General features: G+C 55.4%; 54 protein-coding genes and 1 riboswitch (2 of these 55 running past the window's edge). Of the genes, 24 read left to right on the top strand and 30 right to left on the bottom strand.

The genetic code is table 11. The features are described 5' to 3' along the window. The 9 genes from wcaE to ACVV26_RS08045 form a co-directional block, all read right to left on the bottom strand. Positions 1–227, bottom strand: the 5' end (the start) of a protein-coding gene (gene wcaE, locus ACVV26_RS08085) for a colanic acid biosynthesis glycosyltransferase WcaE (RefSeq protein WP_474800886.1). Its footprint begins 526 nt before the window's first position; 227 of the gene's 753 nt are visible here — the first part of the coding sequence; the start codon lies at positions 225–227; the stop codon falls past the left edge of the window. 14 nt (positions 228–241) lie between these two features. Further along, entirely contained in the window at positions 242–1459 is a 1218-nt protein-coding gene (gene wcaD / locus ACVV26_RS08080; RefSeq protein WP_474800885.1) for a colanic acid polymerase WcaD, read from the bottom strand. Further along, positions 1434–2651, bottom strand: a complete 1218-nt coding sequence (wcaC, locus tag ACVV26_RS08075) for a colanic acid biosynthesis glycosyltransferase WcaC (protein ID WP_474800883.1) — start codon at positions 2649–2651, stop codon at positions 1434–1436. Before wcaC ends, wcaD begins: the two co-directional genes overlap by 26 nt. After that, positions 2648–3136 (bottom strand): colanic acid biosynthesis acetyltransferase WcaB, encoded by a 489-nt coding sequence (wcaB, locus tag ACVV26_RS08070; RefSeq protein ID WP_474801785.1) that lies wholly within the window; start codon positions 3134–3136, stop codon positions 2648–2650. Before wcaB ends, wcaC begins: the two co-directional genes overlap by 4 nt. A 2-nt stretch (positions 3137–3138) precedes the next feature. Further along, a complete protein-coding gene (gene wcaA / locus ACVV26_RS08065; RefSeq protein WP_474800882.1) occupies positions 3139–3984 on the bottom strand; it encodes a colanic acid biosynthesis glycosyltransferase WcaA in 846 nt (281 codons plus the stop codon). 66 nt (positions 3985–4050) lie between these two features. Further along, a complete protein-coding gene (gene wzc / locus ACVV26_RS08060) occupies positions 4051–6210 on the bottom strand; it encodes a tyrosine-protein kinase Wzc (protein ID WP_474800881.1) in 2160 nt (719 codons plus the stop codon). A 2-nt stretch (positions 6211–6212) separates the two neighbouring features. Next, entirely contained in the window at positions 6213–6656 is a 444-nt protein-coding gene (gene wzb / locus ACVV26_RS08055) for a low molecular weight protein-tyrosine-phosphatase Wzb (RefSeq protein ID WP_474800880.1), read from the bottom strand. Positions 6657–6661: 5 nt separating this feature from the next. Then, positions 6662–7801, bottom strand: coding sequence for a polysaccharide export protein (locus tag ACVV26_RS08050; protein ID WP_474800878.1), 1140 nt, complete (start codon positions 7799–7801; stop codon positions 6662–6664). Further along, positions 7798–7980 (bottom strand): hypothetical protein, encoded by a 183-nt coding sequence (locus ACVV26_RS08045; protein ID WP_474800877.1) that lies wholly within the window; start codon positions 7978–7980, stop codon positions 7798–7800. Before ACVV26_RS08045 ends, ACVV26_RS08050 begins: the two co-directional genes overlap by 4 nt. Positions 7981–8623: 643 nt before the next feature. Here ACVV26_RS08045 and ACVV26_RS08040 point away from each other — a divergent pair. Continuing rightward, positions 8624–10186, top strand: coding sequence for a TerC family protein (locus ACVV26_RS08040; RefSeq protein ID WP_474800876.1), 1563 nt, complete (start codon positions 8624–8626; stop codon positions 10184–10186). A gap of 40 nt (positions 10187–10226) precedes the next feature. On the opposite strand, the gene ACVV26_RS08035 is transcribed toward ACVV26_RS08040, so the two are convergent. After that, positions 10227–11822, bottom strand: coding sequence for an ABC-F family ATPase (locus tag ACVV26_RS08035; protein WP_474800875.1), 1596 nt, complete (start codon positions 11820–11822; stop codon positions 10227–10229). Between the two features lie 211 nt (positions 11823–12033). On the opposite strand from ACVV26_RS08035, the gene ldtB reads away from it, so the two are divergent. Further along, on the top strand, positions 12034–12954 hold the full coding sequence (gene ldtB / locus ACVV26_RS08030) for a L,D-transpeptidase (RefSeq protein WP_312981107.1): 921 nt from the start codon (positions 12034–12036) through the stop codon (positions 12952–12954). Positions 12955–13008: 54 nt separating this feature from the next. Here ldtB and ACVV26_RS08025 read toward each other — a convergent pair whose 3' ends face one another. Together ACVV26_RS08025 and mntR are read right to left on the bottom strand one after the other, a co-directional pair. Beyond that, positions 13009–14121 carry an SLC13 family permease gene (locus tag ACVV26_RS08025; RefSeq protein ID WP_474800874.1) on the bottom strand — a complete coding sequence of 371 codons (1113 nt, stop codon included), beginning with the start codon at positions 14119–14121 and terminating at the stop codon, positions 13009–13011. Further along, positions 14122–14592, bottom strand: coding sequence for a manganese-binding transcriptional regulator MntR (gene mntR / locus ACVV26_RS08020; RefSeq protein ID WP_474800873.1), 471 nt, complete (start codon positions 14590–14592; stop codon positions 14122–14124). It lies immediately after the preceding gene. A 183-nt stretch (positions 14593–14775) separates the two neighbouring features. Between mntR and mntS the strand changes: the two genes are divergently transcribed. Beyond that, positions 14776–14898, top strand: coding sequence for a manganase accumulation protein MntS (mntS, locus tag ACVV26_RS08015; protein WP_474800872.1), 123 nt, complete (start codon positions 14776–14778; stop codon positions 14896–14898). A 314-nt stretch (positions 14899–15212) separates the two neighbouring features. Further along, the gene (locus tag ACVV26_RS08010; RefSeq protein WP_474800871.1) at positions 15213–16799 is read left to right on the top strand and encodes a phosphoethanolamine transferase; all 1587 of its coding nucleotides are present in this window, start codon (positions 15213–15215) and stop codon (positions 16797–16799) included. A gap of 62 nt (positions 16800–16861) precedes the next feature. Here the strand turns inward: ACVV26_RS08010 and ompX are convergent, their stop codons facing one another. Continuing rightward, positions 16862–17371 (bottom strand): outer membrane protein OmpX, encoded by a 510-nt coding sequence (gene ompX / locus ACVV26_RS08005; protein ID WP_125292432.1) that lies wholly within the window; start codon positions 17369–17371, stop codon positions 16862–16864. 352 nt (positions 17372–17723) lie between these two features. Here ompX and rhtA point away from each other — a divergent pair, with 352 nt between their 5' ends. From rhtA to ybiO, 6 genes are all read left to right on the top strand, one after another. Further along, a complete protein-coding gene (gene rhtA / locus ACVV26_RS08000) occupies positions 17724–18611 on the top strand; it encodes a threonine/homoserine exporter RhtA (RefSeq protein ID WP_474800870.1) in 888 nt (295 codons plus the stop codon). A gap of 301 nt (positions 18612–18912) precedes the next feature. Beyond that, a complete protein-coding gene (gene dps / locus ACVV26_RS07995) occupies positions 18913–19416 on the top strand; it encodes a DNA starvation/stationary phase protection protein Dps (RefSeq protein ID WP_125292434.1) in 504 nt (167 codons plus the stop codon). A 364-nt stretch (positions 19417–19780) separates the two neighbouring features. Then, positions 19781–20527: a glutamine ABC transporter substrate-binding protein GlnH gene (gene glnH, locus ACVV26_RS07990; RefSeq protein ID WP_183170841.1), complete on the top strand. Its 747-nt coding sequence runs from the start codon at positions 19781–19783 to the stop codon at positions 20525–20527. Between the two features lie 99 nt (positions 20528–20626). Then, entirely contained in the window at positions 20627–21286 is a 660-nt protein-coding gene (gene glnP / locus ACVV26_RS07985; protein WP_312981091.1) for a glutamine ABC transporter permease GlnP, read from the top strand. Then, on the top strand, positions 21283–22005 hold the full coding sequence (glnQ, locus tag ACVV26_RS07980) for a glutamine ABC transporter ATP-binding protein GlnQ (RefSeq protein WP_183170842.1): 723 nt from the start codon (positions 21283–21285) through the stop codon (positions 22003–22005). Before glnP ends, glnQ begins: the two co-directional genes overlap by 4 nt. A gap of 142 nt (positions 22006–22147) precedes the next feature. After that, positions 22148–24388: a mechanosensitive channel protein gene (gene ybiO / locus ACVV26_RS07975; RefSeq protein WP_474801783.1), complete on the top strand. Its 2241-nt coding sequence runs from the start codon at positions 22148–22150 to the stop codon at positions 24386–24388. Here ybiO and rlmF read toward each other — a convergent pair whose 3' ends face one another. Further along, positions 24389–25321, bottom strand: coding sequence for a 23S rRNA (adenine(1618)-N(6))-methyltransferase RlmF (rlmF, locus tag ACVV26_RS07970; protein ID WP_474800869.1), 933 nt, complete (start codon positions 25319–25321; stop codon positions 24389–24391). 376 nt (positions 25322–25697) lie between these two features. Here rlmF and mcbA point away from each other — a divergent pair, with 376 nt between their 5' ends. Next, positions 25698–25958 carry a DUF1471 family periplasmic protein McbA gene (gene mcbA, locus ACVV26_RS07965; RefSeq protein WP_125292439.1) on the top strand — a complete coding sequence of 87 codons (261 nt, stop codon included), beginning with the start codon at positions 25698–25700 and terminating at the stop codon, positions 25956–25958. Positions 25959–26361: 403 nt separating this feature from the next. Further along, the gene (gene ybiJ, locus ACVV26_RS07960; protein WP_474800867.1) at positions 26362–26622 is read left to right on the top strand and encodes a DUF1471 family protein YbiJ; all 261 of its coding nucleotides are present in this window, start codon (positions 26362–26364) and stop codon (positions 26620–26622) included. Between the two features lie 81 nt (positions 26623–26703). Here the strand turns inward: ybiJ and ACVV26_RS07955 are convergent, their stop codons facing one another. Beyond that, a complete protein-coding gene (locus tag ACVV26_RS07955; protein WP_474800865.1) occupies positions 26704–28038 on the bottom strand; it encodes an NCS2 family permease in 1335 nt (444 codons plus the stop codon). A 197-nt stretch (positions 28039–28235) separates the two neighbouring features. Here ACVV26_RS07955 and adeD point away from each other — a divergent pair, with 197 nt between their 5' ends. Continuing rightward, complete coding sequence (gene adeD / locus ACVV26_RS07950) at positions 28236–30002, top strand: adenine deaminase (RefSeq protein WP_474800864.1); 1767 nt, start codon at positions 28236–28238, stop codon at positions 30000–30002. 32 nt (positions 30003–30034) lie between these two features. Here adeD and ybiB read toward each other — a convergent pair whose 3' ends face one another. From ybiB to rhlE, 3 genes are all read right to left on the bottom strand, one after another. Continuing rightward, positions 30035–31003, bottom strand: a complete 969-nt coding sequence (ybiB, locus tag ACVV26_RS07945) for a DNA-binding protein YbiB (protein ID WP_474800863.1) — start codon at positions 31001–31003, stop codon at positions 30035–30037. A 77-nt stretch (positions 31004–31080) separates the two neighbouring features. Next, entirely contained in the window at positions 31081–33261 is a 2181-nt protein-coding gene (dinG, locus tag ACVV26_RS07940) for an ATP-dependent DNA helicase DinG (protein WP_474800862.1), read from the bottom strand. 133 nt (positions 33262–33394) lie between these two features. Further along, complete coding sequence (gene rhlE / locus ACVV26_RS07935) at positions 33395–34804, bottom strand: ATP-dependent RNA helicase RhlE (protein WP_474800860.1); 1410 nt, start codon at positions 34802–34804, stop codon at positions 33395–33397. Between the two features lie 228 nt (positions 34805–35032). Here rhlE and cecR point away from each other — a divergent pair, with 228 nt between their 5' ends. From cecR to ACVV26_RS07910, 5 genes are read left to right on the top strand one after another with little or no spacing between them, the layout of a single operon-like run. After that, the gene (cecR, locus tag ACVV26_RS07930; RefSeq protein WP_474800859.1) at positions 35033–35713 is read left to right on the top strand and encodes a transcriptional regulator CecR; all 681 of its coding nucleotides are present in this window, start codon (positions 35033–35035) and stop codon (positions 35711–35713) included. After that, on the top strand, positions 35713–36717 hold the full coding sequence (gene hlyD, locus ACVV26_RS07925) for a secretion protein HlyD (RefSeq protein ID WP_474800858.1): 1005 nt from the start codon (positions 35713–35715) through the stop codon (positions 36715–36717). Before cecR ends, hlyD begins: the two co-directional genes overlap by 1 nt. Then, entirely contained in the window at positions 36707–38446 is a 1740-nt protein-coding gene (locus ACVV26_RS07920; RefSeq protein WP_474800857.1) for an ATP-binding cassette domain-containing protein, read from the top strand. The genes hlyD and ACVV26_RS07920 overlap by 11 nt, the downstream gene beginning before the upstream one ends. Further along, positions 38443–39573 carry an ABC transporter permease gene (locus ACVV26_RS07915; protein WP_474800856.1) on the top strand — a complete coding sequence of 377 codons (1131 nt, stop codon included), beginning with the start codon at positions 38443–38445 and terminating at the stop codon, positions 39571–39573. The genes ACVV26_RS07920 and ACVV26_RS07915 overlap by 4 nt, the downstream gene beginning before the upstream one ends. A gap of 10 nt (positions 39574–39583) precedes the next feature. After that, positions 39584–40690, top strand: a complete 1107-nt coding sequence (locus ACVV26_RS07910; RefSeq protein ID WP_312981065.1) for an ABC transporter permease — start codon at positions 39584–39586, stop codon at positions 40688–40690. Here ACVV26_RS07910 and ACVV26_RS07905 read toward each other — a convergent pair. Continuing rightward, positions 40652–41068 carry a YbhQ family protein gene (locus ACVV26_RS07905; protein WP_474800855.1) on the bottom strand — a complete coding sequence of 139 codons (417 nt, stop codon included), beginning with the start codon at positions 41066–41068 and terminating at the stop codon, positions 40652–40654. The genes ACVV26_RS07910 and ACVV26_RS07905 overlap by 39 nt on opposite strands. Before the next feature lie 130 nt (positions 41069–41198). Between ACVV26_RS07905 and ACVV26_RS07900 the strand changes: the two genes are divergently transcribed. The 3 genes from ACVV26_RS07900 to ACVV26_RS07890 are packed head-to-tail and all read left to right on the top strand — an operon-like array spanning position 41199 to position 44164. Then, positions 41199–41960, top strand: a complete 762-nt coding sequence (locus ACVV26_RS07900; protein WP_474800853.1) for an endonuclease/exonuclease/phosphatase family protein — start codon at positions 41199–41201, stop codon at positions 41958–41960. Beyond that, positions 41957–43189, top strand: a complete 1233-nt coding sequence (clsB, locus tag ACVV26_RS07895; protein ID WP_474800851.1) for a cardiolipin synthase ClsB — start codon at positions 41957–41959, stop codon at positions 43187–43189. The genes ACVV26_RS07900 and clsB overlap by 4 nt, the downstream gene beginning before the upstream one ends. A 9-nt stretch (positions 43190–43198) precedes the next feature. Continuing rightward, a complete protein-coding gene (locus ACVV26_RS07890) occupies positions 43199–44164 on the top strand; it encodes a lysylphosphatidylglycerol synthase transmembrane domain-containing protein (RefSeq protein ID WP_474800850.1) in 966 nt (321 codons plus the stop codon). A 59-nt stretch (positions 44165–44223) separates the two neighbouring features. Here ACVV26_RS07890 and ACVV26_RS07885 read toward each other — a convergent pair whose 3' ends face one another. The 6 genes from ACVV26_RS07885 to moaA all read right to left on the bottom strand — a co-directional run bounded on the left by ACVV26_RS07885 (position 44224) and on the right by moaA (position 47697). Next, on the bottom strand, positions 44224–44934 hold the full coding sequence (locus ACVV26_RS07885; RefSeq protein ID WP_474800849.1) for a Bax inhibitor-1/YccA family protein: 711 nt from the start codon (positions 44932–44934) through the stop codon (positions 44224–44226). 58 nt (positions 44935–44992) lie between these two features. Beyond that, a complete protein-coding gene (moaE, locus tag ACVV26_RS07880) occupies positions 44993–45445 on the bottom strand; it encodes a molybdopterin synthase catalytic subunit MoaE (protein ID WP_312981049.1) in 453 nt (150 codons plus the stop codon). A gap of 1 nt (position 45446) precedes the next feature. Continuing rightward, positions 45447–45692 carry a molybdopterin synthase sulfur carrier subunit gene (gene moaD / locus ACVV26_RS07875; protein ID WP_161659485.1) on the bottom strand — a complete coding sequence of 82 codons (246 nt, stop codon included), beginning with the start codon at positions 45690–45692 and terminating at the stop codon, positions 45447–45449. Further along, positions 45692–46171: a cyclic pyranopterin monophosphate synthase MoaC gene (gene moaC, locus ACVV26_RS07870; protein WP_312981043.1), complete on the bottom strand. Its 480-nt coding sequence runs from the start codon at positions 46169–46171 to the stop codon at positions 45692–45694. The genes moaD and moaC overlap by 1 nt, the downstream gene beginning before the upstream one ends. Before the next feature lie 2 nt (positions 46172–46173). Then, a complete protein-coding gene (gene moaB / locus ACVV26_RS07865) occupies positions 46174–46686 on the bottom strand; it encodes a molybdenum cofactor biosynthesis protein B (protein ID WP_474800848.1) in 513 nt (170 codons plus the stop codon). Between the two features lie 21 nt (positions 46687–46707). After that, complete coding sequence (gene moaA / locus ACVV26_RS07860; protein ID WP_474800846.1) at positions 46708–47697, bottom strand: GTP 3',8-cyclase MoaA; 990 nt, start codon at positions 47695–47697, stop codon at positions 46708–46710. Next, a riboswitch (molybdenum cofactor riboswitch) is annotated at positions 47685–47816 on the bottom strand. It overlaps the preceding gene by 13 nt. Positions 47817–48035: 219 nt before the next feature. Here moaA and yvcK point away from each other — a divergent pair. Next, the gene (gene yvcK / locus ACVV26_RS07855) at positions 48036–48944 is read left to right on the top strand and encodes a uridine diphosphate-N-acetylglucosamine-binding protein YvcK (protein WP_474800845.1); all 909 of its coding nucleotides are present in this window, start codon (positions 48036–48038) and stop codon (positions 48942–48944) included. A 9-nt stretch (positions 48945–48953) separates the two neighbouring features. On the opposite strand, the gene uvrB is transcribed toward yvcK, so the two are convergent. Next, a complete protein-coding gene (uvrB, locus tag ACVV26_RS07850; RefSeq protein ID WP_474800843.1) occupies positions 48954–50975 on the bottom strand; it encodes an excinuclease ABC subunit UvrB in 2022 nt (673 codons plus the stop codon). 752 nt (positions 50976–51727) lie between these two features. Between uvrB and ACVV26_RS07845 the strand changes: the two genes are divergently transcribed. Next, complete coding sequence (locus tag ACVV26_RS07845) at positions 51728–52438, top strand: ABC transporter ATP-binding protein (protein ID WP_474800842.1); 711 nt, start codon at positions 51728–51730, stop codon at positions 52436–52438. On the opposite strand, the gene bioD is transcribed toward ACVV26_RS07845, so the two are convergent. The 4 genes from bioD to bioB are packed head-to-tail and all read right to left on the bottom strand — an operon-like array spanning position 52435 to position 56026. Further along, complete coding sequence (gene bioD, locus ACVV26_RS07840; protein ID WP_474800841.1) at positions 52435–53112, bottom strand: dethiobiotin synthase; 678 nt, start codon at positions 53110–53112, stop codon at positions 52435–52437. The genes ACVV26_RS07845 and bioD overlap by 4 nt on opposite strands. Then, on the bottom strand, positions 53105–53863 hold the full coding sequence (gene bioC / locus ACVV26_RS07835) for a malonyl-ACP O-methyltransferase BioC (RefSeq protein ID WP_474800839.1): 759 nt from the start codon (positions 53861–53863) through the stop codon (positions 53105–53107). The genes bioD and bioC overlap by 8 nt, the downstream gene beginning before the upstream one ends. Next, entirely contained in the window at positions 53844–54989 is a 1146-nt protein-coding gene (gene bioF, locus ACVV26_RS07830; RefSeq protein WP_474800838.1) for an 8-amino-7-oxononanoate synthase, read from the bottom strand. Before bioF ends, bioC begins: the two co-directional genes overlap by 20 nt. Beyond that, complete coding sequence (gene bioB / locus ACVV26_RS07825; protein ID WP_474800837.1) at positions 54986–56026, bottom strand: biotin synthase BioB; 1041 nt, start codon at positions 56024–56026, stop codon at positions 54986–54988. Before bioB ends, bioF begins: the two co-directional genes overlap by 4 nt. A gap of 83 nt (positions 56027–56109) precedes the next feature. Here bioB and bioA point away from each other — a divergent pair, with 83 nt between their 5' ends. Then, positions 56110–57338: the 5' portion of an adenosylmethionine--8-amino-7-oxononanoate transaminase gene (gene bioA, locus ACVV26_RS07820; RefSeq protein WP_474800836.1), read on the top strand. Its footprint extends 61 nt past the window's final position; 1229 of the gene's 1290 nt are visible here — the first part of the coding sequence; the start codon lies at positions 56110–56112; its stop codon lies off the right edge, out of view.

The raw sequence follows: 57338 nt of genomic DNA, 5'->3' as shown, positions 1-57338 counted from the left end.
TTATTCATGGCGTCATAAATGCCATTATCTTTTTCGCTGACATAACGTAATTGATATTGTCCATCGAGGCTTTTCAGAAATTCCTCAGTACCGTCTCTGGAACCGCCATCCACCACAATCCATTCAAAATCGATATTCTGATCGGCCGCCAGATACGCCAGCGATCGCCATGTTTTCTCCACCCCGGTAAGATTTTTCCAGGCCACCGTAATGACGCTTAATCGCATTGTTATTTCTCCTGCTATTGGGACTGCCCGATGGCCTTGCGTAAAATAAAAGGGCAGACAATCAAAAAGGCATATTCAGGGCTAAATATCGAGCCGGTGAAAAACAGGGATATTGGGGTAAATAACCATAGTTGCACCCGGAAATTAGGATTATCGCCAAAGGCATGCGCTATCATTTTTCCCACTTTCCACAAATACCAACCCGTTAAAATAATCGCCAGCCACGAAAAATAAATAATTAACAGATACAGGCCATTGTCTATGGTTTTGCCGACGTCCGCACCGTTAAAGATTCCGAATGACGCAACATATTCGTAAAGCGAACCGAAACGGACTACCCCGTCAATATGGGTTAATGAGTAACCGACCATCACCAGCGGGCCAATAATTCGATAATACGAAGATGAGCCTTCTGTACCTAAATCGCCGATACGGATCGCAATATAGGGAAAGGCAAAAATCAAACCGACCATAAACACCGCTAACGAAATAATTGCCAGCGGCAACTTTTTACGCAGTGCGTTTTTGTTAAGGTATTTGAATGCCCACTCCAGCAAATAAAACAGGATAAACGTCATTACGCCGGAAAACGAACCTGAAAGAATAATACCCAGCAAAATCATTGCATCGGCTTTCGGCGTTTTGATGCCAAACTGTTTAATACACAGCCAAATTGAGATTAAGGCCAGAGCGAAGAACGCCGGTTCGAAATAGAGCGCGGTGGTTCGCCGGCCGCCAAATTTAATAAAGTTCATCACATAGCTGTTACTGTAGATGAGGTATTTTGAAATAGCTTCCATCAACGAGCTGCCGCCGCTCAACATTATCTGCGCCATTTCCACACAGGCGATGGCGACGATAATGCCTGTCACCAGATAAAACAGCCGCAGCACTTTGCGGTAGTTACGCGGCGACAGGGTCTTAAAGCGAATGCTCCAGGTCATGCCAATAATAATGACGATGTAAACAAACAGCATGGTCGACGTGACGTATTTCGAGGCGTCCAGCGACTGGCCAAACAGATAGTTGAATACTGTCAGCCCTGCCCCCAGCCCCAGCGCAATCATCAGCTTCTTAAGGTTGATGCGCTCGACGTAGAGCAACAGCAGCACCGGTAAAAACGTCACCACCGTAATGGGAAAGCTTTCGCCCAGTTGCAGCAGCTTGACGTTGACCAGCAGATAAATCAGCGGCAGCAACAGATAGCTACAGACTCTGATAGAACGAGACATACTCCTCCAGCATCTGTTTGCCGCTGTAAGCCTCGCGACTGACGGCTTGAAACGCCTCGAGAGACACCCCGAAAATCGCCTGGGCGATCTGCGCGCGGTTTTGCTGCGCCAGCGCGATGGCTTCCTGCTCATCCACCGTGCGACCGCCGGTTTTTTCCAACACTTCCCGCGCCGCATCGCTGTGAGTGGCGATGACCGGCACGCCGATGGACAAGGCTTCGCACAGGATCAGCGGGTAGTTATCTACCCGGGAGCTAAACAACAATGCATCCATCTGGTTCAGCTCGCCCATTAACTGCTGTTTATCCGTGAGAAAACCGTGGTTCACCACATTTGGGCTATCAAACGGGGAGAATTTACCGAAGGTGTGGACTTCTACCTGATCCCCCAGCGCCACGATATCGCGCACCAGCTGCTGGCGGGTTTTCCCGTCATAGCGCAGGTCATGGGCCACCACGGCAATTTTCGGCGTGCCGCTGGACGGCAGCGGTGGCGGCAACTCCGCGAGGATAGATTCGGTGGCGACATCGATACCGTTATTAATAATCTGGCAGCGGCCTGCGCCATACACCTGGTTGAACGCCTGGGCGACATGCTGGCTAGGTGAGATAAACAGGCAGCCGAGCGCCAGCATCTTGCGGAACAGAAAGCGCTTAGCGCCGATTTGCTGATGCGCACGGTCGACTTTTACCGGCGGATAATTAGTGAGCGTCGGGCATTTGCCGCAGCCGCTGGTCCAGCCATCGCACCCGTCAAGAAACGCGCAACGCCCGGTAACGCTCCAGTGATCGTGCAGCGTCCAGACCAGCCGGACATCCGGCTTATGGGCGGTGACCCGCTCGGCGAATTCCACCACCTGTTCCAGGTTAAGCCAGTAGCTGTGCAACACGTGAAAATGCAGCACCACCGGTCCGCTGGTACGGGTCACCTTGCGGTATAACCCATCCAGGTTGCCGAACAGATCGCGGTTAAAAAACCGGAACAGCGCGATATTGGCGACCGACGTCAGGCGCGGGGTGTGCTTTTCGACCTGGGCGTACTGCTGATGGCTGACGCTTTTCTTGCCGCCCTTGCCGTAGCCGTAGACAAACCGGGACGCCAGCCCCTGCTGCAAGGCTCGCTGATGCAGATCCAGCGCCACACCCGCCGCGCCGCCTTCAGCGAGGCGCACATTAAATTGCACAATATTCATTTGATTACCTTCACGCGGGCTTTTTCACCCGTCACCAGCGCGTTATCCGGCACACTGTCCATCACCACGCTGCCCGCGCCGATAGTGACGTGATGACCAATGGTGATATCGCCGATCAAAATAGCGTTCGCGCCCAGCTCCACGCCGTTGCCGATCACCGGGCAGGCCAGGCTGTCGCTGCCGCGATTGCCGATGGTCACGCCGTGGCGGATCACAAAATCATCGCCTGCCACCACGTTTTTATTGATCACCACCGCGTAACCGTGATGAATGGTGAAGCGCCGTCCAATGGTGGCCGCCGCCTGGATTTCATAGCCGAACAGGCATTCGGTCATAATCCGGTACAGCACCAGCACAGGCGCGGCCCAGAGATTGTTGATGACGTTTTTCTTACGCCATACCGAGCAGAAATGCGCGATGCGGTAGGCTAAGACCATGCAGCACGGGCGCAGGCTCCAACTGTTGGCGCGGCAATCTTCCAGCAGCATTATTTCCCCCGCAGGCTGTAAGCCAGCCGTTTGGTATTGCGCAGCGACAGCAGCGTCAGGCAGGTGCGCCAGTTCATGGGCTTATTGCGGATCTGGTACAAGGTAAACAGCTGATACTTCTTGCTGGCCCGGTCAAAAATCCCTTTGTGTTTGCGGTAAAACTGGAAGTAACCAGAAAACTGCTTCGCCGATTTGGTGATCTGCATTTCACCGTGGTTGATATGGAGAATTTGCGTGGCAGCCTCGACTTTCCACGGCTCACCGTAACGCAACACCATACGTAAAAAGATGTCGTAATCCTGGGCCGCTGCCAGCGAGGTATCGAACAGCGAGGCTTTAAAACGCCACGCCCAACTGAATACCTGGTTGCCAATGATGTTGCGTTTGTAAAACAGCTTTCTCGACCACGGCGATTTGGGGTACAGCGGCAGGCTGGCCGGCTGGGTATAAATTTCCCCTTCGCAGACATAGTCGTTGGCGTAGAGAAATGCGTGGTCGTTCAGACGATGGGCGTCGCGCAAAAACACCGACAGGCGCTCCGGCGTCCATTCATCGTCATCATCGATCCCGGTAATAAATTCGCCTCTGGCCTGCTGGATCGCCTGATTGCGCACCGCGCAGGCACCGCTGTTGATTTCATTGCGCACATAGCTGACGCGCGGGTCGTTAAGCTGCTCGACAAACTCGCTCAACTGCTGCCAGGAAGCGGAACAGTCGTCCACGACAATCATTTCCCAATGGTCGTAATCCTGGCGCAGTACCGATTTGATGGCGCGGATCGCCAGCTGCTGGCGGTTCCATGTCGGCATATAGATTGAAATTAAAGGCCGTTGCGCGTGTGCCATGCTTCATTCCCCTGGCGTCAAAAGACGTTGATCACGAAATGCCCCCGGCGCGAACCGGGGCGCGGGTTATTTACTGTCCGACTGGTATTCGTACTCGTAATAGCCGTAGTCCTGATAGCCAGTCGCGCGGCGGAAGATGGAGTTAAGGATCACCCCTTTCACCGCGATGCCGTTTTGCTCAAAGCGGCTCAGGCTGGTTTCCACCTCTTTCAGGGTGTTGACGGCGTAACGCGCCACCATCAGGGTGGTTCCGGCATGGCGTCCGGCAATCGCGGCATCGGTCACCGCCAGGATCGGCGGCGTATCGATTAACACCAGATCGTAGTTTTTACTGGCCCAGGCGATCAGTGCGCCAAAACGCTCGCTCATCAACAGTTCGGACGGATTGGGCGGCACCTGGCCGCGCGGTACCAGATCGAACCCGGCAATTGAGGTGGAACGCGCGCAGGAGGCAATATCGCCCTGCCCGGCCAGCACGTCCGACAGGCCGTTAACGTTGTTAGTGCCCAGCAGTTCGTGGGTGTAGCCCTTACGCATATCGCAGTCGATCAGCAGTACCCGCTTGTTGGTCTGGCTGATCACCGCCGCCAGGTTGGCGCAGACAAAGGTTTTACCGATTGACGGGCTGACCCCGGTTAGCATCAGCACATTGTTATTGGCCTGCATCATGGCGAAATGCAGGCTGGTACGCAGACTGCGGATCGCTTCGATAGCCAGATCCGTCGGATTGCCCACCGCCAGCAGTTGGCTCTGCTTAAAGCGCTTCACGCCCTTGATGGTTTTGACGCTATCGCGGGCTTTCTGCCATTCCGACAACGGAATGCTGGCGTACACGCTAATGCCCGACTCCTCCAGCACCTGCGGACTTTCAATACCACGATTAAACAGTGAGCGCAGCAGCACCCCGACAATCGACAGCATCAGGCCCAGCAGAATGCTGCCGAGAATTATTAAGCCTTTTTTCGGTTTCAGTACACCCGGCTGAGCGATGGCCGCATCGACGATGCGTACGTCGCCAACGGTGCTGGCCTCGGTGATTTTCAGCTCCTGCTGTTTATTCAGCAGTTGCATATACACCTGCTGGCCGGATTCGACATCGCGGGTCAAACGCACGATTTCCTGCTGGGTTTCCGGCATCGCAGTGACGCGGTTATTCAGCCGCCCTTTTTCGTCTTCCAGCGCGCGGCGTTTTTCCAGCAGCGTGCGGTAAGCCGGGTGCGCTTTGGTATACAGCTTGGAGATTTCGGCTTCTTTAAAAGTCAACTCATTCAACTGCGCATCGATATTAACCATCGAATCCAGCACCGCTTTGGCTTCCAGCGGCAGATCGACGGAGTCTTTCTTCTGGCGATAGGCGTTGAGTTTATTTTCCGCCTCGTCCAGCCGGGCGCGCACTTCCGGCAACTGCTTCGCCAGGAATGCCAGGCTTTTTGACGCCTCTTCGGATTTGCGTTCGACGTTTTGTTCCAGATAGTTGCGGGTAATGCTGTTGAGAATGGCGCGGATTTGATCCCGGTCTTCGCCGATAAAGGTCAGGCTTAATACCCCGGTGTCTTTGCCATTTTCGGTGACCGTCAGGTTGTTCTTCAACTGGTTGATCATGCCGAGCGTGGAGTATTTGGTGACCGTAAACTCACTCCCGGTTTGCGCCTTAATCGCTTTAACCAGAAGGGTTACGCCCTGCTTATTTAGCAACTCGCCAACGTTCCCCTGAGCGCTAAATCCGTCATCGCTGGTCAACTGGTACTGCTGCGGCCCCAGTACTTCAAGCGTAAATGCCGCTTTCGCCATCCCGGCGGGCAGCGTAAAAGTCTCGACCGCTACCGTATCGTTCTGGCGGCCCATCAGGCGATCCCAGCCCGCGCCAAACAGCGGGAAGCTGTTTTTCTCGACAGCGATGTCCAGGTTGAGATCGTCAACGGTTTTGCCCAGCACCAGCCGCGACTGAATCAGCTGGATCTCGGCATCCGAGGCTGGCGGTTTATCCGATAACGCGCTGTTGATGTCCTGCACGATGGAATTGCCGGTGTTTTGTTCAATTTGCACCAGCGCGTCGGCGCTGTAGATGGGTGTGGCGAACATTGCGTACACCGCTGCGAGCAGTGCGAACACGGCGGTGATGCCCAATACCCACCAGCGGGCTTCGATCACGGTGCCGATCAAACGCCCGATATCAATTTCATCATTGCCCTCGGTCGCAGCGGAGGCATTCATTTTTGCTGTCATGGTTATCCCTGCTGAGTTTTCAGTACCTGCGCCCAACGCTGGGCGGAATCATCCAGCATCGTGTAAACCGCCTCGAATGCCTCGGCGCTTTTACGATACGGATCGGGGATATCGCGTTCTTCATCCCAGTGACCAAACAGCATCACTTTGCCGCGCATCTCCGGTGCCATATCGCACAGCCGCGTGATATGGCGCTTTTCCATGGCGAGGATCAGATCGTAATCGCGGCACATCGCCCCGGTTACCTGCCGGGCGCGGTGGCCATCAAGTGAAAGCGCATGGGCAGAGGCGACGCTCGCGGCGCGTTCGTCCGCCTCTCGGCCCACCAGCGCGCCAAGCCCGGCGGACCCGACCGTTAACGCCGGCAGATAGTGTTTCAGTAGCCGCTCTGCCGTGGGGGAACGGCAAATATTCCCCACGCACACCACAAGAATTTTGTTGAACATAACGGTTACCAGTTGTGGATATCGCTGGCCGTGTCCGTCATATAACGGACACCACTGATGGTCGGCAGCAATTGGTTGATCAGGCGGTTCCAGCGAGCGACCGGCGCGGTAGTGACATACACCACGTCATACGGCTGGAGGCGGAATTCCGTCGCCATCACCAGCGAGGTGGCATCGGACATATCAAGCTGGTAGATATTGGCGATCTTGCCGCTGGCGCTGCCCTTGCCTTTCAGCGGACGGATCACAAAGATACCGCTGGCGTTGGAGGTGGTCATATCAATGCCTTCCGCCTGGCCGAGCGCTTCGGTCAGTGTCATGCCGCTGAAGTCCATTTTGAGCGTGGACTGTTTCTTCACTTCACCCATCACGAACACTTTCAGATCGTCATTACGCGGCACGAACAAAATATCGCCCGGATACAGCAAATGGTTCTGGCTGAGATCGCCGTTCTGCATCAGCGCCTGTAAAGAGAGTCGCTGCTCTTTGCCGTTATGGGTCAACACGACGTTGCGCCAGTCGGCATTTTCCGTCAGGCCGCCTGCGGCGTTGATGGCGTCCAGCACCGTCAGCGGTACGTTGGTGATCGGTTGCTGGCCCGATTTATTTACCTGGCCGGAGATGTACGCTTTCTGCGAACGGAACGCGGCGATATTAACGTCCACCTGCGGGTCAGCGATGTACTGCGCTAAACGGCCGGTAATATCACTACGGATTTCAGACAGAGATTTACCGGCAACATGCACTTTACCGATATAGGGATAGAACATGGTGCCATCAGGCTGAACCCAGTTACCGGCGTCGCTGGAGCTGCGGTACTGGCCGGCAGGCGTGGTGAGCTCGGGGTGGTCCCAAACGGTGACATTCAGCACATCCCCCGGCCCGACGCGGTACTGGTACTGGGCGATTTCCTGGTCAAGGGACATATTCGGCTGCGCGACATTTGGGCGCGCACGCAATTGCTCAACCAGCCTCGGCGTCAGCGGGTAGACGTTAACCATTTTATCCAGGTCAAAGTCGGCATCCTGCTGGCGGATAACATCTTTACCCATTGTCGACATATTACTGCCGGGTAACACCGTGCACCCACTCATTAAGGCGACCGACACCAATAATGGCATCAATTTCAATTTCGATTTGGTCATTGATTATTTTCACTTTGGCAGAGTAATAATTCCGAGCGCATAAATAAAACGTCGTCAAACAAGCCCATTAAACCTTGCGCGTTTTTCATTATGAAAATATAGGGAATCATTCCTAAAAGATTTTGGTGATTAGGGTATTCAACAATACGGCCAACGCCTGAAAACGAACCAGGAACCATGCTACCGCCCCTGGCTTTCAGCTACCAAACCACTGTAAAACATGGGGTTAATACGATGACACCGCCATTACAGATTTATCTCAAATCAGCGGAGTTTTTATTTTATTGTTAAGATGCCGGGGATAATAAAAATATTACCCTGGTTAACAACTATGGCAGGCAAGGATTTTGGCAGTATTCATTTTGGCAGGCAAGAAAATAGCCGTTTGCGCGATTATTTTAAGATTAGTTGGAGCAGCAATAAAAGTAATCAACGGTTAATTTAGGATTTTCTTCATGCCAAATTAATTTACAAGCTCTATTTTTGCAAAGCTCTCATTAAGAATTTCCTTAGAGTTACTTTACCATGTAAATTATTTTCAAGGAAAATTCTGATTAAGATATTTAACCATATTAATTTGCCAGGTAATTTAAATACTTATAGTTTTCAGACTCAGCGATCAATAATTGATCGCTCTGATTAAAGTGCGTTCAGCTAAATGCCACCCTTCGCATTGCAATTTTCGGCGTCATTACCCATGATCTGTTTATCTTTCATTTTCCCGTCTCCCTCAGCATGCAGTGGGTGACGCTGACTTCTCCGGCCAGACGTCCCTTTCATACGCGGGTTCGACAGGGTTTCACTACAGGTAATAGTTTTTCTATGGAATGGATTGCCGATCCATCAATATGGGCGGGGTTAACCACCCTTGTGGTGCTTGAACTGGTACTGGGCATCGATAACCTGGTGTTTATCGCTATCCTCGCGGAGAAGCTGCCGCCGGGGCTTCGCGACAGAGCGCGTATCACCGGCCTTATCCTCGCGATGGTAATGCGCCTGGGCCTGCTGGCATCAATCTCATGGCTGGTAACGTTAACCCGCCCGCTGGTGGTGCTGTACGGTCATGGCTTCAGCGCCCGCGACTTGATTATGCTGTTTGGCGGTCTGTTCTTGCTGTTTAAGGCCACCGTGGAGCTTAACGAGCGGCTGGAAGGCAAAGACCATGAAAACCCCACCCAGCGGCGCGGGGCGAAGTTCTGGGCAGTGGTGGCGCAGATCGTCATTCTGGACGCCATTTTCTCGCTCGATTCAGTCATTACTGCCGTCGGCATGGTCGACCATTTAGGCGTGATGATGGCTGCCGTGGTGATCGCCATTTCGCTGATGCTGTTAGCCAGCAAAGCGCTGACGCGCTTCGTCAATAACCATCCGACGATTGTGATCCTGTGTCTGAGCTTCCTGTTGATGATTGGCTTCAGCCTGATTGCCGACGGTTTCGGCTTTGCCATTCCGAAGGGTTACCTGTACGCGGCGATTGGTTTCTCCATCATGATCGAATGCCTCAATCAGTTGGCGATGTTTAACCGCCGCCGGTTCCTGTCGGCCAACATGTCGCTGCGCCAGCGCACCGCCGAAGCCGTTATGCATTTGATCAGCGGTAAACACGAGAAAGCCGAGCTGGACGCGCAAACCGCCTCGCTGGTGGCCGACGCCGCGAATGTGCCGGTATTTAACCGTCAGGAGCGGCTGATGATTGGCCGGGTGCTGAACCTTAACCAACGCAGCGTCAGTAGTATCATGACTTCACGCCATGATATTGAGCATATCGACATCAACGCACCCGAAGAGCAAATCCGCCTGTTACTGGACCGCAATCAGCACACCCGCGTGGTGGTGACGGAAGACGATGAGATTTTGGGCGTGGTGCATATCCTCGACCTGCTTCAACAGTCCCTGGGGGGGAAACCGCTCGATTTGGGCGCGCTGGTGAAACAGCCGCTGGTGTTCCCGGAAACTCTGCAACTGTTGCACGCGCTGGAGCAGTTCCGCAACGCCCGCACCCATTTCGCCTTTGTGGTGGATGAGTTTGGTTCTATTGAAGGGCTGGTGACGCTCAGCGATGTGATGGAAACCATCGCCGGGAACCTGCCTAACGAGGTGGAAGAGATCGACGCCCGCCACGATATCCAGCGTAACCAGGACGGCACATGGACCGCCAACGGACATATGCCACTGGAAGATCTGGTGCAGTTTGTGCCGCTGCCGCTGGATGATAAGCGGGAATACCACACCATCGCCGGGCTACTGATGGAGTACCTGCAACGGGTACCCGCCGAAGGTGAAGAAGTTGAAGTGGGAGATTACGTGATTAAGACGCTGGAAGTGGATAACCATCGCGTTCAGAAGGTGATGATTTACGCCCGGCAGCCTGTCGAGGCGTCATAACGGGGATGTGCTGGCCTGCGCGGGCAGGCCAGCAATCAGATTAACTCTCAATACCTTTGCTACGCAGATACTCTTCATAGCCACCAGAGAAGTCGATCACTTTCTGCGGTGTAATCTCAATCACGCGGGTTGCCAGCGAGCTAACAAACTCACGGTCGTGAGAAACGAAAATCAACGTGCCCTGGTACATTTCCAGCGCGGCGTTCAGGGATTCGATGGATTCCATATCCAGGTGGTTGGTCGGTTCGTCCATCACCAGAATATTCGGTTTTTCCATCATCAGCTTGCCAAACAGCATACGGCCCTTCTCACCACCAGACAGCACCTTAGCCGGTTTTTTAATATCGTCCTGGCTGAACAGCAGACGGCCAAGGATGCTGCGCACCGCCTGCTCGTCATCGCCTTCCTGCTTCCACTGGCTCATCCAGTCGAATACCGTCAGGTCGTTGTCGAATTCTGCGGCGTGGTCCTGCGCGTAATAACCGATACGCGCGTTTTCCGACCATTTGACGGTGCCGTGATCCGGCTCCAGTTCGCCCACCAGGGTTTTCAGCAGAGTTGATTTACCCACGCCATTGGTCCCCAGTACCGCCAGTTTTTCCCCGACTTCCATCAGCAGGTTAACTTGCTTAAACAGCGGGCCCTGGTCGAAGCCTTTGGTCAACGCTTCTACTTCCAGCGCGTTACGGAACAGCTTCTTGTCTTGTTCGAAGCGAATGAACGGGTTCTGGCGGCTGGAAGCTTTGACTTCTTCCAGCTTGATTTTGTCAATCTGACGGGCGCGCGAGGTCGCCTGGCGAGATTTAGAGGCGTTGGCGCTAAAGCGGCTCACGAACGATTGCAGATCGGCAATCTGAGCTTTCTTCTTGGCGTTGTCCGCCAGCAGGCGCTCGCGGGCCTGAGTCGCCGCCGTCATGTACTCATCGTAATTGCCCGGATACACGCGCAGTTCGCCGTAATCCAGATCCGCCATATGGGTGCACACCATATTCAGGAAGTGACGGTCGTGCGAAATAATAATCATGGTGCTGTTACGCTCGTTCAGCACCTGCTCCAGCCAGCGAATGGTATCGATGTCCAGGTTGTTGGTCGGTTCGTCGAGCAGCAGAATGTCCGGGTCGGCAAACAGCGCCTGGGCCAGCAGCACACGCAGTTTCCAGCCAGGGGCGACTTCGCTCATCGGGCCATAATGCTGTTCAACCGGGATACCAACACCCAGCAGCAGTTCACCGGCGCGGGCTTCGGCGGAGTAACCGTCCATCTCGCCATACAGCACTTCCAGATCGGCCACTTTATAGCCGTCTTCTTCGCTCATTTCCGGCAGTGAATAGATGCGGTCACGTTCCTGCTTCACTTCCCACAGCTCGCCGTGCCCCATGATCACCGTATCCAGAACCGTGAACTCTTCAAAGGCGAACTGATCCTGGCGCAGCTTACCGATACGCTCGTTAGGATCGAGAGAAACGTTGCCCAGTGACGGTTCCAGATCCCCGCCAAGGATTTTCATAAACGTGGATTTTCCGCTACCGTTGGCGCCAATCAGGCCGTAACGGTTGCCGCCGCCAAATTTGACGGAAATATTTTCAAACAGCGGCTTACTGCCAAACTGCATAGTGACGTTGCTGGTAACTAACACGACGATATCCTGCAAGAAATTGTGATAAACGCCGCATTATGCCATAAGTCCGAATTTAAATCGCCCCGCAACCGCCAGGCTATGCTTAGCAGGGTAAGTAAAAAAACGTGATATCATCCACATCCGATTTCCCAGCGCGCAATTATCCACCTATAATGCGCCCCGAAATCGTTAATCTACCGCCGAGACAGGCTCGACTACACTGCACAAGATGAACATGAAATTACGCACGCTTTTAGTAGCAGCTTTCGCTGTGATCGGTTTTTGCAAAACCGCCAATGCTGTGACCTACCCTTTGCCGACTGACGGCAGCCGTGTTGTCGGGCAAAACCAGGTCATCACGATCCCAGAAGGCAACACCGAGCCGCTGGAATATTTCGCCGCGCAGTACCAGATGGGTTTTTCCAATATGACGGAAGCCAACCCTGGCGTGGACCCTTACCTGCCTAAAGGCGGTACGATTTTAAATATCCCGCAGCAACTGATCCTGCCGGATACCCCGCATGAAGGGATTGTCATCAACAGCGCGGAAATGCGTCTGTATTACTACCCGAAAGGCTCCAATACCGTGATCGTTCTGCCGATCGGTATCGGCCAGTTGGGTAAAGACACCCCGATCAACTGGATCACCAAAGTAGAACGTAAGAAAGCGGGCCCGACCTGGACGCCAACCGCCAAGATGCATGCTGAATACGCTGCTGCGGGCGAGCCGCTTCCAGCAGTGGTTCCGGCTGGCCCGGATAACCCGATGGGCCTGTATGCGCTGTATATTGGCCGCCTGTACGCCATCCACGGCACCAATGCCGATTTCGGTATCGGCCTGCGCGTGAGCCACGGCTGTGTGCGTCTGCGTAACGACGACATCAAATTCCTGTTTGAGAACGTGCCGGTTGGGACTCGCGTCCAGTTTATCAACGAGCCGGTGAAAGCCACCGTTGAGCCGGACGGCAGCCGTTATATCGAGGTCCACAACCCGCTCTCCACCAGCGAAGCGCAGATTGAGAACAACGAAGTGGTGCCAATCACGTTGACCCAGGCGGTTCAGACGGTGACCACCCAGCCGGATTCCGACCAGAGCATCGTTGAACAAGCGCTGCAAAACCGTTCAGGTATGCCGGTACGTTTGAACTAATCGGTCTGGAACCAAAAAGAGCGGCTTATCAGCCGCTCTTTTTTTTGCCCCGCGTTAGCGCATCAGATTTAGTAATCCCCATCCCACCAGCATCCCCCACGCCAGCAGCGGCAATGACCAAATATGGAAGCGCCACCAGATACGGCGGTCACCCGACATCCGCAGTGCGATCAGGTTCGCCAGCGAGCCCGGCAGCAGGCCAAACCCGCCGATATTGACCGCCCAGGCCAGCAGCATCGACGGCGGCACATAGTTCAGCAGCAGAATGGTGGCGGGCACATTACTGATAAACTGTGACAGCCCGACACCGAGCAAAAATAGCCCACCGGAAGAGAATTGCGTTACCGCAGGCAGGTTTTCGCGCAGCGCCGGTAGCTGGATCAGCAGATGCACATCGATAAACATTACGACAAACACCAGTAGCAGGCTCCAGTCGATGTTTACCAGCACGTTGCGCGCCATGATCAAAAAGCCCACCGCCACCAGCAATAGCCCCCAGCGCTCGACGTGAAACTCCAGCGAAGCCAGAAACACCAGGTACAGTACCAGGCAACTCCACACCAGGCGCGGCTTCCATGCGTGCTGCTGCTCACGCGCCTGGTAATGCAGCGCCTTTGCCGGGAAAAAGAACCTGCACAGTACCAGCAGGCTAAACACCAGTACCGCGCCGAGCGGCAGCATCTGCCAGATAAACTCCGCAAAGGACATGCCTGAACGCCCCCACAGCAAAATATTTTGCGGGTTGCCAATCGGGGTTAACAGTGAACCGGCGTTGACGGCCAGCGCCTCGAAAATGATCAGCCGGGTGACCGGTATGCCACACAGCTTTTTCAGGGTGATGGTTAGCGGCACCACGATAAATAGCGCCACGTCATTGGTTAAAAAGGTAGAAAGCAACGCCGCGCCGAAGACCATAAACATGGCTAACTGGCGCTCGCTGGCAAAGCCTTTCACCATGCGTCGTCCCAGCACATCAAAATAACCGCTGAGCTCGACGCCCTTGGTCAGCATCATTAATCCGCTCAGGGTAATAATGGTGTGCCAGTCAATCGCCTCAGGCCAACGCGATGGGGCAAAGGGAACAAAAAAACTAACAATCAGGCCAATCAGTAATAAAAGGTGTAAGAACCGGTCGCGTAAAAAAGGACGGAAAAATTGCCGCAGCATTTAGTGTCCCTGACCGTGTTGTTCATTGAAGCGCTGGAATACCCCGAGGGTCTCTTCACTGACGTGATGTTCCATGCCTTCGGCATCACGCCGGGCGGTATCCGGGCTAACGCCGATATTCAGCAAAAATTGCTCGACAATGTGGTGCCGTTCGCGGCTCGCCTGGGCGAGTTTTTCCCCTTCCGGCGTTAAAAACACCCCACGCCACGGGATCTGCTCAATCAATCCGACCGTTGCCAGCCGCTTGAGCATTTTCGCCACCGTTGGCTGTGATACGCCTAACCGCGCCGCCATATCCACCTGGCGGGCCTCCCCCACTTCCCGGATAAGATCCGAGATTAATTCGACATAATCATCAATAAGTTCACGGCGGTGGGCTTCGCGAACCTGGCGAAACCCTTCAACATGCTCTTCGACATTGACCAATTGCGTCACTTTTTTACTGCTTTGCTTACCTGCGCGACGACTCATTGTGCTTCCTCGTTACTGTGGCGCGATACGGTTTTCTCGATCGTAACGCTCATTGTAAACCACAGCCTCGCCAGCACAAAAAATTAACGAATTAGCCATAGCTATAGAATATAGCCTATGCTATATCTGTATGTATTCGCATCAGTGATGGATTTACCGATGTCGGAATCGAGGAGGTAGCCCATGAACGAATTTAAGAGGTGCATATCCGTGTTTAGCCACTCCCCTTTCCAGGTTCGCTTGCTGCTGATTGATTTACTCTGTGATTATTTCAAGCGCCCTGAACCAAAATCTTCTGCCAAATAACGGCGTCAGGCTGTTATCTGGCAGCATCCCTTATGAGGGAACTGTCATCATTTTGTAAAAATTTTTGTCTAATTTATTGCCCCCTTTGTTGCCGTATCGGCTTTACTCCCTGTCGTTTAGTTATTTTGTAATCTGTCTCGCAAAACAAACCGTTACCGCCAGTTGATCTTCTTATGACAAGGCTCTATCTTCTTGCAGCCCTGCAATCAAAGCGGCTCGCAGATGCGGTCACGCCCTCTTCTATCCAGCTCTCAGGCAGGCTCTCATACCCTTAACGCCAGGGTTCACGCATGGCGTTTTGTTGAAGTTGCGATATGAATGTAACGCTGAAAAAATCCTTAACTGCCCGTGGATTCATGCCCGATCCGTGGATGGCTTTCTATTTCCTGCAATCCCTGCTGATTAATTACGCGCTGGGGTATCCGTTCAGCCTGCTGTATGCGGTGGCGTTTACCTGCATCTTATTACTGCTGTGGCGGGCAATGCCGGTTGGGCAAAAAGTCCTGATTGGCACCTGTTCGCTGGTGGCTGCAATGTATTATCCCTTCGGCCAGGCCTATGGCGCGCCGAATTTCAACACCCTGCTGGCGATGCACTCGACCAATATGGAAGAGTCCACCGAGATCCTAACCATCTTCCCGTGGTACAGCTACCTGGTGTCAGTATTTATTTTCGCGCTTGGGGTCATTGCGCTGCGCCGCAAACCGCTTGCCAAACCCACATCCTGGCGGCATTTCGACAGTTTGTGCCTGGCTATTAGCGTAGCGGCGGTGTTTGTTACCCCCTTGCAGAACCTCGCCTGGGGCGGCGTGTTCAAACTGAAAGACACCGGTTATCCGGTGTTTCGCTTCGTTAAAGACGTGGTCGTTAATAATCAGGAAGTGATCGATGAACAGCAGCGTATGGCGCAGCTGTCGCAAATTAAAGACTCCTGGAATGTGCTGGCGGTTAAGCCGAAGTACCACACCTACGTGGTGGTGATTGGCGAAAGCGTACGGCGCGACGCGGTAGGCGCTTTCGGCGGTCACTGGAATAACAGCCCGTTCGCCAGTTCAGTCAACGGCGCCCTGTTCACTGATTACATTGCTGCCAGCGGCTCTACCCAAAAATCGCTGGGGTTGACGTTAAACCGCGTGGTAGACGGCAAACCACAGTTCCAGGATAACTTTGTTACCCTGGCCAACCGCGCCGGCTTTCAGACCTGGTGGTTTTCCAACCAGGGACAAATCGGAGAATACGATACCGCCATCGCCAGCATCGCTAAACGCGCCGATGAAGTGCATTTCCTGAAAAACGGTGACTTCGAAGCGGATAAAAATACCCGTGATGAAGCGCTACTGAAGATGACAGCCCAGGTGCTGGAAACCGAGCGCACCCAGCCGCAACTGATTGTTCTGCATCTGATGGGCTCGCACCCGCAGGCCTGCGATCGGACCCAGGGGAAATACGCGGATTTCGTACAGTCGAAAGAAACGTCCTGCTATCTCTACACCGTGACGCAAACCGATGAGTTATTGAAGCAACTCTACGGCCAACTTCAGAACAGCGGCAAAAGTTTCTCGATGGTCTATTTCTCCGACCACGGTCTGGCGTTTAAAGAGCGCGGCAAAGAGGTGCAGTATCTGGCCCACGACGACCAGTTCCAACAGAATTTCCAGGTCCCGTTTATGGTGCTGTCCAGCGATGACAAAGCGCATCGGCGGATTAAAGCGCGCCGCAGCGCCAATGATTTCCTGGCGTTTTTCTCGCAGTGGACGGGAATAAAAACCAAAGAAATTTCCAGCCGTTACACGTTTATATCAGAACAGAAGGCCGGGCCGGTATTCATCACTAATTTCAAACTCAATAAAGTCGACTACGATCACTTAGGTACAGATGTGTTTGAGACGCGCACCCGCTGAGCATCTTTAGCAGGCAAAAAAAATCCGCCCATAGGGCGGATTTTTTATTATCACCGAAGTGATTAGAAGCGGTAACCCACGCCTGCGATCCAGGTGCCAACATCAACGTTACGGATGCGGCTCTGCTCGTAGGACACGTCCAGTGCAACGTTTTCCATCGGGTTGAACTGCATACCTGCACCGTAGGAGAAACCGTAGTCGCTGGTGTTGTTATCAGCGGTGGTGTAGTTACGATCCTGGTATTTACCGTAGCCAACACCTACAACGCCGTAGATGCTCGCCCAGTCGTTCAGACGGTAAGCCGGGCCTGCGGTGATGCCGTAGTACTGACCTTTACGGTAAGCATCGCTGTCTGAACGGTCTTTCTCGGTATAGGTGAAAGAACCGATGTAACCCAGCGGGGTGTCATTTTCGTAACGATATTTCAGGTTGAAACCGTTAGCTTTGTTCATTACGCCCTGATAATCGCTCTGAGCATAACCACCAGTCACGGTGCTGGTTGCGGCGCTAGCTGTACCAACGGAAACGGCCAGAACACAAGCCAGTGCTGAAAGACATGCAATTTTTTTCATAACCACCTCAAATGTGCTTCAAGTAAAACTAAAGTATTAAATATACCAAAATTTTATGGGAAACTCTTTGCGATTCGGGTTGTCTAAGCGCTCCGTCATGTAACAGAACATTTCCACCACCCGGTATCTCACTAATAAAACAATTAGTTAACGTAACCGCCTCATTATGGGCCCCAAAGAATCTGCCAGACATCCAGATAATTCTTAAAAGATTCTGTAGCTTTTCCCATCGATATCCCTACATTCTAGGGCTGAGTCCCTGGTTTTTTTTCAACAAACCCTCAACCATTACGCATCATTTACATTACACTGCCAGCTTTACTGAGAGCTGACACAAACTGACAGGTGCAGGATGCCAACGTTGTCCCGTAAGACCCCTATCTGGGTTCCGGTTGTAACCCTACTCATCGCCATGATTTCGATTCAGAGCGGCGCCTCTCTGGCTAAAACGCTTTTCCCGCTGGTGGGTGCACCGGGCGTTACGGCGCTGCGCCTGGCGCTGGGAACCCTCATTCTTATCATCATCTTTAAGCCATGGCGGCTGCGCTTTACGCCTGAACAACGCCTCCCGTTATTAATGTATGGCCTGGCGTTAGGCGGGATGAATTACCTGTTCTATTTGTCTATTCGCACCGTTCCGCTGGGGATTGCCGTCGCGCTGGAGTTCACGGGTCCGCTGGCGCTGGCGCTGTTTTCCTCGCGCCGCGCGGTGGATTTTATCTGGGTGATCCTGGCGGTGCTGGGAATGTGGTTTCTGCTGCCACTCGGCCAGGACGTTGCGCACGTCGATCCGCTGGGTGCAGCCTGTGCTTTAGGTGCCGGTGCCTGCTGGGCGTTATATATCGTTACCGGCCAGCGCGCCGGAGCAGACCACGGCCCGGCCACCGTCGCGCTGGGATCGCTAATCGCCGCCATTGTCTTTGTGCCGATTGGTGCCTGGCAGGCAGGCGAAGCGTTGTGGCACTGGTCATTGCTACCGCTGGGGATCGGGGTCGCAATTCTTTCGACCGCCCTTCCTTACTCGCTTGAAATGGTAGCGCTGACGCGTCTCCCTACGCGGACCTTCGGCACCTTAATGAGCATGGAACCCGCGCTGGCCGCATTTTCCGGGATGATTTTCCTCGGCGAAACCCTGAACGGTACCCAGCTACTGGCGCTGTGTTCAATCGTTATTGCCTCTATTGGTTCCACGCTTACCATCAAGCGTGAACCGCAGATAAAAAGTGTCGATATAAATTAATTGCTCCTCTTCCGCACCGTTAAATTAGGGTGCGGAATAATCTTAGTTTTTTTCAGGCAATATTGTCTTTACGGCTCTGATTGCGACTGAGAATAATTACCCGGCAGCAACATATTTATTTACGTCTTATATCCAAACTTTATAAAACCAACTAACCACATGATTTTAAAGAAATTTCCATCTTCAATGCGTCTCTCGCTATTTGTCTGATAGGTATATTCAAAACAGCAGACTCAAAACCCGGTGCTATACTTATTTCCGGTAATTCAATTGGGACATAACATCAAGAGGATATGAGATTATGAGTACCGCTAAATTGGTTAAAACGAAAACTTCTAATCTGCTATATACCCGCAACGATGTGGCAGATAGCGATAAGAAAGCAACTATTGAGTTGCTGAACCGCCAGTTAGTCCAGTTTATTGACCTGTCGCTAATCACCAAACAGGCTCACTGGAACATGCGCGGCGCAAACTTTATCGGCGTTCATGAAATGCTTGATGGCTTCCGCACAGCGCTGACCGATCACCTCGACACCATCGCAGAACGTGCCGTACAGCTGGGTGGCGTTGCCCTGGGGACTACCCAGGTTATCAACAGCAAAACGGCACTGAAAAGCTACCCGCTGGACATTCACAGCGTGCAGGACCACCTGAAAGAACTGGCCGATCGCTACGCGGTAGTGGCTAACGATGTGCGTAAAGCCATTGAAGAAGCCAAAGACGAAGACACCGCTGACATTTTTACCGCAGCATCGCGTGACCTGGATAAATTCCTGTGGTTTATTGAATCCAATATCGAATAAGCCAGACGTTTTTCTTATTCCGCCCCCTCTCTTACGAGGGGGCTTTTGCACCGTTTTAGCGCACCCTTCTCCCGGCATCCCCTGCCAAACGTTATTTTTTTGTAATAATCACCTCACACAATCGTTAATGAAAGATTGTTTTCTGGGCAAATTGACCGCTTAATAGAAGTTCTCAACGTTACTGCCTGCGACTGCACCTTTATGGAGCACCAAAATGGTGCAATGCGGGCGCATTGCCTTGTTTATTGTGCAAGGTGACTTTTTGAACTCCTTTCAAAACAGCAGGTTGTAATGTTGGCACGAATTTTTCATACTAAGGCTGTCTCGCTGGGGATCGTCCCGTGGATTTAAAAAAGGAAAAGCTATGAAGTCGATTTTGAAAGTGTCACTTGCTGCACTTACCCTGGCTTTCGCCGTCTCTTCTCAGGCTGCTGATAAAAAATTGGTCGTGGCGACCGATACCGCATTCGTTCCCTTTGAATTCAAGCAAGGCGATAAGTATGTGGGCTTTGACGTGGACCTGTGGGCTGCCGTTGCGAAAGAACTGAAGCTGGACTATGAACTGAAACCGATGGATTTCAGCGGCATTATCCCGGCTCTGCAAACCAAAAACGTCGACCTGGCGCTGGCGGGCATCACGATCACTGACGAGCGTAAAAAAGCGATCGATTTCTCTGACGGCTACTACAAAAGCGGCCTGCTGGTGATGGTGAAAGCCAACAACAACGACGTGAAAAGCGTGAAAGATCTGGACGGTAAAGTGGTGGCGGTGAAGAGCGGCACCGGTTCTGTTGATTACGCGAAAGCGAACATCAAAACCAAAGACCTGCGCCAGTTCCCGAACATCGACAACGCGTACATGGAACTCGGCACCAACCGCGCTGACGCGGTACTGCACGATACCCCGAACATTCTTTACTTCATCAAAACCGCAGGCAACGGCCAGTTCAAAGCGGTAGGTGACTCACTGGAAGCACAGCAGTACGGCATCGCGTTCCCGAAAGGCAGCGACGAACTGCGTGAGAAAGTGAACGGCGCGCTGAAAACCCTACGCGACAACGGCACCTATAACGAAATTTATAAAAAATGGTTCGGCACTGAACCAAAATAATAAAACGTAGACTTAATAACAGCGCCGATTCGTTGGTGCGACTCTGAGGGGCGACCATTCGCCCCTCTCATTTTGAACCACGGTACACAGGATATCATCATGCAGTTTGACTGGAGCGCCATCTGGCCCGCCATTCCCCTCCTGATTGAAGGCGCCAAAATGACCTTGTGGATTTCGATCCTCGGTCTGATTGGCGGCCTGATTATCGGCCTGGTTGCAGGCTTCGCCCGCACTTACGGTGGCTGGATCGCCAACCACATCGCCCTGGTGTTTATTGAAGTGATTCGCGGCACGCCCATTGTGGTGCAGGTGATGTTTATCTACTTCGCCCTGCCCATGGCATTTAGCGATCTGCGCATCGACCCGTTCAGCGCGGCGGTAGTGACCATCATGATTAACTCCGGCGCGTATATTGCGGAAATCACCCGTGGCGCGGTGCTGTCTATCCATAAAGGATTTAAGGAAGCAGGCCTGGCGCTCGGGCTGTCGCGTCGTGAAACCATTCGCCACGTGATTTTACCGCTGGCGCTGCGCCGTATGCTGCCGCCGCTGGGCAACCAGTGGATTATCAGCATCAAAGATACCTCGCTGTTTATTGTTATCGGCGTTGCCGAATTAACCCGCCAGGGCCAGGAAATCATCGCCGGTAACTTCCGCGCGCTGGAAATCTGGAGCGCCGTTGCGGTGTTCTATCTGATCATCACCCTGGTGTTGAGTTTCGTACTGCGTCGTCTTGAAAGAAGGATGAAAATCCTGTGATTGAATTTAAAAATGTTTCCAAGCACTTTGGCGCAACCCAGGTGCTGCACAATATCGATTTACACATTACCCAGGGTGAAGTGGTGGTGATTATCGGGCCGTCCGGCTCCGGTAAATCTACCCTGCTGCGCTGCATCAACAAACTGGAAGAGATCACCAGCGGCGATTTGATTGTCGACGGGCTGAAAGTTAACGACCCGAAAGTCGATGAACGCCTGATCCGCCAGGAGGCGGGCATGGTGTTCCAGCAGTTTTATCTGTTCCCGCATCTGACCGCCCTTGAGAACGTGATGTTCGGCCCGCTGCGAGTGCGCGGTGCGTCGAAAGCGGAAGCAGAGAAACTGGCCCAGTCGCTGCTGGCGAAAGTGGGTCTTGCGGAGCGTGCGCACCACTACCCTTCCGAGCTGTCTGGCGGCCAGCAGCAGCGCGTGGCGATTGCCCGTGCGCTGGCGGTAAAACCGAAAATGATGCTGTTTGATGAGCCGACCTCGGCACTCGACCCGGAACTGCGCCACGAAGTATTAAAAGTGATGCAGGATCTGGCAGAAGAAGGCATGACGATGGTGATCGTGACCCACGAAATCGGCTTTGCTGAAAAAGTGGCCTCACGTCTGATCTTTATCGATAAAGGCCGGATCGCTGAAGACGGCAATCCGCAGACGCTGATCGAGAACCCGCCCAGCCAACGTCTGCAGGAATTTTTGCAGCACGTCTCCTGATACTAACCCCCTCAAGCGAGGGGGTTTTTTATTGCCCCGGATTAATCCCCATTTCCAGCCAGGCCCGCCCCGGACACTATACTTAGGTTTTTTGTGTCACTTTCTCAATCCGGAGGAGCCTGTGTCGCGAATTTTTTTGCTGATGCTGATGCTGGTGTGCGCCCCATTACAGGCCGTTTCGCTACCCGCCGCAGCGGTGGGTGCGGCAGCAACCACCGAAACCAAAACCGATACGCCTGCTCCTGAACCCGATCTGGCTGAAAAGAAAGCCGCCTACGGCGCGCTGGCCGATGTGCTGGATAACGAGCAGTCACGCACCGAACTTATCGATCAGTTGCGCCAGGTAGCCGCTACGCCGCCGCCAGACCCCGTTCCCACGCTCACACCACCGCCGATTGAGGAAGAAGAAAAAACGGTTCTGGAAAACGTCACCGATATCACTCGCCATTACGGCGGTGAACTGGCGTCGCGTTTCGCCCAGTTGCATCGCAATATCACCGGCTCGCCGCACAAAGCCTTTAACCAGCAAACCTTTATCAATGCGTTTACTCACTTTATCGGCCTGGCGATGGCGGTGTTCGCGTTTTACTGGCTGGTACGGATGACCGTCAGTCCGCTGTACCGCAAAATGGGCGACTGGGGACGGCGCAGAAATCGTGACCGCAGCAGCTGGTTCCATTTACCGTTGATGATTATCGGCGCGTTTATTATCGACCTGGCGCTGCTGTCGCTAACCCTGTTCGTCGGGCAAATCCTTAGCGATGTGATGAACGCCGGGAACCGCACTATCGCGCGTCAGCAGGGTTTATTCCTCAACGCCTTTGCGTTAATCGAATTCTTTAAGGCCATCCTGAGACTGATTTTCTGCCCGCGCTTTCCCCAACTGCGCCCGTTTAATATCAATGATGAAAGCGCCCGCTACTGGAATTTGCGCCTGAGCGCACTGAGCAGCCTGATCGGCTATGGCCTGCTGGTGGCGGTGCCGATTATCTCGAACCAGATCAATGTGCAGGCGGGCGCGCTGGCTAACGTGGCGATCATGCTGACCATCACGGTTTGGGCGCTGATGCTGATCTTTAAAAATAAACGCCTTATTCAGGATGATTTGATTCATCTGGCGGATCGTTCGCTGGCGTTTTTTAGTCTGTTTATCCGCGCCTTTGCGCTGGTCTGGCACTGGATCGCCAGCGCCTACTTTATTGTGCTGATGTTCTTTTCGCTGTTCGATCCGGGCAACAGCCTGAAGTTTATGATGGGCGCCACGCTGAAAAGCCTGGCGATTATCAGCGTGGCGGCATTTATCTCCGGCATGCTGTCGCGTTGGATCGCTAAACGCATCACTCTGTCGCCAGAGGTGCAGCGCAACTACCCGGAACTGCAAAAACGCATTAACGGCTGGCTGTCAGCGTCATTAAAACTGGCGCGTATTCTGACGGTCGTCGTGGCGATGCTATTGCTGCTCAACGCCTGGGAGCTGTTTGATATGTGGCGGTGGCTCACCCAGGGGCCCGGCGAGAAAACCGTCGATATCCTGATCCGCATCCTGCTGATCCTGTTCTTCTCCGCCGTGGGCTGGACCATTCTGGCAAGCCTTATCGAAAACCGGCTGTCGTCGGATATTCATGGCCGCCCGATGCCCAGCGCCCGTACCCGCACCTTGTTGACCCTGTTTCGTAACGCCCTGGCGGTGGTGATCAGCACTATCACCATTATGATTGTGCTGTCGGAAATCGGCGTGAATATCGCGCCGCTGCTGGCGGGCGCGGGCGCGCTGGGGCTGGCGGTGTCGTTCGGTTCGCAAACGCTGGTGAAGGATATTATTACCGGGATCTTTATCCAGTTTGAGAACGGCATGAATACCGGCGATTTGGTCACGATCGGGCCGATTACCGGCACCGTGGAGCGGATGTCGATTCGCTCCGTCGGGGTGCGCCAGGATACCGGGGCCTACCATATTATCCCGTGGTCATCGATTACCACCTTCGCTAACTTTGTGCGCGGTATTGGCTCGTTTGTCGCCAACTATGATGTCGATCGTGGCGAGGACGCTGAAAAGGCCAACCGGGCACTGCGCGATGCGGTGGAAGAGGTGCTGGAAAACGATGATATTCGCCCGCTGGTGATTGGTCAGCCGTCGTTTGCCGGGATCGTCGGCCTGACCAATACCGCGTTTACTATCCGCGTGACCTTCACCACCCAGCCGCTGAAGCAGTGGACGGTGCGGTTTGCGCTCGACAGCATGGTGAAAAAACACTTTGATAAAGCCGGGATACGCCCGCCAGTGCAGACGGTACAGGTGATGCAGCCAGGGCCCGATGCGGCGGCGATTAACAGTGATGCGGCGGCAGGCAGCGCCTTGCCGCCTGCTAACCCTACGGTTTAATTAGCGCGAAATAGACGACGCCCGGCGGGAACGTTGGGCGTCATTCTGGAAAGTCCAGGCGATAAAACGGCTCTGTTTTTGCCCCTGCGCCATTTCCACCTTCACCACTTTTTCAACGCCCACCTGTTGCAGTACGCGATACAGCCCCGGCAGATTGTCCCCTTTCGAGACCAGGGTGGTGAACCACATCACCTGGCGGGCAAAGGCTTTGCTTTCCTGGATAAGCGTTGTGATAAACGCCACTTCCCCGCCTTCGCACCATAACTCCTGCTGCTGACCGCCGAAATTCAGTTGCGGGTTGTCATTAAGCCCCAGATTGCGGCGTTTACGCTCACTGCTGGCCGCCGCGGTCGCCTGGGAATCATGGAACGGCGGGTTACACATCGTGGCATCGTAAAACTCATTTTTATGGATGATGCCGTTAAGGATCGCCCCCGGCGTTTTCTGGCGGCGCAGGCGAATGGCTTTATTCACCCCAGGATTGGCGAGAATAATCGCATTCGCGCTTTTTAACGCCTCGTCATTCACTTCGCTGCCGGTGAATCGCCAGCCGTATTCATGATGACCAATCAGCGGATAAATGCAGTTTGCACCAACCCCGATGTCGAGCACTGTGGCATCGCGCGGCACCACGCCGTTGTTGCTTTGCGCCAGCAAATCCGCCAGATGATGCACATAATCCGCACGCCCCGGCACGGGCGGGCAGAGAAAGCCGTCAGGGATGTCCCAGTTTTTGACCTGGTAATGATGGGCCAGCAGCGCCCGGTTAAGCGCTTTGACCGCTAGCGGATCGGCAAAATCTATCGTCGGCTCCCCGGCGGGCGAACGGCGCACAAACGCCGTCAGCGCAGGGCTGGCCTGTTGCAGAGCGGTAAAGTCATAACGGTTTTGGTGGCGGTTGCGCGGGTGCAGGCCGGGTTTGGTCGTCATCATGTTTCTCCCTGGTGGGCGCGTACAATACCCGCTCGCTGGCGCAGGGTAAATATCGCCGCACTATTTTCCCGCTCCGGGTGGCAAAAAAGTGCCGTATAGGCGCATAACCGCCGCGTCAACGTTCAGAAAATGCAAAGTTCGCGAAAGAAAATTGCACACTGACGGTGCGTTTCACCGAGCACGCGGGAAACACGAAAAAAAGACACTTAAAATCATGGCGTTAAGTTTCATCGTAGTGTCATGCTTCGTCAAGATATGTTGTTCAAAAAATAAGCACAAGACCGTCAATTTTTTGCGTTGTATCACATAATTAGCCTCCTACACTTAAAAAGCTGAATCATTAAATCAGCGCTGTGACACCTCAGAGGATGTAATTATGAAAAAATTGCTCGCGTTATCTACCGCCCTTGCCCTTTCTTCTTTCGCCTTTGTGACGCACGCTGCGCCTGTCATGCTGGACAGTAGCTCAAATCAACTCCGCCCGGCCGGTACCGTTTCGGCAAGCGGCGCGCGTGACCTCAGCGATCTGGAAGATAAACTGGCTGAGAAAGCCCGTGAAGAGGGAGCGAAAGGGTACATCGTTAATTCCGCCAGCGGTGATAACACCATGTTTGGCACCGCCACGATTTACAAATAACTTTCCCGCAGCCCGCTACGTCGCTTGCCTTAGCGTCTCCGTGAATGCAGTTAGCTCTGAAATCACCCGCACCTGTCGATTTCAGAGCAATGTCCCTTCCGCCTAAGCCCGACGACGTAGCGGGCTTTTTTTATACAGCCAGGCAAGCGATTGCTATTCAGCGCACCAATATTTGAAAAGATGTTGGCAATTAATGCCCTCTTGCGTGCCGATGACGAACCGCGAAGATAAAAAGAGCAATCTCCAGATAATATATCAGATAAATCAATACATTATCAGATGTTCAAATTTTTAGAACGACGCCGTCAATTTGTTTAGATTTTCTCTCTCGTAAAAAACCGTGATACTTATCACATCGACGGAACAACGTCACATTTACAGAATAACTTACGAGGAATATCTAATGAAAACCACTAAATATGCTGCTGCCGCTTTGATTATTTCTACTTTATCTTTCGGTGCTTTCGCTGCGCAATCCATCAACCCAGCTGATACCAGCGGTTTAAACAAAATCGGCGTGGTTTCCGCTGATGGCGCAATGACCCTGGATGGCCTGGAAGCGAAACTGGCTGCTAAAGCAGAAGCTGCAGGCGCCACCAGCTACGCAATTACCTCTGCGAACACCAACAACAAAATCAGCGGTACTGCGGTTATCTACAAATAATTCAGGCTTCTGACTTATTACCCTCAATCTTTGACTCTGCTGTTACCCTTGTTTGCCCGTCCGGCCCTGGACGGGCTTTTTTTAATCAATAAACGCGATTTTCAGGGCAAACAACAGCGCGACCACCACCACGCATAAGTTCAGCTCCCGCCAGCGTCCGGTGAACACCTTCATCACGCAATAGCTCATAAACCCCAATGCGATCCCTTCGGTAATTGAAAAACTGAACGGCATCATCACGGTCGTGATAAAAGTCGGCACCGATTCGGTATAGTCATTCCAGTCAACGCGCGCCAGGCTGGCGGTCATTAGTACGCCAACAAAGATCAGCGCACCGGCGGTGGCGTAGCCCGGCACCATTTCCGCCAGCGGCGAAAAGAACATCACCAGTAAAAACAGCGCGCCGACCACCACGGCAGTTAACCCGGTTCTGCCTCCCACCGCTACACCTGAGGTGCTTTCAATATAGGCAGTCACTGATGAGGTACCGATAAACGCCCCGGCGACCGAGCTTAAGCTATCAACGTACAGCGCTTTATTCATGTTCGGGAATTTGCCTTCGCTGTCGATTAAACCGGCTTTATCCGTTACGCCAATTAACGTTCCCGAGGAATCAAATAAGTTAATCAACATGAATGAGAAAATAATTCCCGCCAGATCGAGAGATAACGCGCCGGATAAATCTACCTGCCCCATCACGCTCATCACGCTGGGCGGCACGGAATAAATACCACTGAAATGGACGTCGCCAAAAAATAGCCCGCACAGTGAAGTAATGACGATTGAGACCAGCACCGCCGCATGAAAATTACGTGACGACAGGACTGCAATAATAAAAAACCCGGCAATGCCTAATAACACGCCGTGGGAGCTGAGATCGCCAATCGCTACCAGGGTATCTTTATTCGCGACGATTACCCCCGCGTTTTTCAACCCCATCATGGCGATAAACAGCCCTATTCCGCTGGTGATCCCGATACGTAAACTGATGGGAATATTGGCAATCATCCAGTAGCGGACCCGGAACAGCGTTAATAAAAACAGCCCGACCGCTCCCCAAAAAATCGCCCCCATCCCTACCTGCCAGCTTACGCCGATTGCGCCCACCACCACAAAAGCGAAGAAAGCGTTAAGCCCCATCGCCGGAGCCAGCGCCACCGGAAGGTTAGCAATTAACCCCATCGCAATGCTGCCAACGCCGGCAATCAGGCAGGTGGTGACGAACACCACTTTAGTGTCCATCTGGGCCGCGCCCAAAATTTGCGGGTTAACAAACACGATATAGACCATCGTCAGAAAGGTGGTAAATCCTGCAATGATTTCGGTACGCGCCGTGGTGCCATGCTGGTTAAATTTAAAATAACCAGCCAGCCCACCGGATTCGGCGTGTTTAATTTCATCCAGCGTATTATTCATTTTTTATATCCCAAAAGAGATGTTGGATTAGCGTTTATTATTTGCAGCGCTGCGCTTATTTGTAATCCATTCACCTCTGTTTATTCAGTGATATTAATCACAACCTGATTGCTGTTCTCTCGCTAAACTAAAATTAACCGGCCAATTAAAAATGATCATTACCGTATCATTTTAATAAAATCAAAATGAGAAAATAAATGAACGCAAATTTAATTTCTGGATTTCATGCAATTACCCGTGAAGCGTTGCAGGAAGTATTAGCCGTGGCGCGGGGTGAACTTGCAGCGGATTATATTATTGATAATGTCGCCGTTCTCGATTTAATCAACGGTGGCACTCTGCCAGGGCCGATAGCGATCAAAGGCAAAACCATCGCCGGTATTGGGCCCGACTATCGGGATGCGCCAGCCCTGCGGCGCATCGATGCACAAGACGCCGTGGCGGTGCCCGGCTTTATCGACGCCCATTTGCATATTGAATCAAGCATGATGACGCCCGTCACGTTCGAATCCGCCACCCTGCCGCGCGGGCTTACCACGCTGGTGTGCGATCCCCATGAAATCGTCAACGTAATGGGGGAAGCCGGTTTCGAATGGTTTGTACGCTGCGCGGAAAAGGCCCAGCAAAACCAGTACATCCAGGTGAGCTCCTGTGTCCCGGCGCTGGCGGGCAGCGATATTAACGGCGCGGAATTCCCGCTCGGTGAAATGGAAAAATGGCGCGACCATCCGCTGATTACCGGGCTGGGTGAAATGATGGATTATCCGGGCGTAATCCAGGGGAACGACGCCATCCTCGCTAAACTGGACGCCTTTCGCCCTCTCACTCTGGACGGCCACTGCCCCGGCGTATCGGGCAAAGCGCTTAACGCCTATGTCGCCGCAGGCATCGAAAACTGCCATGAAAGCCACACCCTGGCGGAGGGCCGCGAGAAACTGGCCGCCGGTATGGGGTTAATGATCCGCGAAGGGTCCGCCGCCCGCAATCTTAACGCCCTTGCACCATTAATTTCAGCGTTCAATAGCCCACAGTGCATGTTGTGCACCGACGATCGCAACCCGTGGGAAATCGCCCACGAGGGCCATATTGACGCGCTGATCCGTCGGTTAATCAATCAGCACAACGTGCCGCTGCATGTGGCGTACCGTGTGGCATCCTGGTCGCCCGCGCGTCATTTTGGTTTTAAGCATCTGGGCCTGATCGCCCCCGGCAAGCAGGCGGATATTGTGTTGCTCAGCGATGCCCGTCAGGTCAACGTGCAAAGCGTATTTGTGAAAGGTAAACCGGTTTGCGGGCAGCTATTGCAGGCAAATGAAGCAGCGCGATTAAACCGTTCCGCGCCGCCGCTGGGCAATACGGTACAACGGGCAACGGTTACGCCTACAGAACTCACACTCAGGCTTACGCCTGGCGCGCGTTACCGGGCCATTGAAGCCATTCCCAATGAGCTAATTACCCATGCACGGGAGTATCAGTGGTCAGAAAGCGCCTTTGATCGGGATGATATCTGCTATATCGCCGTGCTGGAGCGTTACGGTCACCAAACCCCTGCCGCGCTGGGCCTGCTGATGGGCTTTGGCTTACGCGACGGCGCGCTGGCCTCGACGGTCAGTCACGACAGCCATAATCTGGTGGTGATTGGCCGTAACCCGTTTGATATGGCTTGCGCAGTGAATCAGGTCATTCACGACGGCGGCGGGCTGTGCGTGGCGCAGCACGGAGCGGTCGTCAGCCATCTCCCGTTACCCATCGCCGGATTGATGAGTACCAACACGGCGGATGAGCTGGCGCAGCAAATCGATCGCTTAAAAGCCGCCTGTCGGAATTGCGGCGTGATGCTCGACGAGCCGTTTATTCAGATGGGATTTTTGTCGCTGCCGGTGATCCCGGCGCTGAAGCTCACCAGCCAGGGGCTGTTTGACGGCGAGAATTTCTGTTTTACCACGCTGGCGGTAGATAAGTAAAAAGCCCGTCATAATGACGGGCTGGACGCAGATTAATAGCTTTGCGCGACGCGCACCAGCGCGTCATCGAGAGTCTGCGCTTCGCCGGTCGCCACCAGGCAGCAGGCGAGCTGGCGTTTAATTGCCGCCGGAACCGGTTCGCTCCCCGCGATGCAGCGCTCAATCCAGCGCGCGGTGGTTTCTGGATCTTTCGCCGCCGGGAGCGTAATCGGCTCCTCTCCCTGTACGCTCTGGCGTTCAGTCAGTATCTGCACGCCCTGGCCATCAATCAGGTTGATTTGCGGGCAGCCCTGCGGGTTGGCATACACTTCCCCTTCGGTGCCGTGCATCAACAGGCCGCGCCCGCCGATATCGCTGAAAAATTTCGCCACTCGGGTGATGTACTCAGGATGCGACACGCTCGACAGGCGCAGCGCTACATCCTCGGCAAACGGCGTCGCCAGTTTCGCCAGCGTATGGGCGCTGTTACGCACCCCCATCCGCCAGCGCATATTTAGCTGGTTTTCCAGCGGCGGGCACAGGGCGCTTACCGGAATAAACACCGGCTGATGGCCTTCAAGTTTGGCCTGCGCCTGCCCGGCATGGAGCGTCGGCTCAATGCCCATCAGCTCAAAAATAGTTTGTGTCAGAACCCGCGTCGGATCTTCGCTCACGCCATGCACCACCACCGGGAAACCGAGTTTATTCAGCAAAACGGCCAAAAGCGGCGTCAGGTTGGCCTGTTTGCGCGCGCCGTTGTAGCTGGGGATGACTATCGGCATCGGTTTAGCAACCGGCCGCGTCAACTGGATGGTCTGCTGCTGCATCGCTTCATAAAAGCCGAGCATTTCCGCCTCGCCTTCGCCTTTAATACGCAGCGCGATCAGGATGCCGCCCATTTCCAGATTAGGTACTTCGCCGTTCAGCATCGCGGTATACAGCTCGCGGGCCGTCTCGCGATCCAGATCCCGGGCGTGGTTTTTGCCCCGTCCCACTTCTTTAATAATTTTGCGGTAGTCCACGACAGTTCTCCTCGCGATGGGTTGAGGACACCAAATCACTATTAGTGCCTGATTTCTTATCGTTATACCAGAGAAAGCTATTTACCGGCGCGTCGCCGCCGACTGTACGCCCCGCCTTTGGTCCGCCGCGCTTTGTCCGCTGCGGGTTTCAGGGGCTTCACCTCTGGCACCTCAGGCCGTTCAATCGGGAATACCGGTAGCGCACCCAGCAGCCGTTTGCCGTAATTTTTGGTCAGCAGCCGCTTATCGTAAATGATCACTTCGCCCCGGCACTCGTGGCTACGGATCAGGCGCCCTACCTGTTGGATCAGGTTAAACGACGCACTCGGCAGACTCTGTACTTCAAACGGATAGCGGTTCAGGCTTTTCAGCCACTCCCCTTCGGTGATCACCACCGGGCTGTCGATGGGCGGGAAGGCAATTTTATGAATATGCACCTGGGTCAGCAGATCGCCTTTTAAATCCAGGCCTTCCGCGAAGGATTGCAGGCCAATCAGCACACTGCGCTCGCCGTTTTCCACCCGCTGGCGGTGCAGTTGGATCAGCCGGGAACGCGGTTTATCGCCCTGTACCAGCAGTAACAGCCGCAGGTCGGCAACATGGTCGAGAAAACGCAGCATGGCGCGCCCGCTGGCAAACAGCACCAGCATACCGAGATGCTTTTTGCTCTCGACTTCCTGACGGAAAAACGCCGCCATCTCTGCCAGATGCTGCTCCTCATTATCGATAAGCGGTTCATAGTGCATCTGGGGGATGATAATTTTGCCCTGCTCGACGTGATTAAACGGCGAGTCCAGCGCCACAAAGCGATCCCCCGCTTTGTCTTTCAGGCCGCTCATCTCCTGGAGGCGCGAGAAGCTGTTCAGGGAACGCAGGGTGGCGGAGGTCACCACAATATGCGGCACGCTGCGCCACAGCAGTTTCTCAAGTTGATCGCTGACCCGTATTCCCACGCAGTGGAAGAACAGATGCAGCTGGCCTTCACGCACCTCGCGGGTCGCCCATTTGGTGACTGGCGCGCCGGAGGCCTGCGCCATTGCCGACAGCCGCCACAGTTTGCTCTGGCTCTCAAACATGCCCAGCGCGCGGTTCATTTGCAACAGCACCCGATGCAGGCGCACCACGTCGTGGCTGGCAGTTTTCTCGCTGAGATCGTTTAAAAACAGCTCCGCCAGGCCGCGCAGTTGCTCGGTGAGCTTCGCCAGCCGCTGGCAAATCTCCATAATCTCCGTTGGCAGCTCGCCCATCGCGAAGCGGTGCTCCGCCGCCTGGGACGGCGGCAGATAAAGATTGAGGATGTTATTCAGCGAAGCGATATGCTCATAAAGCTCTTCGCAATGGGCGTTCAGCCGCTCCGACGTCGCCAGCGGCGGCGTGGTTTTCGGGCGGAACTGTTCCAGACAGGTGGCGATTAACTTACAGAACAGGTCAAGCTGTAGCCGATACCAGGGCGCGGTGATTTCCGCGCTCATCTCCAGCGCATCGCGCGCCACATCCGGCAAGTGATGGCCTTCATCCAGCACCAGCAGTAGGTTCTTTGGTTCCGGCAATACCGATTCGCTCTCCAGCGCCGCCATCACCAGCGCGTGGTTAGCCACCACCACTTCCGCTTCTTGGATCTCCCGGCGCGCCACAAAAAACGGGCATTCGCGGTAGTAATGGCAGTTGCGGTTCAGGCAGCTGGCTTTATCGGTGCTTAACCGCCGCCATAGGTCGTCTTCAATCGCCTTGTGGCTGTGATCGCGCAGGCCATCCCATTTATAGCTGTCGAGTTCGGTTTTCAGCGTAGCGCAGAACTTCTGCTCTTCCTGGCTGTTGGGGGTGAGCTCATCATCCAGAAACGCCAGCAAATCCTGCTGGGAAGGCTCGGTGCTGGCCAGCGCGCTGAGGTTGCGCGGGCAGACGTAGCGTCCACGGCCAAAGGCGGCGGTAAAGCGCAGGTCGGGAATAATTTTTTTCAGCAGCGGCAAATCCTTGCTGAAGATCTGGTCCTGTAGCGCGACGTTGGCGGTACTCACCACCAGCGTTTTTTGTTCATCGCGGGCAATGGCGATACCGGGGATCAGGTACGACAGGGTTTTCCCCACGCCGGTGGGCGCTTCAATCGCCAGATGCCGCCCTTCATCCCCCGCCAGGGTTTTGGCGACTTCCGCAATCATCTGCCGCTGCGGGGCACGGGGAATAAAGTCGGGGATTTGCAGTTGCAACGCCTTGTACCACGCTGCGATTTGCGTTTTTTGCGCGCTGGATAACGCCATAGCAGAACCATAAATACTGTATAAACAGCCACTATTGTGACATTTTCATCCCGCTGCCGCAAAGCAAAAGCCCGCCGTTACGCGAGACGCCGCGCAGAAATAACAAGGGAGCCACGTGGGCTCCCATTTGATGTTACTGCGCGCTGGCCGGTTTTCTCGGGCGCGGACGGCGCGGACGGTCGCCTGCCGGTTTTGCCGCATCGCCGAGACGGCGCGACGGTTTTTCGCCTTTTGCCGCATCGCCACCGGTACGGCGATCGCCTTTCGGCGCGCCGCCTTCGCTACGGCGCTGGCCCTGTGGCTGGCCACGACCAGAAGACTGGCCGCCGCGCGGCGCCTGCCCACGGCCACGACCGCCGCCACGGCTGTCGCGACCGTTCTGGATCGGCTCTGCCGGGATGCTTGGGTCCGGCTCAAAGCCCGGGATCGCCATACGTGGCACTTCGCGTTTCAGCAAACGCTCAATGTCGCGCAGCAGTTTATGTTCGTCGACGCACACCAGCGATAGCGCCTGACCGGTCGCAGCGGCGCGGCCAGTTCGGCCAATACGGTGCACATAATCTTCCGGCACGTTCGGCAGCTCGTAGTTCACTACGTGCGGCAGTTCTTCAATATCCAGGCCGCGCGCAGCGATATCGGTCGCCACCAGCACGCGGAGATCGCCGGATTTAAAATCAGCTAACGCACGGGTACGCGCGCCCTGGCTCTTGTTGCCGTGAATGGCGGCGCTGCGGATGCCGTCTTTATTCAACTGCTCCGCCAGATGGTTGGCACCGTGCTTGGTACGGGTAAATACCAGCACCTGCTGCCAGTTTTCTTTGCCGATCATCTGTGACAGCAGCTCACGCTTGCGTTTTTTATCCACAAAGTGAACGTACTGGGTGATCTGCTCGGACGCGGTGTTGCGGCGCGCCACTTCCACTTCCGCCGGGTTATGCAGCAGTTTTTCCGCCAGTGATTTAATGTCGTCAGAGAAGGTCGCAGAGAAAAGCAGGTTCTGGCGGCGCGGCGGCAGCTTCGCCAGCACGCGGCGGATATCATGGATAAAGCCCATGTCGAGCATCCGGTCCGCTTCGTCCAGCACCAGAATCTCTACTTTGTCGAGCTTAACGGCGTTCTGGTGTTCCAGATCGAGCAGACGGCCAGGGGTGGCGATCAGCACATCCACGCCGCCGCGCAGTTTCATCATCTGCGGGTTGATGCTCACGCCGCCGAATACCACCAGCGAACGGATATTCAGATATTGACTGTACTCGCGGACGTTCTCGCCCACCTGGGCCGCCAGTTCGCGGGTCGGGGTTAAAATCAACGCGCGCACCGGACGGTTGCCCTTGGCCTGATGCGTTTTATCAGTCAGTAACTGTAACAGCGGCAGGGTAAAACCGGCGGTTTTGCCGGTGCCGGTTTGTGCGCTGGCCATCAGGTCGCGCCCCTGCAATACCACAGGGATAGCCTGGCGTTGAATCGGGGTAGGTTCGGTGTAACCCTGTTCGGTCACGGCACGTAAAATATCAGGGTTCAAACCAAGCGAATCAAAAGACATAACAACTCCAGACTCGCCCCGACCCGATAAGGTGTAGTTTCAGGGGGAGTTATCACTAATCAGAGACAAAACCACAATGTCATAAGGGGGCGGAGTGTAGCAGTTTTTGTGACGTGGCGCATAAATTGTCGCCCTGCTGCCGGTTTCATTTTCACTCCCCGACTGGACAAGCTTAACGTTTAACCATAAAGTTAATCAATCGATTGATTAACTTTATGGGTGACAGTGATGATTAACATCACCAGTCCGTTGACCAGCCGGGGCGAACACGCCAAAAGCCAGCTCATCCAGGCCGCTACGGCGCAGTTCGGCGAATACGGTTTGCACGCCACGACGCGGGATATTGCCGCCGCCGCCGGGCAAAACATCGCGGCCATTACCTATTATTTTGGCTCAAAAGAGGATTTATACCTCGCCTGCGCCCAGACGCTGGCGGATTTTATCGGCAGCCAGTTTCAGGCCCACGCCGAGGCCGCCCAGTTAATCTTAGCCCAACCGCAGCCGGACAAAGCCGACATCCGCCGTCTGATTGACGACGCCAGCCGCCATATGGTCACGCTGATGACCGCCGATGAGACGTTGAATCTGAGCAAATTTATCTCACGCGAGCAGCTTTCCCCGACCCCGGCCTATCAGCTCATTCATGACAAGGTGATTGAGCCGCTGCACACCCACCTCACCCACCTGATCGCCAGCTATACCGGGCGCGATCCGGGCGATGTCACCACCATTTTGCACACCCATGCGCTGATCGGCGAAATCCTCGCCTTCCGCCTGGGGCGCGAAACCATTCTGGTGCGTACCGGCTGGACGGCGTTCGACCAACAAAAAAGTGAATGCATTCATCAGGTGGTTTCCAGCCATATTGATTTTATTTTGCAGGGCTTATCAGTAAGGAGTGGCGATTAATGAAAAACAAAAAACCGGTACTGTTAGTGGTTATCGTCGTGCTAGTGCTGGCGGCCTGTTTTGGCGGCTGGAAGTGGTATCAGAGCCGTCAGGATGGGGCTCTGACCCTGTATGGCAACGTCGATATCCGTACCGTGAATTTGAGTTTTCGGGTGGGCGGGCGTCTTGCCAGCCTGAATGTCGATGAAGGCGATGCGGTGAAAGCGGGCGCAACGCTGGGGCTGATTGATAAAGCGCCCTATGAGAACGCGCTGCGCCAGGCGCAAGCCAACGTTGCAGCGGCGCAGGCTAAATATGATTTGGTCATGGACGGTTACCGTTCGGAGGAAATCGCCCAGGCAGCGGCGGCAGTGAAACAATCCCAGGCCGCCGCCGACTACGCCCAGAATTTCTATAACCGCCAGCAGGGGTTGTGGAAAAGCCGCACCATTTCCGCGAACGACCTGGAAAACGCCCGTTCGTCCCGCGACCAGGCGGTGGCGAACCTGAAGGCGGCCCAGGATAAGCTCAGCCAGTTCAAAGCCGGGAACCGCCCGCAGGAAATTGCCCAGGCGAAGGCTGCGCTGGAACAGGCGCAGGCGCAGCTCGCGCAGTCAACGCTGGATTTGCAGGATACGACCCTGCTGTCCCCCTCTGACGGCACCATCCTGACCCGCGCCGTAGAGCCTGGCACCCTGCTGAACGCAGGCGGCACCGTGTTTACCCTTTCCCTTACCCATCCGGTTTGGGTGCGCGCCTATATTGATGAAAGCCACCTCGGTGAAGCGAAGCCGGGCCAGCAGGTGCTGCTGTACACCGATGGCCGCCCGGATCGTCCGTATAAAGGCCAGATCGGGTTTGTCTCGCCAACGGCGGAATTTACCCCAAAAACCGTGGAAACCCCGGATCTGCGTACCGACCTGGTGTACCGCCTGCGGATTATCGTTACCGATGCCGACGCCTCGCTGCGTCAGGGCATGCCTGTCACCGTGCAGTTTGATAACGAGGCGCGCAATGAGCGCTGAAGACGGCATCATCCGCCTGGACGGGCTGATGAAACGCTTCCCCGGCATGGATAAACCGGCGGTCGCCAGCCTGCATAGCGAGATCCGGGCGGGCGCGGTCACGGGTTTAGTCGGGCCAGACGGCGCAGGCAAAACCACGCTGATGCGGATGCTGGCGGGACTGCTGCGCCCGGACGACGGCGCGGCGCGGGTTAACGGTCTCGATCCGGTCAATGACGACCGGGCGCTACACGCCATTTTGGGTTATATGCCGCAAAAATTCGGCCTGTATGAAGATCTCACCGTGATGGAGAACCTCAATCTGTATGCCGATTTGCGCAGCGTCACCGGGGAAACGCGCCGCACCACTTTCGAGCGGCTGCTGGAGTTCACCGCCCTGGGCCCGTTTACCGATCGTCTGGCAGGCAAACTCTCCGGAGGGATGAAGCAAAAGCTCGGTCTGGCCTGCACCCTGGTCGGCCAGCCGAAGGTCCTGCTGCTGGATGAACCCGGCGTCGGCGTGGACCCGATTTCGCGCCGCGAGCTGTGGCAAATGGTTCACGAACTGGCGGGTGATGGGATGCTGATCCTGTGGAGCACCTCTTATCTGGATGAAGCGGAACAGTGCCGGGAAGTCTTGTTAATGAACGAAGGCGAGCTGCTGTATCAGGGTGAACCGAAAGCCCTGACCCGGCAAATGGCCGGGCGCAGCGTGCTGGCGACCAGCCCTTCCCTGAACAACCGCCAGCTATTGCAGAAGGCGCTGAAAACCCATGCCGTCAGTGATGGGATGATCCAGGGCCGTTCGGTGCGCCTGATCCTCCGCAAGGACGCCAGCGCCGATACCCTGCGCCAGCAACAGGAACTGGCGGATATCGAGGTTAACGAAACCGCGCCGCGTTTTGAGGATGCCTTTATTGACCTGCTGGGCGGTGCGTCCACCAACGAATCGCCCCTCGGTGCGATCCTGCATACCGTGGAAGGTACGTCCGGCGAAACGGTGATTGAAGCGCGCTCGCTCACCAAAAAATTCGGCGATTTTGCCGCTACCGATGACGTGAACTTTACCGTGCAGCGCGGAGAGATTTTCGGCCTGCTCGGCCCAAACGGCGCGGGTAAATCCACCACCTTTAAAATGATGTGCGGCCTGCTTGTGCCCACATCGGGCAAAGCGCTGGTGCTGGATATGGATTTAAAAACCGGCTCCGGCAAGGCCCGCCAGCATCTGGGCTATATGGCCCAGAAGTTTTCGCTATACGGCAACCTGACGGTAGAGCAGAACCTGCGCTTTTTCTCCGGCGTTTACGGGCTGCGCGGCAGCGCCCAGAACGACAAAATCAGCCGCATGAGCGAGGCGTTCAGCCTTAAAGCTATTTTCAACCAGCCCACCGATTCCCTGCCGCTGGGCTATAAGCAGCGGCTGGCGCTGGCCTGCGCGCTCATGCATGAGCCGGATATTCTGTTTCTTGATGAACCAACCTCCGGCGTCGACCCGCTAACCCGGCGCGAATTCTGGCTGCACATCAACAGCATGGTGGAAAAAGGCGTCACGGTGATGGTGACTACCCACTTTATGGATGAGGCGGAATACTGTGACCGCATCGGGCTGGTGTATCGCGGCAAGCTGATTGCCAGCGGCACGCCGGATGACCTGAAGCAAAAAACCGCCGATGATGACCACCCGGACCCCACCATGGAGCACGCGTTTATTACGCTGATCCAGCAATGGGATAAGGAGCATGAATCATGAGTTCGCACCTCTCCTGGCGGCGCGTGCGGGCGCTGTGTGTCAAAGAGACGCGGCAAATTATTCGCGACCCCAGCAGTTGGCTGATTGCGGTGGTGATCCCGCTGCTGCTGCTGTTTATTTTCGGTTACGGTATCAACCTCGACTCCAGCCGCCTGCGGGTGGGGATTTTGCTGGAACAGCAGAGCGCTGAGGCGCTGGACTTTGCCCACACCATCAGCGCCTCGCCGTTTATTGACCCGAAAATCAGCACTGACCGGCAGGATTTAATCCAGCGGATGCAGGCCGGGAAAGTGCGCGGCATCGTGGTGATCCCGGTGGATTTCGACCAGCGGATGGCGCGCAGCGGCGACACTGCGCCGGTTCAGGTGATCACCGACGGCAGTGAGCCTAACACCGCCAATTTTGTGCAGGGGTATATCGAAGGCATCTGGCAAATCTGGCAGATGCAGCGCGCGGAGGATAATGGCCAAAGCTTCGAGCCGCTGATCGACGTGCAGACGCGCTACTGGTTTAACCCCGCCGCGATTAGCCAGCACTTTATAATCCCCGGCGCGGTGACCATTATCATGACGGTGATCGGCGCGATTTTAACCTCGCTGGTGGTGGCCCGCGAATGGGAGCGCGGCACCATGGAGGCCCTGCTCTCCACCGAAGTGACGCGCAGCGAGCTGATGCTGTGCAAGTTAATCCCCTATTACTTCCTCGGCATGCTGGCGATGCTGCTGTGCATGCTGGTGTCGGTGTTTATTCTTGGCGTGCCGTATCGCGGCTCGCTGTGGCTGCTGTTTTTTATCACCAGCCTGTTTTTGCTCAGCACGCTCGGCATGGGGCTGTTGATCTCCACGATTACCCGCAACCAGTTTAACGCCGCCCAGGTGGCGCTGAACGCCGCGTTTTTGCCATCTGTGATGTTGTCTGGGTTTATTTTCCAGATCGACAGTATGCCTGCGGCGATCCGCGCCGTGACCTACATTATTCCGGCGCGCTATTTCGTCACTACGCTGCAAAGCCTGTTTCTGGCGGGCACCATTCCGGCGGTGCTGATCGTTAATGTGCTGTTTTTGATGGCTTCCGCCGTGATGTTTATCGGCCTGACGTGGCTGAAAACCAAACGTCGGCTGGACTAGGGAGATAGAAATGCTACATCGTCTCTGGACGTTAATCCGCAAAGAGCTACAGTCGCTGCTGCGCGAACCACAAACCCGCGCCATTCTGATTTTACCGGTGGTAATCCAGGTGCTGCTGTTCCCGTTCGCCGCCACCCTGGAAGTCACCAACGCCAGCATCGCGATTTATAACGAGGACAACGGCAAACACTCCGTTGAGCTGACCCAGCGCTTCGCTAAGGCCACCGCGTTCAGCCATATCACCCTGCTGAAGAGCTCGGCGGAGATCCGCCCCACTATCGATACCCAGAAAGTGCTGCTGTTGATCCGCTTTCCGGCCGACTTTTCGCGCAAGCTGGATACTTTTGAAACCGCCCCGCTGCAATTAATTCTCGACGGGCGTAACTCTAACAGCGCCCAGATTGCCGCCAACTATATTCAGCAGATAGTGAAGGAGTACCAGCAGGATCTGATGGATGGCAAACCAAAGCCGAACAACAGCGAACTGGTGGTGCGCAACTGGTACAACCCGAATCTGGATTACAAGTGGTTCGTGGTGCCATCGCTGATCGCCATGATCACCACCATCGGGGTGATGATTGTGACGTCGCTGTCGGTGGCGCGCGAACGGGAACAGGGCACGCTGGATCAGCTATTAGTTTCGCCGCTGGCAACCTGGCAGATTTTTGTCGGTAAAGCGGTCCCGGCGCTGATCGTGGCGACGTTCCAGGCCAGCATCGTGTTGGGCGTGGGGATTTGGGGCTACGATATTCCGTTTTCCGGCTCGCTCAGCCTGTTCTACTTCACCATGCTGATTTACGGCCTGTCGCTGGTCGGCTTCGGATTGCTGATTTCCTCGCTCTGCTCAACCCAGCAGCAGGCGTTTATCGGGGTGTTTGTCTTTATGATGCCCGCGATACTGCTGTCGGGGTATGTGTCGCCGGTAGAGAACATGCCGGTGTGGCTGCAAAACCTGACCTGGGTGAACCCGATCCGGCATTTCACCGATATCACCAAGCAGATTTACCTGAAGGATGCCAGTTTCGATATTGTCTGGGGGAGTTTGTGGCCGCTACTGGTGATAGCGGCCACGACGGGGTCAGCGGCGTACGCTATGTTTAGAAGAAAGATCGCTTAAACGCGGTTTACGCTCTTTCGCCAGCAGCGACACTAACGCCGGGCCAGCAAGAATGGCGAGCCCGGCGACCGCCAGGATCAAGTTGTTGTGCACGATGCGCGACAGCAACCACAGCGCGATAATCGCATTGCCGAAATACCAGGTGGTGGTGAGCTCTTCCAGGAAGTCGCCCAGTTCGCGCAGACGCCCTTCGTGGACGCGTTGCAGGGCGAACATCATTACTACCGTTACGCCGTAAAGCAGGCATAAGCCAATACCCACTTTCACCAGCGCGCCGCTCATCCATCCCATCACCAGGAGCGCGATAACGGCCAAATGCAGCACGATCTGCCAGCAGCTAAGGCCGGTTGCAACACGAATACGTTGTTGCCACTTCATGAATTCTCTCCTTCGGAATTTCTCGCTGTAACTGAGAGTACCGCACTTTACGGAAAATTCCGTAACCCCGCACCTTTTTGTGACTAAGACTACACTTTATTTTCATTGGAAAAACACAGGCAGGGGGAACATGGCCAGTAAGACTGCTGCATTTTCATTCAAACTGCTCACAATCAATACACACAAGGGTTTTACCGCATTGAACCGGCGCTTTATTTTGCCGGAGCTGCGCGACGCCGTGCGCACCGTTTCCGCCGATATCGTCTGTCTTCAGGAGGTGATGGGCGCCCATGAAGTACATCCGCTGCACTTCGAAAACTGGCCGGATACCACCCACTACGAATTTATTGCCGACACCATGTGGAGCGATTACGCCTATGGGCGCAACGCGGTTTATCCCGAAGGGCATCACGGCAACGCGGTGCTGTCGCGCTTTCCCATTAATGAATATGAAAATCTCGATGTCTCGCACAACGGTCATGAGAAACGCGGGCTACTGCACTGCCGTATTAATCTGGCCGAAGTGAATAAAACGCTGCACGTGATCTGCGTTCATCTTGGTCTCCAGGAAGCGCATCGCCATGACCAGCTTGAAATGCTGTGCGATCTGGTCAATAGCCTGCCCGGCGGCGAGCCTATCGTGGTGGCGGGCGATTTTAACGACTGGCGTCAAAAAGCAAACACTATTCTTAAAACAAAAGCCGGGCTTGATGAGGTGTTTACCCGCGCCAGAGGCCGTCCGGCGCGTACCTTCCCGGCGGTGATGCCGCTGCTGCGCCTCGATCGCATTTATGTCAAAAATGCCTCGGCCAGCAGCCCAACCGCGTTACCGCTGCGTGAATGGCGACACCTTTCCGATCATGCCCCTTTGGCAGTGGAGATCCATTTATGAAAACCAACTGGCGTGATGGTAATCAGATTGAGTTACTGGAAAACGGCGACATGTTTTTCCCCGCCGTGTTTAGCGCCATTGAAGAGGCGCAGCATAAAGTTTACTTAGAGACGTTTATCTGGTTCGAAGACAACGTCGGGCGACAATTACACCGCGCGATACTGGCGGCGGCAACGCGCGGCGTTAACGTGGAAGTGCTGCTTGATGGCTACGGTTCGCCGGATCTGAGCGATGAGTTTGTTACCGAACTGACCACGGCGGGCGTGATCTTCCGCTATTACGATCCGCGCCCGAAAATTTTTGGTATGCGCACCAACCTGTTCCGCCGGATGCACCGCAAGATCGTGTTGATCGACGATCGCGTCGCCTTTGTCGGTGGGATAAACTACTCCGCTGAACACATGATCGATTACGGCCCGGAAGCCAAACAGGACTATTCGGTGCGTATCGAAGGGCCCGTGGTGGAGGATATCCGCCAGTTTGTTCTTTCTAACCTGCCGGAAAATGAAACGCCGCGCCGCTGGTGGCGTCGGCGTACTCGTGCCAGCGATAACGCCACGCCGGGCGAAGCACAGGCCCTGTTTATCTGGCGCGATAACGAAGAGCACCGCGATGATATCGAACGCCATTACCTGAAAATGCTGGCCAATGCCCGTCAGGAAGTGATTATCGCCAACGCCTACTTTTTCCCCGGCTACCGGCTGCTGCATGCCATGCGTAACGCGGCGCGGCGCGGCGTGAAGGTGCGTTTGATCGTACAGGGCGAACCGGATATGCCGATTGTGCGGGTCGGCGCGCGGCTGCTGTACAACTATCTGCTAAAAGGCGGCGTGGAGGTGTACGAATACCTGACGCGCCCGCTGCACGGCAAAGTTGCGGTGATGGACGACCACTGGGCGACGGTGGGCTCCAGTAACCTCGATCCGCTGAGCCTGTCGCTGAATCTGGAAGCCAACGTGTTAATTCACGACCGCAATTTCAACCAGACACTGTATGAAAACCTCACCCGCTTGATCACCGAAGAGTGCCGCCAGGTTGATGAAACGATGGTGCCGAAACGCACCTGGTGGAACCTGACCAAGAGCGTGCTGGCGTTCCACTTCCTGCGTCATTTCCCTGCGCTGGTGGGCTGGTTGCCCGCGCATACTCCGCGGCTTTCCCAGGTAAAGCCGCCCGTGCAGCCCGAAATTGAAACCCAGGATCGGGTTGAAACCACGGATAAGGCTTAAGGACACAACATGGCGAAATCTCATCCGAAGTGGCGTAAAGCCAAAAAGATCCTCACCTGGGTTTTCTTTATTGCGGTCGCGGTGCTGCTGGTGGTGTATGCGCGCAATGTCGACTGGGAGGAAGTGTGGAAAGTCATCCGCAACTATAACCACACCGCGCTGCTGACCGCGCTGGCGCTGGTGATTGTCAGCTATCTGGTTTACGGCTGCTATGATCTGCTTGGGCGGCTTTACTGCGGGCATAAGCTGGCGAAGCGCCAGGTGATGCTGGTGTCGTTTATCTGCTATGCCTTTAACCTGACGCTCAGCACCTGGGTTGGCGGCATCGGGATGCGTTACCGGCTCTATTCCCGGTTAGGGCTGCCCAGCGCCACTATCACGCGCATCTTTTCACTGAGCATTACCACCAACTGGCTGGGCTATGTGCTCCTCGGCGGGGTGATTTTCAGCATTGGCGTGGTGGAACTGCCCTCGCACTGGTATATCGAAGACAGCACGCTGCGTATTATCGGCGCGGTGCTGCTGGTGCTGAGCGCAGTCTATCTCTGGGCCTGCGCCTTCGCTAAACGCCGTCACATCACCATTAAAGGCCAGAAACTGGTGCTGCCCGGCTGGCGTTTCGCGCTGATGCAAATGGGGATTTCCAGCCTGAACTGGATGGCGATGGGGGCGATTATCTGGATCCTGCTCGGCCAGGATGTGAATTACTTCTTCGTGCTGGGCGTGCTGTTGGTGAGCAGTATTGCCGGGGCAATTGTCCACATTCCTGCGGGTATCGGCGTACTGGAAGCGGTATTTATCGCGCTGCTGGCGGGGGAACACACCAGCCAGGGGAAAATCATCGCCGCCCTGCTGGCCTATCGAGTGCTCTATTTCTTTATCCCACTACTGCTGGCGCTGATTTGCTATCTGTGGCTGGAGAGCCGCGCTAAGAAATTACGCGCGAAGAATGAGCGGAAGATGGGGACGAGTTGACAGTACGAGAATAAAAAAAACCGCATCAGGGTCTGAGCCGATGCGGTTATTTTATGGGTTTAGCGACGGTTGCCGAAGATACGCAGCAGCATCAGGAACAGGTTAATAAAGTCCAGATACAACGTCAGCGCGCCGAGAATTGAATATTTGCGCAGATTATCGCGATGAGATACGTCAATTTGCTGGCCGATGTTTTTCAGCTTCTGGGTGTCATATGCCGTCAGCCCGACAAACACGATCACACCGATATAGGTCACTACCCACATCAGCGCTTCGCTCTTCAACCAGAAGTTAACCAGCGAGGCGATAATAATCCCGATCAGCGCCATAAACAGCATATTGCCGAAACCGCTCAGGTCGCGCTTGGTGGTGTAGCCATAGAGACTCATCACGCCAAACATCCCGCCTGCCACCACAAAAGTGCTGGCAATGGAGCTGGAGGTGTAGACCAGGAAGATACTCGCCATCGTCAGGCCGGTGAGCGCCGAATAGAGCATAAACAGCGTGGTCGCCAGCGCGCCGCTCATCTTATGCACTAAACCCGACAGGATAAACACCAGCGCGAGTTGGGCGATGATCAAGCCAAAAAAGGTGATCTGGCTTTGAAACACAAACATCATCACCGCAGGGGTGTTGGCGGCATACCAGGCGATAAAGGCGGTCAGTAACAGGCCGCAGGTCATCCAACCATAAACCTGGGCCATAAAAGTTTGTAACCCTGTGCGGGTCTGTTGAACGATGGTTTGTTCGGGACGTTCAAATCTATCCATGATGCCTCCTTTGGCTAAATACTTTACCTAAAGGGTAACAGATCCTGGAAAAACCGTCTTACCAGCGCTCCGCCGCCTGATGGTCGCTATCGCGGGATTCTACCCAGCGGTCGCCTTCCGGCGTGGCTTCACGCTTCCAGAACGGCGCGCGCGTTTTCAGATAATCCATAATAAATTGCGCCGCCTCAAAGGCCTGGCTGCGATGCGCGCCCGTTACGCCGACGAAAACAATCTCATCGCCGGGCCACAGTTCACCGATGCGATGGACAACCGAGACACGCTGTAGCGGCCAGCGCTCACGGGCTTCTGCGACGATTTCCGCCAACGCTTTTTCGGTCATGCCCGGATAATGTTCGAGGGTTAACGCGCTAACGCTGTCGCCCAGATTATGGTTGCGTACTTTGCCGGTAAAGGTGACCACCGCGCCGTCTTCATCACAGGCTGCCAGCCACTGGTATTCGTCGCCGACGTTAAAGCCCTCGTGGCCCACGCGAATTTTAGTGTCCTGCATCTCAGCCTCCGGTGACTGGCGGGAAAAAGGCCACTTCATCGCCTTCGCTCAGCGGATGGTCGAAAGCCACCAGCGTCTGATTCACCGCCGCCAGCAGTTTGCCGGATTCCAGCGCCAATTCCCAGCGCCCTCCCCGGCTTTCCAGATGCTGACGCAGCGATTCAACCGTCGGAAAGGCTTCCGCGATTTCCAGCCGGTCGCAGCCGACCAGTTCACGCACCTGAGCAAAAAACAGAACGTTAATCATCACTCCTCCACGCTGAAATCGCCGGATTTACCGCCGCTTTTCGCCAGTAAACGCACCGGGCCGATTACCATGTCTTTTTGCACCGCTTTGCACATGTCATAAATGGTCAACGCCGCCACCGACGCCGCCGTCAGCGCTTCCATCTCAACGCCGGTTTTGCCGCTCAGGCGGCACACCGCTTCAATGCGCACGCGGTTGTGCTCCGGTTCAGCTTCAAGCTGCACTTCCACTTTGCTGAGCAGCAGCGGATGGCACAGCGGGATCAGTTCCCAGGTACGTTTCGCGGCCTGAATGCCGGCGATACGCGCCGTGGCGAACACATCGCCTTTATGGTGGCTGCCGTCGACGATCATGGCGAGCGTGTCGGCGCGCAGGGTGACAAAGGCTTCGGCGCGCGCTTCCCGCACGGTTTCCGCTTTGGCGCTAACGTCCACCATATGGGCTTCGCCAGCGGCGTTAAGATGAGTAAGTTGCGACATGGTTATTTCTTCAAATGAGGATGGAAGTTGCAGGGGCGGTTACGGGCGTCCAGCTGGCCGGCGATAATATGTTCCCAGGCGGTCTGGCAGGCGCGCGTTGAACCCGGCATCGCGAAAATCAGCGTGCGGTTAGCGATGCCCGCCACCGCGCGGGACTGCATCATTGCAGTGCCGATCTCTTCAAAGGAGAGCATCCGGAACAGTTCGCCATAGCCTTCCACTTCGCGATCGAACAACGGCAGCAGCGCTTCCGGCACCTGGTCGCCGTCGGTAAAACCAGTACCACCATTAATCAGCACCACCTGCACATTGTCATCGGCAATCCAGGCGGAAACCTGGGCTCTGATGGCGTAGCGGTTCTCTTTAACAATCGCTTTATCCACGATATGGTGCCCGGCATCGTGTGCCGCATCGCGTAAATAGTGGCCCGAAGTATCGTCCTCTTCGCCGCGACGGCTGGAAACGGTAAGAATAGCGATACGCGTCGCAATGAATTCTGCGCTCACCTGGCTCATAGTGTTCTCCTGAAGACCGGCTTAGCCGCCGATATATGACAGATTCTGAGTGATCCCGGTATTTCCCTGATGCAGGAAATGCGTCTGTTTTTTATGGTGCAGCGCCTCGGCGATACGGGCTTCCAGCGCCGCCTGCTGGTTATCTTCTTCCAGCAAATCACGCAGATCCACGCCGCCTTCGCCAAACAGGCATAAGTGCAGTTTACCCAGCGACGAGACGCGCAGCCGGTTGCAGCTGGCGCAGAAATCTTTCTCGTAGGGCATGATCAGGCCAATTTCGCCCGCGTAATCCGGGTGGCAGAACACCTGGGCCGGGCCGTCGCTGCGCTGGCGGATCTGGTGGATCCATCCGCGTTTTAACAGCTCTTCGCGCAACGTCATGCCGGAGATATGGTGTTTTCTGAACAGGTCGCTGCCCTCGCCGGTTTCCATCAGCTCGATAAAGCGTAATTGGATGGGGCGCGGTTGGATCCAGTTGAGGAAGGTGTCGAGCTGATGGTGATTTACGTCGCGCATCAGCACGGTATTCACTTTAACTTTGCTGAAACCCGCGTCAAAGGCGGCGTCGATGCCTTCCATCACCTGATGGAATTTATCCTGGCCGGTGATGGCGTGAAACTGGCGGGCGTCAAGGCTGTCTACGCTGACGTTGATTGCCGTTAGCCCGGCATCGCGCCAGGCGGCGACGTCGCGCGCTAACCGGTAGCCGTTAGTGGTCACGGCAATCTGGCGAATATTATCGTTTTCACGGATAGCGGCGATGATGTCAGTGAAGTCGCGGCGTAAAGACGGTTCACCGCCGGTCAGGCGCACTTTCTCGGTGCCCATATTGGCGAACGCGCGCGCCACGCGGCGGATCTCTTCCACACTGAGGAAGCTTTTATTGGTGTGCCCGGCAGGTTTGTAGCCATCCGGCAGGCAGTAGGTGCAACGGAAGTTACACACATCGGTAATCGACAAACGTAAGTAAAAAAACTTACGCGCGAAGGCATCGGTAAGTTGAGAGACCATGTACACCTTTCCAGATACGGGAGATGCAGGCATTTCTTTCTGCACCCTGGTGACGTTTGTCACGGCCAAACTGCCATATCATCGACGTAGGCAAAGAGGCTTGAGTGTATGCTTCACATTATGAAGCGGGTTAATGGCATAGTAGCGTGGATTAAACGCCCCTGCCATGTTCAATTTCGCTGTATAAAATTGTATATAACGATGTTATTCTGCGATTTCGTTACAGAATACGTAAAACTGACGGTTTTGTTTTGACATGCATCATTTTAATCCGCAAGGTTCGTCTTTTTTATGGATTGAGCTAACGTATTGCTTATCAACAGAATGAAGGAACATCTATGCGTAATCGCACCTTAGCGGATTTGGACCGGGTGGTGGCGCTCGGCGGCGGGCATGGTTTAGGCCGTGTGATGTCTTCGCTTTCCTCCCTGGGTTCACGCCTGACCGGCATCGTCACCACTACCGACAACGGGGGATCGACCGGCCGTATCCGCCGCTCCGAAGGGGGTATAGCCTGGGGCGATATGCGCAATTGTTTAAACCAGTTAATTACCGAGCCGAGCGTTGCTTCCGCCATGTTTGAATACCGTTTTGGCGGTAACGGAGAATTATCCGGTCATAACCTCGGAAATTTGATGTTAAAGGCGTTAGATCACTTAAGCGTCAGGCCCTTAGAAGCGATTAATTTAATAAGAAACCTGTTGAAAGTAGACGCGTTTTTAATCCCCATGTCTGAGCAACCGGTGGATTTAATGGCGACCGACGCCGATGGGCATGATGTTTATGGTGAAGTGAATATTGATCAACTGCGCGAGCCGCCGCAGCAATTGTCGCTCTACCCCACCGCCCCGGCAACCCGCGAGGCGTTACAGGCGATTGGTGAAGCGGATTTGATCCTGATGGGGCCCGGCAGCTTTTACACCAGCCTGATGCCGCTGCTGTTACTGCCCGATCTCGCCCAGGCGCTGAGACGCACCCCCGCCCCGGTGGTGTATATCGGCAATTTAGCCCGTGAACTGAGCGTTCCCGCTGCGCAACTGTCGATACCGGAAAAACTGGCCATTATGGAACGTTACGTCGGGAAACCACTGGTGGATGCGGTGGTCGTTGGCCCGAAAGTCGATATTTCCGGGCTAACAGATAAGGTGGTTATTCAGGAGCCGCTGGAAGCGGAAGATATCCCCTACCGCCACGACAGGCATTTGCTGCGGGCGGCACTGGATAAAGTTGTCCAGAAGATGGGATAAACCGGCTTATCAGGAGGCGGCGATAAACAGTTCGCGCAGCTGGTGCAACTGGTCGCGGATTGCGGCAGCCTCTTCGAATTCCAGATTCTGCGCATGTTGCAGCATCTGTGCTTCCAGCTGATGGATTTTCTGCTGGAGCGCTTTTGGCGTAAGCGCCAGTTCCGCGGCTTCAACCTCAGCAGCACTGCGGGTTTTACCACGCCCTTTACTGCGGGTTTTGGCGAGACCGCTGCCCAGAGACAGAATATCCACCACTTTCTTGTTAAGCCCCTGCGGCACAATGCCATTTTCTTCGTTATAGCGTTGCTGCTTCTCGCGACGGCGCTCGGTCTCGCCAATGGCTTTCGCCATTGACGGGGTGATCTTGTCGCCGTACAGGATCGCCTTGCCGTTAACGTTACGCGCCGCGCGGCCAATGGTCTGGATAAGCGAACGCTCGGAACGCAGGAAGCCCTCTTTATCGGCATCCAGAATCGCCACCAGCGACACTTCCGGCATATCCAGGCCCTCACGCAGTAAGTTGATGCCCACCAGCACGTCAAACTCGCCCAGACGCAGGTCGCGGATGATTTCCATACGCTCCACGGTATCGATATCCGAGTGCAGGTAGCGCACCTTTTCGCCGTGCTCTTCGAGATACTCGGTAAGGTCTTCCGCCATGCGTTTAGTCAGCGTGGTGACCAGTACGCGCTCGTTGATGGCGGCGCGCTTGCGGATTTCCGACAGCAGATCGTCCACTTGGGTCGCCACCGGACGCACTTCGATAACCGGATCGAGCAGCCCGGTCGGGCGCACCACCTGGTCAATAATCTCGCTGCCGGATTTTTCCAGTTCATAATTGCCCGGCGTGGCCGAGACATAGATGGTTTGCGGGGCCAGGGCTTCGAATTCTTCAAATTTCATCGGCCGGTTATCCAGCGCCGACGGCAGTCGGAAGCCGTACTCTACCAGCGTTTCTTTACGCGCTCGGTCACCGCGGTACATCCCGCCGATTTGCGGGATCGTGACGTGGGATTCGTCCACCACCAGCAGGCCGTCGGCAGGCAGGTAGTCAAACAGGGTCGGCGGCGCTTCGCCCGGACCGCGCCCGGACAGATAGCGCGAGTAGTTCTCGATGCCGGAGCAGTAGCCCAGCTCGTTCATCATTTCTAAATCGAACTGGGTACGCTGGGTCAGGCGCTGCTCTTCCAGCAGCTTATTGTTGGCCAGCAGCACCTTGCGGCGATCGGCCAGTTCCACTTTGATCTCTTCCATCGCCTGCACAATGCGCTCGCGCGGCGTGACGTAGTGGGTTTTTGGGTAGATAGTAAAGCGCGGGATCACCCCTTCAACCTGCCCGGTGAGCGGATCGAACAGCGACAGGCGCTCGACTTCTTCATCGAACAGCTCCACGCGCAGCGCCACGTCATCCGATTCTGCCGGGAAGATGTCGATCACTTCGCCACGCACCCGGAAGGTGCCGCGCTGGAACGCCTGATCGTTGCGGGTGTACTGCAACTCCGCCAGGCGGCGCAGAATGGCGCGCTGGTCGATAATCATGCCGTTGGTGAGGTGCAGCATCATCTTGAGATACAGATCCGGGTCGCCCAGACCGTAGATAGCGGACACCGATGCCACCACCACCACGTCCCGGCGCTCTAACAGCGCTTTGGTGGCGGATAAACGCATCTGCTCAATGTGTTCGTTCACCGAGGCGTCTTTCTCGATAAAGGTGTCTGAGCTCGGCACGTAGGCTTCAGGCTGGTAGTAATCGTAGTACGAGACGAAATACTCTACGGCGTTATCCGGGAAGAACTCTTTCATCTCGCCATACAGCTGTGCCGCCAGCGTTTTGTTGGGCGCCAGCACCATGGTCGGGCGCTGCAAATCGGCAATGACATTCGCCACGGTGAACGTTTTCCCCGAGCCGGTTACCCCCAGCAGCGTTTGATGGGCAAGGCCATCCTCAAGCCCCTCTTTCAGACAGCGGATCGCCTCTGGCTGGTCACCGGAGGGCGTAAAAGCGGAATTGAGTTTGAACGGTTTGCTCATTAGATACCTGGCGCGTTGCGGGGGGAATGGATAATTTTACTCCCTCACGGTCAATTTGCCAACGCAAAAGACTGGATAAAAACACAGTGCAGGATACACTTGAAATAACACTAAAATTTTGCGGTCATCCGCGGGGAAAAGTACAAATAGGATATATTGATGCGTAATGTCCGGTTATCCCCAAACGAACCGGTTTTTTAACATTTGTCAAGCAAGGTAATGAAAGTTTTGTGGCAACCCGTTACACTTTTTTGACAACCATTGATTTTATATAATCTGTTGTAAAATAAACTAAATTTTTATCAGCCGCCTTTCGCGCCAATTCATGCGCAACCCGCGTATTCTCTCGCTTCCCACCAGTTTTCTAACTCTAATGCACAAGGTTATCCACAGGAATAGTGGATAAGTGGGTGCAGCCCTGAAGCCTCGCCGCCCAGGAGAAACCCTGCTTTTGGTGTGCCGGTTGGGTAAAAAAAAATTTATCGCTAATTTTGGTGGTTTTTTGCCAAACCTGGCATGCCTGGCGGATCCGTTGCGCAACCGTACTGCTACTGGCCGCACCGCTGCACCAGCGGAGAATGTTAAAGCACTGTTAAAGTGCAGCGCTATCTTGCGTTATTACCCGCAAGCGCAGGAATACGCCGAATGTGTGAGTTTATTCTTAATTTTGCCTCTCGCTGTTCTTCCGCAGCCGCACTGGCAGAGGAATTGCAGTATCCCTGAATCCGTCGCGGTACAACCCAGGAGCGCTTATGTTGAGTTTGCATTCAGTGAATCAGTTTTATGGCGAACGCCATGTTTTATGGAATGTGGATCTGGAGATGCTCCCCGGGGAGTGCATCTGCATTACCGGCGCACAGGGGATGGGAAAAACCACGTTGCTAAACTGCATTACGGGTCATCTGCCGGTCCAGAGCGGCACTATCGTCTGGCGGCATGCCGGATTTGCGCCGCAACAGCTCACTGACGCCAGCGCCGATATGCGCGCCGCGCTGGGCATCGGCTACGTGCCTCACGACCGGCGGATTTTTTCCGGGCTAACGGTGGAAGAGAACCTGCTCATCGCTCTGCGCGCCGCCGGAGAGAACCCCGGAACGATCCCTGAATCAACCTTTACGCTGTTTCCCGAACTGTATCCGCTGCGCCACACGCGCGGCGCGGCGCTGAGCGATGAGAACCAGCAGCGGCTGGCGCTGGCCAATGCGCTGGTGATCCAGCCGACATTATTAATTCTGGATGAACCCACGCGCGGTAACAGCGCCGGGTTTATTCACAAACTGGGGGATGTGTTGCTGCGGCTAAACCGCGAGTTCGGCCTGTCGATTTTGATGGTAGAGCAGCGGATGTCGTTTATCCGCCGCGTGGCCGAGCGTTTTTGCCTGCTGCACAAGGGGAGAAGCGTGGCGCAGGGCAGCGTGGCGCAACTCGATAACCCGCGTCTGCTGCCCTTGATTCACTGTTAATCGAGCAGGGAAATATCCAGAAAACGGCCTGTCTCCTGGATAAACGGGTCGTTAAGCCAGGGAATTTCGCCGAGCAGCGGCGCAGGAATACGCGCCTGTAGCGAGGCTAAATAATCCTGATGACGCGCGCCGGGCGGCGTCACGTCGTTGGCGATCCAGCCCGCTAAACGTAACCCGGCAGCTTGCACGGCAGCCGCAGTCAGCATGGCGTGATTGATGCAGCCCAATTTAACGCCCACCACCAGGATCACTGGCAGCTGTTCTTCTACCACCCAGTCGGCAAAAGTCCAGGTTTCGCCGAGCGGGGTAAACCAGCCGCCCGCGCCTTCAACTTGCACCCAGTCGGCTTGCTGCTCCAGCCCTGCCAGCCCTTGCGACATCACCGCGCGTTCAATCGCCACGCCCGTAGAACGGCTTACCAGATGCGGCGACGTCGGTTCCTCAAACACGTAGGGATTGACTTCGTCATACTCCAACTCCAGTGAACTGTTGCGCTGCAGCGCCAGCGCATCGCTGTTGCGCACGCCCTCAGGGGTAATGTCGCTGCCCGACGCCACAGGCTTAAACCCGGCGCTGCGGTAGCCCACCCGGTTGGCTGCTTGCAATAATGCGCAACTGGCGACAGTTTTGCCCACTTCGGTGTCGGTTCCGGTGACGAACCAGCGTTTACTCACGGCGTATTACTCCACAAAAAAGTTGATAGGTGAGCGGAAAACGCCCGCCCTGCTGGGGCCAGGCCAGCGCCAGTTGCTGCAACTGGCTGCGGGTCAATACCCGGCTTTCACGCCCATGATGCAGATGGGTCGCGCCGATGCCCTTCAGGGACTGCATGGCGCTGAGCGGGTCGGCAAAATGCAGCGTTAGCGGGCTTTGCTGCCAGTGCAGTGGGAACAGCGCACAGGCGTCCAGCACCGCGTCAACGGGTAAGAAAGCATTTGCATGGCAGGCATCATCCACGCCGCGCCACGCCTGGTGTAGCTCGTCTAGCGATCCGGCGACCAACGTGGTAAAGGCGATGCGTCCGCCGGGGCGCGTCACGCGCCACAGCTCGCGAAGGCCCTGTGCCAGCTCACTGCACCACTGCACCGCCAGGTTGCTCCAGGCTAAATCGACGCTTTCTGACGCCAGCGGCAGGTTTTCAATATCTCCCTGGAGATAACGCTGCGCCGCCTGATTCCCCTGGGCGGTACGCAGCATCTCCTCAGACAGATCCAGCGCCGTCACGCAACTGCCCCGTTGCTGCCAGTAGCGGCTGAAATAGCCGGTGCCGCACCCGGCATCAAGCACCTGAGCAAACGATGCCTGATCCAGCAAACCCATGAGCCGTTCGCCGCTTTCCCGTTGAAACGCTGCATGCTTGTCATAATGCGCGGCAGCGCGGCTAAAGGCGGCGGCGACGGCAGTTTTATTCACGAGTGATGTCATGGAGCGCCTCCAGCAGTGTGTCGATATCGCTTTCGGAATGGGCCGCCGTCAGGGTAATACGTAGCCGGGCACTGCCTGCCGGCACCGTCGGCGGGCGAATGGCCGTCACCCACAAACCGCGTTCGCGCAGGCTGGCGGCAAGTTGCAGGGTGCGTTGATTATCGCCAACGATAATAGGCTGAATAGCCGTATCAGAATCGGCTAACCGGAGCGGAATGGCCGCCATCTCACGGCGAAAATGCGCGATATGGCGATAAAGCGTGGCGCGCTGCGCATCCGCCTGCTGGATCACCGCCACCGCAGTTTGCAGCGCATGCGCCTGGGCGGGGGGCATCGCGGTGCTGTAAATCAGGTGGCGGGCGAACTGCAATAAATAGTCCGCCAGATCGTCACTGCACAACACCGCCGCGCCGCTCAGGCCAAAGGCTTTGCTAAAGGTCACCACCAGAATATCCGGTTTGACGTTCGCCGCCGCACAGCTACCGCGCCCGGCCTCGCCCACCACGCCAATACCGTGGGCGTCATCCACCATCAACAGCGCGTTGCGTTTTGCCGCCGCGATTTCCGCCAGCGGCGCGCGGTCGCCATCCATACTGAATACGCCTTCCGTGACCACCAGTTGCTGGCCGCCAGGCAGTTTGCCCAGCAACGTTTGCAGGGAAGTAACATCATTGTGGTGAAAACGGCGCAGGTCCGCCGGGCTAAAGCTGGCGGCTTCCAGTAGCGAAGCGTGGCTTAGCCGATCGGCGACGATGCGGTCCTCTTTTTGCATTAACGCGCTAATCACCGCCTGGTTTGCCGAAAATCCAGAGATAAACAACAGCGCGCGCGGATAGCCCAGCCACGCCGCCAGGGTTTGTTCCAGCTGGTGGTGCGCCTGATGAAAACCGGTCACGTGCCCGGAGCCGCCGCTGCCCACGCCGTAGCGTTGCGCGCCCTGCCGCCAAGCCTCAACGAGTGCCGGATGGCGGCTTAGTCCCAGATAGTCGTTACCGGAAAAATTGTGGTAACGCTGCCCCTGGTGGATAAACCCCGTGACGTCGCTTTCCCCTACCATGCGGGTGCGAAAGGCGTTCGCCGCCCGGCGTTCGTCGAGGGCGGCTGCGATGCGCTGTTGCCAGCTCATACCGCCGCCGCGTTGTAGTAAACATCGGTATCCGGCGTCTGGAGCCGCGCTTCCAGCCGCTGTTGCTGCTCGTTATCCCCCAACAGCACCGCCGTTTGCTCCGGGTTGATGCCCAGTTTGCGGAACAGTTGCAGGTCTTTGTCCTCTTCCGGGTTCGGCGTGGTCAGCAGTTTGCAGCCGTAGAAAATCGAGTTGGCGCCCGCCATAAAGCACATCGCCTGGGTCTGCTCGTTCATCTGCTCGCGCCCGGCGGAAAGACGCACAAACGAGGTCGGCATCATGATGCGCGCCACCGCGATGGTGCGGATAAAGTCAAACGCGTCGACGTCGTCGTTGTCCGCCAGCGGCGTACCTTTCACCTTCACCAGCATGTTGATTGGCACGCTTTCCGGCGGGGTGGGCAGATTCGCCAGTTGCAGTAATAACCCGGCGCGATCGGTGACAGTTTCTCCCAGCCCGACGATGCCGCCGGAACAGACTTTAATCCCGGCGTCACGCACTTTATTCAGGGTATTCAGACGTTCCTGATAGCTGCGGGTGGTGATGATGTTGCCGTAAAACTCCGGCGAGGTATCGAGGTTGTGGTTGTAGTAATCCAGCCCCGCCGAGGCCAGGCGCTGTGCCTGCGTCTCCGACAGCGTACCGAGCGTCATACAGGCTTCCAGGCCCATCGATTTCACGCCCTGCACCATTTGCTCCAGATACGTCATATCGCGCTCGTGGGGGTTTTTCCAGGCCGCGCCCATGCAAAAACGGGTCGATCCCGCGGCTTTGGCTTTGCGCGCAGAGTCCAGCACTTGTTCCACTTCCATCAGTTTTTCGGCTTCCAGGCCGGTTTTGTAGCGCGAGCTTTGCGGGCAATATTTGCAATCTTCCGGGCAGGCCCCGGTTTTGATCGACAGCAGCGTACTGACCTGCACCTGGCGCGGATCAAAGTGCTGACGGTGGACGGTCTGCGCGTCGAACAGCAGATCGAGGAGCGGTTTCTCAAATAATGCAGTGACTTGCGACAGTGTCCAGCGAGGGGAATCAGCCATGTTGCTTCTCCAAAAGGGTGTTGCTTCTTATCGGTTCGGTTTATACTCGTAAACCTAATTCTTTTTAAAATGGTTTACAAGTCATGATAACGCAACAGGACCTCGCCTTTGACCAACAGCATATTTGGCATCCGTACACCTCGATGACCCAGCCGCTGCCGGTGTATCCGGTGGTGCGGGCCGACGGATGCGAGCTGGAACTGGTGAGCGGCGATCGGCTTGTGGACGGCATGTCATCCTGGTGGGCGGCGATCCACGGCTACAACCATCCGCGTCTGAACGCGGCGATGAAGCGCCAGATTGACCAGATGTCGCACGTGATGTTCGGCGGCATCACGCATCCTTCCGCCATTGCGCTGTGCCGCAAGCTGGTTGAGATGACGCCTGCCGCGCTGGAGTGCGTATTCCTGGCGGATTCCGGTTCGGTGGCGGTAGAAGTGGCGATGAAAATGGCGTTGCAGTACTGGCACGCAAAAGGTGAGCCGCGCCAGCGTTTTCTGACCTTCCGCCACGGCTATCATGGCGACACATTCGGTGCGATGTCGGTGTGCGATCCCGATAATTCAATGCACAGTTTGTGGAAGGGCTACCTGCCGGAAAACCTGTTTGCCCCGGCGCCATCCAGCCGTTTCGACGGGGAATTCGACGAGCGGGATATCGCCCCGTTCGCCCGGCTGATGGCGGCCCATCGCCACGACATCGCCGCCATTATCGTTGAGCCGATCGTTCAGGGCGCGGGCGGAATGCGCTTTTACCATCCTGAATGGCTGCGGCGCATCCGCAAGATGTGCGACCGGGAAGGCATTCTGCTGATTGCCGATGAGATCGCCACCGGCTTTGGCCGCAGCGGCAAACTGTTCGCCTGTGAACATGCGGGTATCGCGCCGGATATTTTATGCCTCGGTAAAGCCATTACCGGCGGCACCATGACGCTCTCCGCCACGCTCACTACACGCCACGTCGCCAACACCATCAGCGACGGCGCGGCAGGCTGTTTTATGCACGGCCCGACGTTTATGGGCAACCCGCTGGCCTGCGCGGTAGCCGCAGAAAGCCTGGCAATCCTGGAAACTGGCGCATGGCGCGGCCAGGTCGCTGCAATTGAAGCGCAGTTAAACGCGGAGCTGGCCCCCTGTCGGGAATCGCCGCAGGTGGCGGATGTGCGAATTCTGGGCGCAATTGGCGTGGTGGAGACCCGCTCCCCGGTTGATATGGCGCGGCTCCAGAAGTTCTTTGTCGAACATGGAGTGTGGATCAGGCCGTTTGGCCGATTGATTTACCTGATGCCGCCGTATGTGATTGACCCCGAACA

The sequence above is a fragment of the Atlantibacter sp. MEI4A-1023 genome (assembly GCF_056155425.1).
Note: the sequence above shows the minus strand (reverse complement) of the source record. Positions and strands in the feature narration are given on the sequence as shown.

Excerpts from the sequence above, each read along its gene's own strand:
- wcaD (WP_474800885.1), bottom strand. The coding sequence starts at position 1,459 with ATGTCTCGTTCTATCAGAGTCTGTAGCTATCTGTTGCTGCCGCTGATT.
- wcaC (WP_474800883.1), bottom strand. The coding sequence starts at position 2,651 with ATGAATATTGTGCAATTTAATGTGCGCCTCGCTGAAGGCGGCGCGGCG.
- wcaA (WP_474800882.1), bottom strand. The coding sequence starts at position 3,984 with ATGGCACACGCGCAACGGCCTTTAATTTCAATCTATATGCCGACATGG.
- wzc (WP_474800881.1), bottom strand. The coding sequence starts at position 6,210 with ATGACAGCAAAAATGAATGCCTCCGCTGCGACCGAGGGCAATGATGAA.
- wzb (WP_474800880.1), bottom strand. The coding sequence starts at position 6,656 with ATGTTCAACAAAATTCTTGTGGTGTGCGTGGGGAATATTTGCCGTTCC.
- ACVV26_RS08050 (WP_474800878.1), bottom strand. The coding sequence starts at position 7,801 with ATGACCAAATCGAAATTGAAATTGATGCCATTATTGGTGTCGGTCGCC.
- ACVV26_RS08045 (WP_474800877.1), bottom strand. The coding sequence starts at position 7,980 with ATGGTTCCTGGTTCGTTTTCAGGCGTTGGCCGTATTGTTGAATACCCT.
- ACVV26_RS08040 (WP_474800876.1), top strand. The coding sequence starts at position 8,624 with ATGGAATGGATTGCCGATCCATCAATATGGGCGGGGTTAACCACCCTT.
- ldtB (WP_312981107.1), top strand. The coding sequence starts at position 12,034 with ATGAACATGAAATTACGCACGCTTTTAGTAGCAGCTTTCGCTGTGATC.
- ACVV26_RS08025 (WP_474800874.1), bottom strand. The coding sequence starts at position 14,121 with ATGCTGCGGCAATTTTTCCGTCCTTTTTTACGCGACCGGTTCTTACAC.
- mntR (WP_474800873.1), bottom strand. The coding sequence starts at position 14,592 with ATGAGTCGTCGCGCAGGTAAGCAAAGCAGTAAAAAAGTGACGCAATTG.
- mntS (WP_474800872.1), top strand. The coding sequence starts at position 14,776 with ATGAACGAATTTAAGAGGTGCATATCCGTGTTTAGCCACTCCCCTTTC.
- ACVV26_RS08010 (WP_474800871.1), top strand. The coding sequence starts at position 15,213 with ATGAATGTAACGCTGAAAAAATCCTTAACTGCCCGTGGATTCATGCCC.
- ompX (WP_125292432.1), bottom strand. The coding sequence starts at position 17,371 with ATGAAAAAAATTGCATGTCTTTCAGCACTGGCTTGTGTTCTGGCCGTT.
- rhtA (WP_474800870.1), top strand. The coding sequence starts at position 17,724 with ATGCCAACGTTGTCCCGTAAGACCCCTATCTGGGTTCCGGTTGTAACC.
- dps (WP_125292434.1), top strand. The coding sequence starts at position 18,913 with ATGAGTACCGCTAAATTGGTTAAAACGAAAACTTCTAATCTGCTATAT.
- glnH (WP_183170841.1), top strand. The coding sequence starts at position 19,781 with ATGAAGTCGATTTTGAAAGTGTCACTTGCTGCACTTACCCTGGCTTTC.
- glnP (WP_312981091.1), top strand. The coding sequence starts at position 20,627 with ATGCAGTTTGACTGGAGCGCCATCTGGCCCGCCATTCCCCTCCTGATT.
- ybiO (WP_474801783.1), top strand. The coding sequence starts at position 22,148 with ATGCTGATGCTGGTGTGCGCCCCATTACAGGCCGTTTCGCTACCCGCC.
- rlmF (WP_474800869.1), bottom strand. The coding sequence starts at position 25,321 with ATGATGACGACCAAACCCGGCCTGCACCCGCGCAACCGCCACCAAAAC.
- mcbA (WP_125292439.1), top strand. The coding sequence starts at position 25,698 with ATGAAAAAATTGCTCGCGTTATCTACCGCCCTTGCCCTTTCTTCTTTC.
- ybiJ (WP_474800867.1), top strand. The coding sequence starts at position 26,362 with ATGAAAACCACTAAATATGCTGCTGCCGCTTTGATTATTTCTACTTTA.
- ACVV26_RS07955 (WP_474800865.1), bottom strand. The coding sequence starts at position 28,038 with ATGAATAATACGCTGGATGAAATTAAACACGCCGAATCCGGTGGGCTG.
- adeD (WP_474800864.1), top strand. The coding sequence starts at position 28,236 with ATGAACGCAAATTTAATTTCTGGATTTCATGCAATTACCCGTGAAGCG.
- dinG (WP_474800862.1), bottom strand. The coding sequence starts at position 33,261 with ATGGCGTTATCCAGCGCGCAAAAAACGCAAATCGCAGCGTGGTACAAG.
- rhlE (WP_474800860.1), bottom strand. The coding sequence starts at position 34,804 with ATGTCTTTTGATTCGCTTGGTTTGAACCCTGATATTTTACGTGCCGTG.
- cecR (WP_474800859.1), top strand. The coding sequence starts at position 35,033 with ATGATTAACATCACCAGTCCGTTGACCAGCCGGGGCGAACACGCCAAA.
- hlyD (WP_474800858.1), top strand. The coding sequence starts at position 35,713 with ATGAAAAACAAAAAACCGGTACTGTTAGTGGTTATCGTCGTGCTAGTG.
- ACVV26_RS07920 (WP_474800857.1), top strand. The coding sequence starts at position 36,707 with ATGAGCGCTGAAGACGGCATCATCCGCCTGGACGGGCTGATGAAACGC.
- ACVV26_RS07915 (WP_474800856.1), top strand. The coding sequence starts at position 38,443 with ATGAGTTCGCACCTCTCCTGGCGGCGCGTGCGGGCGCTGTGTGTCAAA.
- ACVV26_RS07910 (WP_312981065.1), top strand. The coding sequence starts at position 39,584 with ATGCTACATCGTCTCTGGACGTTAATCCGCAAAGAGCTACAGTCGCTG.
- ACVV26_RS07905 (WP_474800855.1), bottom strand. The coding sequence starts at position 41,068 with ATGAAGTGGCAACAACGTATTCGTGTTGCAACCGGCCTTAGCTGCTGG.
- ACVV26_RS07900 (WP_474800853.1), top strand. The coding sequence starts at position 41,199 with ATGGCCAGTAAGACTGCTGCATTTTCATTCAAACTGCTCACAATCAAT.
- clsB (WP_474800851.1), top strand. The coding sequence starts at position 41,957 with ATGAAAACCAACTGGCGTGATGGTAATCAGATTGAGTTACTGGAAAAC.
- ACVV26_RS07890 (WP_474800850.1), top strand. The coding sequence starts at position 43,199 with ATGGCGAAATCTCATCCGAAGTGGCGTAAAGCCAAAAAGATCCTCACC.
- ACVV26_RS07885 (WP_474800849.1), bottom strand. The coding sequence starts at position 44,934 with ATGGATAGATTTGAACGTCCCGAACAAACCATCGTTCAACAGACCCGC.
- moaE (WP_312981049.1), bottom strand. The coding sequence starts at position 45,445 with ATGCAGGACACTAAAATTCGCGTGGGCCACGAGGGCTTTAACGTCGGC.
- moaD (WP_161659485.1), bottom strand. The coding sequence starts at position 45,692 with ATGATTAACGTTCTGTTTTTTGCTCAGGTGCGTGAACTGGTCGGCTGC.
- moaC (WP_312981043.1), bottom strand. The coding sequence starts at position 46,171 with ATGTCGCAACTTACTCATCTTAACGCCGCTGGCGAAGCCCATATGGTG.
- moaB (WP_474800848.1), bottom strand. The coding sequence starts at position 46,686 with ATGAGCCAGGTGAGCGCAGAATTCATTGCGACGCGTATCGCTATTCTT.
- moaA (WP_474800846.1), bottom strand. The coding sequence starts at position 47,697 with ATGGTCTCTCAACTTACCGATGCCTTCGCGCGTAAGTTTTTTTACTTA.
- yvcK (WP_474800845.1), top strand. The coding sequence starts at position 48,036 with ATGCGTAATCGCACCTTAGCGGATTTGGACCGGGTGGTGGCGCTCGGC.
- uvrB (WP_474800843.1), bottom strand. The coding sequence starts at position 50,975 with ATGAGCAAACCGTTCAAACTCAATTCCGCTTTTACGCCCTCCGGTGAC.
- ACVV26_RS07845 (WP_474800842.1), top strand. The coding sequence starts at position 51,728 with ATGTTGAGTTTGCATTCAGTGAATCAGTTTTATGGCGAACGCCATGTT.
- bioC (WP_474800839.1), bottom strand. The coding sequence starts at position 53,863 with ATGACATCACTCGTGAATAAAACTGCCGTCGCCGCCGCCTTTAGCCGC.
- bioF (WP_474800838.1), bottom strand. The coding sequence starts at position 54,989 with ATGAGCTGGCAACAGCGCATCGCAGCCGCCCTCGACGAACGCCGGGCG.
- bioB (WP_474800837.1), bottom strand. The coding sequence starts at position 56,026 with ATGGCTGATTCCCCTCGCTGGACACTGTCGCAAGTCACTGCATTATTT.